Source organism: Paenibacillus tianmuensis, assembly GCF_900100345.1.
GTDB lineage: Bacteria > Bacillota > Bacilli > Paenibacillales > NBRC-103111 > Paenibacillus_G > Paenibacillus_G tianmuensis.
The window spans coordinates 1-57671 of sequence record NZ_FMTT01000025.1; the positions used below are offsets into that span (position 1 = coordinate 1).

The window sequence follows — 57671 nt, forward strand, 5'->3', positions numbered from 1 at the left end:
CGTTTGCTCTTGAAACGAGGCGGATCGTTTTGCTTTCGAAAGAAGCGACCAAACGCATCTGCCAGGCTGCGAACGGCGGATTGCAAAGCAATGCTGTCCACTTCCTTGAGCCAAGGCCATTCCTTTTTCAACGCTGGCAGCCCGTTTGCACAGGTCTGGTAAGACAAGCCTCTGCCTGTTTCTTGGAAGGTGTCGTTCCATCTCACAAGGAAGTGGTTAAAGACAAAGCGAGCGCATCCAAACATCTGATGGATCAGCGTCGTTTGCTCCTCCGTAGGGTAGATGCGAAAGCGAAAAGCTTTATGATGCAACATGCGAGACTTATCTCCTTTGGTGATTTCACGACAATTATAGAACATATGTTCGCATGCGTATACAAGAGATGCTGATTCATCTCCCCCTTATCGAAGAGGGAGTCTTCTCAGCCTTAACGATAAAAATTTGTACCAGAAAATTTCAAGCCGGATTTCTACGATGCAGAAATCCGGCTTCTATAATAAAGGTGGTACCAGCATTTGTAATGAACTGTACCAATTCAATAGATACCCATTATCAATGCTTGTTTTCTGCAATCCAACACAAGGAGAACTGAACATGAATAAGAAGCTGTTAATCCCCATCATCCTGCTGTTGATGGTCATATCCAGCGCATGCGGCAGCCAAGCCAATAATAAGGAGAGCGCATATACTAAAAATGCCGCTGCACCGGCGGCAGACTCCAAGGAGTCTGGAAAGGTAACGTATCAGTCTGAATTGGGTCCTGTGGAGGTTCCGGCGAATCCGCAGCGGATTGTAGCCTTGACGAATGCGCCGAATGTGCTCGCGCTCGGCGGAGCACTGGTCGGAGTGGATCAATGGACGCAAAAGAATCCTTTGTTTACGAAGAAGCTGGAGGGTATTGAGGACGTATCGGACGAGAACTTGGAGAAAATCACAGCGCTGAACCCGGATCTGATCATTATGGGCACACAAATGAAAAATAACGCTGAGCTAAGTAAAATTGCGCCTACCGTTGCTTATACGTGGGGCAAGCGGGATTATTTGGCACAACAACTAGAGATCGGAAAGCTGCTTAACAAAGAAAAGGAAGCGCAAGCGTGGATCGACGATTTCAAGCAGCGTGCGGAAGCGGCAGGCAAGGAAATCAAATCCAGGCTCGGCGATAACATCACCGTATCGGTGCTTGAGACGGATACGAAAACCTTTTATGTATTTGGGGATAAGTGGGCGCGCGGCACAGAAATCCTGTATCAAGCGATGGGGTTGCGTATGCCAGAGAGTGTCAAGAAAGATGCGCTTGGGCCCGGCTACCATATGCTATCTCAAGAAGTTCTGCCGGAATATGCAGGCGATTACATTGTTATTAGCAGAGACCTGGAGGGTGATAAATCGTTCATGGATTCGGAACTATGGAGGAGTATCCCGGCCGTCAAGAACAACCGTATCATTGAGATCGACACTAAAGCCTCTACCTATAGTGATCCGATAACACTTGAGCATTTGCTGGGTATTTTCAAGAAAGGCTTCCTTGGTAAAGAGTAGCCCGCCGAAAACTACAAGACGTTGAAATCTTTAGAGGGCACCTTTATGCGGGTGTCCTTCTACTTTGTTAAGAAACAGAGCTCAGGAGTTATCGTTTATTCACCCGCACCAACGTCTACATAACGATTCGTATCCATAAGAATCGCCTCTGTTAAGTTCTGCTAGCAGTAAAATATCAATACTGCCTTTCATCATTTCCTTGTCCATAGTACTCCCTCTAATTTGTTACTCTAAATTTCTCGACAGCCTGAGGAGAGCAGACGCCCTCCTCTTCTTTGTTTGTATAACACCCTTCCCGTCCTAAAAGGACAGCAGGCCGACGGAATACAGGAACACCAGAATGATCATAATCGGCGCTACGACCTTCAGCAGGAACATCCAAGCGCGGTACCAGAAGCCGTTTAGACCCGCTTCTTCCCCAGCCAATTTCCACGCGTAGCCGGTAAATAGCGTAACGACCAGGCCGCCGATCGGCATAAGCACGTAAGCCGTCACAAAATCAACCCAATCGAAGATCGACTTTCCGCCGGGAGTGAAGGACCCGAGCACACCACCGACCGAGAGAGCGGACGGGATACCAAGCACAAAGCATGCGACGGAAATGAGGATGGCCGCCTTCTTTCGGGTCCAGCCCCAGCGGTGCATCGCATACGCGACCGGAACCTCCAGGATGGAGACGGCCGAAGTCAGGGCGGCGATTGCGAGCAGCAGGAAGAACAACCCTCCGAAAACGGCACCCAGCGGCATCTGGGCAAATGCAGCAGGAAGCGCCATAAACGCCAGCCCCACGCCTTCGCCGGGCTTCAGTCCGTAAGAGAACACGGTCGGGAAAATAACAAGCCCGGCAATAAAAGCGTATACCAGATCCCCGAAGCCGATCGCCAGCGTCGCGGTGCCGAGGGACTGCCTCTTGTCGACATACGATCCGTACGTGAGCATGCAGCCCATCCCAAGCGACAACGAGAAGAAAGCATGCCCTAATGCAATGAGAGCGGACTCCGCATCCAATTTGGAGAAATCCGGTTCGAGGAAAAACCGTACCCCTTCGCCGGAGCCCGGAAGCGTAAGCGAGCGGAACATCAGCACCAGCAAAATGATCAGGAAGCCCGGGATCAAAATCTTATTGAACTTCTCGATCCCCCCGGAGACGCCCCTCGCAATAACCCAGCCGCTGAGGATGATGACGACGGCTTGCCAGAACACGGGCCAGTACCCGGCCGCGAACGTGACGAACTTGGCTTTATAATCTGTGCCTTGCTGGTACAACAATCCTGTAAACGATTCCACAGTATAATGCAGCGTCCACCCGGCAACGACGGCGTAGTAGGTCATGATCAAAAAAGCGGTAAAGACGGACAAAAATCCGAAGTAGCCCCATATCTTTTTGTTGGTCAGCTTGTAGAAAGAAAGCGAAGCGTTCGCCCGGCCACCCCGCCCAATCGTCATCTCAGCGAGCAGCACCGGCAGCCCTACGATGATCAAACAAACAATAAATAACAGAAAAAATGCGGCTCCCCCATGCTTCCCCGTAATGTAAGGAAACTTCCACATGTTGCCGAGCCCCACCGAGCTCCCGATCGCGGCTAGAATGAAGCCGCTTGACGTAAACCTCTCCCCCTTTTCCCCCTTGGCTTTAGGAACGTTTTCAGAATCTTGATCGTTTCTCATATTCTTACTCCCCAACTTTTATAGGATAGCACTAGTATAAACAAATTACGGTCATTATCTAAAGGAAAAATTTTACATTATCTCGACTTAGGTAGAATATCTTCCCCTCCTTAAGTCCAGTTCAAAAACCGCCACAGGTCGGTTTTCGCGAAAACGCGAGTGGACTACAATAAAGACATGAAGCAAGCGCAAACCAAACAACGAATGAAAACGAAAGATATATATTTTGAAAGGAGCATGTTTTATGAACAAAAAATTATACCGCTCTCGCAGCAACAGCAGACTGACCGGCCTTTGCGGAGGCCTCGCGCAATATTTCGGCCTGGACGCGACGCTCGTTCGCCTGCTGGTCGTCATCGCCGCCTTCTGCAGCTTAGGCACCGTCACGCTGATCTATTTTGTCCTCAGCCTGCTTGTCCCGAAAGCGCCTTACGACGACTACGCTGTCAACTCTTATCCTAACTACTAATCTACGCCAAACGATAAAATACAACAAAAGGAGCATGAACAATTATGGGAGTTTTAACCCGACTGTCCGATCTATCGAGAGCCGCCGCACACGAGGCGCTGAGCAAGTTGGAGGACCCGGTAATGATGCTGAATCATTACCTCCGCACCATGAAAGAGGAAATCGACGCGGTCCAGCGGACGCTGAACAAGCAGTCCGGCGCGGAACGGTCGCTGAAAATGCAAATCGAAGCCTATAATCGACTGGCCGCCCAATGCGAGAAAAATGCGGCTGAAGCGATGGCCGCTGGTCGCGAAGCGGAAGCCCGCCAAGCGGTCGAAGCGAAGCTGCATTATCTGGACAAGTCGCTGGAATGCTCGGAGTGGTACGAAGCCACCAAGCAGCGCTTGGAAGAGCTCTCGCAGCAGCTGGAGGAAACGAAAGCGGCCTATGCGGCCATGCAGGAGAAGCGCACGGAGCTTGTTGCCCGCGCTCAGAAAGTGGAAGCCCTAATCAAACCTTCGGCGCCCCGCTTCCTGTACAGCTTCGAGGGCGGCGCAGCCGTTCGCGGCTTCGAGCGGATCGAAGAAAGAATTATGCAGTCGGAAGCGCTGGCTGAGCTTACCCGCCGGCCTGCCGCTCAGCGGTAAGTTTCGTTTATAGACCAACAAAAGAGAGGGCCGCAACGCAAGCGGCGCCTCTCTTTTTTATGCCTCCCGGTTGCTCTTGCTTCGCTTCCATTGCCGATAGACCAATAGCGTGACCGCGAGAAAGCCCCCGTAAATGGCAATGGTGAGCGCTACCGTTCCCGGCTCCGACATCAAAGTATTGCCCACGAATGCGAACAAGAGCATCGCCGGGATTTTGCCCAATGCGGACGCCACAGCATAAGCCCCAAAGGAAACACGGCTCAAAGCGGAATACGCATTGATGATAATGGACGGAATAAAAGGAACGAGCCTTGCGAAAAGGATGGTCAGAAAGGCGTTCCGCTCGAACAGAACGGTGAGCTTGCTGAGACGTTCGTAGCGGTACAGCATCCGCTCGCCCCATTCCTGATACCCGTAACGGACAAATAAAAACATGAGGATCGAAGCCGCCGTCGAACCCGTCCATGTGATCGCCGTACCGAGCACCGGCCCGAATGCCGCGCCAATGAACCCGCCGACAACCGGATAGGGGATGACCGGAAACAAGGCCATAGCCGTTGCCGCAACGATGACCAGAGCCATATGGTTGGGGGCTTGAAACCACGCCACGATCTCTTCGCCGTACTTATAAATGAGATAAGCCGCGACGGTGTAGAGGAGGGCTAAGCTTATTTTTTTGAACATGAACCTTCTCCCGTGAATGACATGATGATCTGTGCCGCCAAAGCCGTCATTCGCCATGCGGAATAAAGCGCCACCGGTCCAAGTCCAGTTGTCCGCTGTCGTCGACCTCGACGCCTTCGTCCCGCAGATACAGCATTTGGAGCATGCGGCCTTCCTCCTGCCGGACCGCAATTTCTCCTCGGGCATTGACCACCCGGTGCCAGGGCAGCCCATATTTGCCGCTTGATGAATGAAGAATGCGCACGACTTGTCTGGCGCCTCTCGGACTGCCGGCCAGCCCGGCGATTTGACCGTAAGTCATCACCTGTCCTTCCGGAATCCCTTGAATGATCTCGAGGACCCGCTTCGTAAAAGGGGTCATCCGCTACCTCCTCTACTTCGAGACAAACCGGTTGCCGCCGATCCAAAAGCGCCATGGATAATCACGGGCCTCGCCGCTGTTCTCGATCCCGATCCGGGTACCGGTCTCCACCGGCGTGAACGCTTTTCCTTCGGCGATATAGAGCGGCGATTCGAAGAGCGGCCTTCCTAAACATCGTAATGCCGAGCGCTTTCGTCAGCTTCCCCGGGCCGCTGGTCAGCTCCCGCTCCTTCTTATCCCATGCACCTCACATCATGGAATCAACCGGCCGATGTCTCCTTAAAGTCAAATGTTAATGGAAATGCCTCCTTGAAGCAAGTTCATCGCGAAAAGAACGCCCCGCTCCCCCAAGTGTCGTCCCAAAATCGGAGCCGCGTCCGGGCAAGCCCGGATCGACTTGATCGGTTCTCCATTTTCCGCCAAGCATATTTGGCCCTGAATGGCTCACTCTATACCATGTACGCCAATTGACCCGAAAAGGAGTGATCTTATGCCAGCGACGATGACCCCTCCCGCTCAGCAAACGCAGCCGCCGATTCCCGTTCCGCCGCGCGTGATTACAACGAAAGATTTGCTCTACCTTAAGGATGCGCTGTCTTGGGAGCTCTCGGCTTTTAAGAAATTCCACTTTTTTGCACAGCAGGCGACCAACCCGCAAATCAAGCAAGCGCTCGACAAAGCCGGCCAGATGCATCAGCGTCATTATGAAAAGCTGCTTACGCATCTGCGAGTGAACAACACCGCCGCGATGGCCAACCTGCCCCGCCCGCAGCAGTCACAACAGGCGTCCCAATAATTCCAAGTAAGGAGGATACAGCCGATGCCAGGCCAACAAGCCCAGAACCCTAACGAAATTGCCAACCCGCAAACCGGACAGCTGCCGCAGGTCAAAGGACCGGAGATGAACGACCGCGACTTCCTCAACGACGGACTGGCCACATGCAAATTGTTGACCGACAACTTCAACGTGGCAGTCCGCGAGGCCAGCCACGAGCAGCTTCATGCCGATATGCTCCAGATTTTGACGGAAACGCATCAAAGCGCCCGCGATCTGTTTAACCTGATGTTTCAGAACGGATGGTATAAGCTGGAGGCCGAGGAGCAGCAGAAGCTTCAGCAAGCGCAACAGCAGTTCAGCGGGTATTCCTCGCAGTTTCCTTACTAACGTTTACCGGATGAGTCAGGAAAGCTCCTGCCTTTTGCGGCGGGAGCTTGATGTTTGTTTACCGGAGCTCTTGCTTGAGAAATTGATACAGCTTCGCCCCCGCCAGCTTCAAAGGATATTCCGACGTTTGCAGAGCAAGCCGAAGGTCATCTCGATGAGATCGCCGCTTATGGTCCGCGCCGTCGTTCCTTCCGGCAGCGAATCGATCGTAATCTTCGGCACAAGCGCAATGCCTAATCCGCTAGCTACATAATATTTCAAGGCTGTCATGCTGCCGATTTCCATCGTGTTCCATGGCATGCCTCCAGCATCCTGCATGACCATCTCCAGCTTCCGCCGATACGGACAGGTGGTTGAAGTGAGGAGCAGCGGATACTCCCGGATCTGATCCGGCTCGACGATCTCCTGCTTCGCCAACGGGTGGTCTTCAGGCATCAAAACGAGAAACGGCTCCTTGAACAAAGGTTCGAAGTAGAGTTCGGCTCCCAGATCCGGCGCGGAGCAAAGGGCCAAGTCGATGTCGCCTTGAAGAAGCCGCTCGCTCAGCGCCGGCGTACCCGCGAACTCCACCGCAATGCGAACCTTCGGATAGAGGGTTAGAAACTTCTTCAAAACGGCCGGCAGCCGGTAGCTTGCCGTCGGTTCCGTCACGCCCAAACGAAGGCTTCCCGCCATCCCCCATTGCAGCTCGGACATATTTTGCTGTACCCGCTCCATATCTCTGAAGATAGGCAGGCTTTGCTCATAGAGCAGTCGGCCCGCCTCGGTTAATCGGATTTTCTTCCCGCGTTCGATCAGTTGAACGCCCAAGTCGGATTCCAGCTTTTGCATCTGCATCGTGACGGTAGACTGGGCATAATTCATTTCTTCAGCGGCGCGGATGAAGCTGCCGTTATGCACGATCGCCTGAAAAGTTTTTAGCATTTTTAGGTCCATTTTCATCCCTCGGGTTATTGAATTCACTTTTTATGAATTTATTGTTCACTTCATTCAATTATACAGAATGAAGTTCCTGACGTACAATTAGCTTATAGCAAGCGGCGAAAGATAAGGAGGGCATTTCCGATGAATTTGCGTAGTAAAGTAGCGCTGGTGACGGGCGGAGGTACGGGGATCGGCAGAGCGGCTTGTTTTGCTTTGGCGGAACGGGGGGCGAGCGTCATCGTGAATTATTCCCGGTCCGCTGCCGACGCGGAAGCAACAGCTCAGAGCATCAGGGACAAGGGCGGTCAAGCCGTGGCTATACGAGCCGACATCTCCCAAGACCGGGAAGTGCGGCATATGGTCGATCAGGCGGTCGGGCAATTCGGGACGGTGGATGTGCTCGTGAATAATGCCGGGATGACCCGCCATATTCCGATGGAGGACCTGGAAGCGGCAACGGACGAGGTATGGGACGAGCTCTACGACGTTAACGTGAAGGGGATGTTTTTCTGCGCGAGAGCCGTGGCTCCTTTCATGAAAAGCAACAAGCAGGGGGCCATCGTGAATGTAGGCAGCATCGCCGGGATAACCGGGTTAGGCTCTTCGCTTCCGTATGCCGTGTCCAAAGCAGCCGTTCACGGCCTGACGAAATCGTTGGCACGCGCTCTGGCGCCGTATATCCGCGTCTCCTGCATCGTTCCCGGAGCCGTCGCGACCCGATGGTGGGAAGGCAAGGAAGAGCAAATGAAGCGGCTGGCCCCGCAGCTATTGCTGCAGCGCATTTCCACGCCCGAGGATATTGCCCGCATGATCTGCGCCGCCTTGGAGCAGGAGGCCATGACAGGCCAGATCATTACGGTGGACAGCGGACAGACGCTGTAGTGGGAGCCCGGTGTGAGGGCCCGCGGCTCTTTGGGGGTTGGCCGCGCCCTGTCCCGTAGAGCCATAAGCCAGTCGCCGGGGCGCATCCTCCGGAGCGGCGCAGACTTGCCATGGCACAGCTAGCGAACCCGCCCTGCACGCCCCGGCTTACATGGGAAGCAGAAACGACGCCGATCCAGTAGCGCTCTTGCCCAGGTACCGATTGGTCCGGCATCTGGTGATCCCTCCTGTTCACTCTCGCCGCATTTAAGCGTTAGGCGAGAGCTTGTTTCAAACGGTCCTTCTGCAGAAGATGGTGGCGGTAATGCATTTCGACGAGCCTGAACCATTCTTCAGCGGTCAGTCCCCCAAAGCGGGGATGGGCGACGGTATGGTGCAGCGGCGCGTTTTCCAGCTTTGGTGCGATTTCGTTCATTCGGCGCACGACGGATTTCAATCCTTCGACAAGCTGCTCTTTGCTTTCAGGCTGCTGAGGCGTGTATTGCGGTGAAGGTGGCACCTGGATGCGCACCGGCGGCAAGCTTCCTTGCTCGAATATAGCCGCCCCCACCTCCGTCTTTTCGCCTGCGGATACGGCCTCATTTCCATCTGGCGTCAGGCAGCGCTCCGCATTGGCAAGCTGCATGTACAATGCGGCGTTAATCAAATGCTGAACCATTTGTCCGAGCGACCATTCGTTCTCCCCCGGCTGCCGCTTCAACTGTTCCATACTGAAGCCTTCCAGCTCCAGAATATAATGCTCCGTAATTTCCTCAAAACCCCGCAAAATTTCCGTTGTATTCATAGCTTATCCCAGCTCCTTATCATCATCTGCTCTTACTATACAAAAACGCTACTGACAACAGTATGTCAGTAGCGCTTCAACATCTTCTCGGCTTCTTCCCGGACCCGGATCTTTAGCGCCTCCGGCTCCAGCACCACGGCATTCGCTCCCCAGCCGAGCACCCAATGCAGCAGCTCCTCGGGCTGCCGGGCGCGAAACGTGATGACCAAGCCTTCCTCCCGATCCTCGAAGGCTTCCAGGTAAAAGCTGCACGTCCTTCACTCGATCCGCGATCGCCGGACTTGCCAGAATACGCACCCGGACGTTCCGGTCATCCACAGGCAAATAATCCTGCAATTGAAAATCCGGAGGAAGCGAGAACGGGTCCTCCAGAGAGGTCAGGCCGCTCATTCGGGACAACCGGAAATGACGCAGCTCATGACGCAGCTCGCAGTGCGCCAGCAAGATCCAGGTGCCGCGAACAAGGATGAGACCGTAAGGGGCGGCCGTGCGGTCGCTATGACGGTTCCCGTCCACCTCCGGCCTGTTTTTGGAGTAATGGAATCTGACCTTCCTTCGCTCCAATATCGCCTGCCGCAGAGCTTCCAAATATTGTTTCTCCCGCCCGCTGATCGGCGCGTCACCCGCAGCCAGCAGCCGCATAATCGCGCGGACCCGGGACGCCTCATGGCTAATGCTCTCCGGCAAGACAGCTTCGATCTTGCCCCGGGCACTCTGCGCCTTCGCGCCGTATCCGGTATCGAACTTCTGTTCGACGAAGTCCGTTCCGATCAGCAGCGCCACCGCTTCTTCCACCGTAAAGCTCACCGGAGGCAGGAAATACCCCTCCATCAAGGAATAGCCCTGCCCCGGAGCGCCCACAACCGGAACCCCCGCCTCGCTAAGCGCTTGAATGTCCCGGTAGATGGTCCGCGTGCTCGTCTCGAAGCGGGCCGCCAAATCCTCCGCCCGCAACACCCCTTTGCGCTGCAATTCGATGACGATGGCTAACAAACGATCCGTCTTGTTCATCTCGGCCGCGTCCTCTCCTATAGGATCGAATGCTATCGAAAGCTATTATTGCTCTACTGCTCATAGTATTACAATAACCGCATGAAAAATATAAGACTTTCACAGCAATGTTAAACAGATTTTTACTATTCATTCTCCTGCATTTGATGCTAGACTTAAACATAAGAATCCTAGCGCGTCATAGCATGGAAACCTACTGCTTTCCCAAGCATTCGAAACGTGGCAACGAGAATGCCATACATTTTTTTACAATGGCGGTTATCATCATGAAGGAGGACGTTTTGTGCGAATCGCAAAGCTTTTGATGTTCGTTTTTACGGCCATGATGTTTATTGTTGTTTTCCCTTGGCAGACGCAGGCGGCGGTTAGCGATGCAGATGTCGATCTGACGAGCATGCATCAGGGTGCAGGGGCGCTCTCGCCCGATTTTTCCCCGTCCGTGACGGAATATTGGCTAAAGATGCGCAGCTCCGAACAAGGCTTCTACACGGCCGCCATCCCTGCGAATTCCAAGGCCACGATGGCGTACTCGATGAACGGAAGCGCTTGGATCACACTGCCCCTAAATACGTCGACCGGCCATATCCCGACGAACCGGGGAGAGAACACGTTTTATATCAAAGTCACCTCGGCCGATTCATCCACGATCAAATCGTATAAGATCCATGTGTATTTCCCGGCGACGAACGATGCGAATTTGAGCAATTTGCATGTAAACGGAGCGGCGTTAATCCCGCCTTTCCAGTCTACGACAACGAATTACACGGTAAGCGTGCCTTACGCGACGAGCAGCCTATCGCTCACCGGGGTATTGAACGACCCCGCCGCCACCTTCCTGATCAACGGAACGGCGGTAGCCGACAGAGCCGCATTCGGCCCCATTCCTTTGAACGTCGGAGGCAATACGATCACCGTGCAGACTACATCGTACGATAAAACGGCCAATAAAACGTATACGATATCGGTCGTGCGGGCTGCGCCCGGCACGAATGCGCAGCTGAGCGCCTTAACTGTATCCGGGAGCACGTTAAGTCCGCTTTTCCAACCGCTTCATATGGGATATGTTCTGGCGGATGTCCCGTACTCCACGTCCAGCTTGGCGGTCACGCCCGTGTTATCCGATGCGAACGCCTCCGCCGTCTACGTTCGCGCCAACGGAGGAAGCTACATACAGGCAGTAAGCGGCTCTCCGGTTACCCTGCCTCTGACGGTGGGCAGCAATAAGCTGGAGATCAAGGTATTGGCTGAGGACCCGTCCGTGGAAAAAATATATACGCTCAGCGTAACGAGACTAAAAAATAGCGACGCGAGCTTGTCCGGCTTATCCGTTTCGCCCGGACACCTTGACTTCTCCAGCCAGGTGACGGACTATTCCGTGACGGTGAGCCGCTCTGTCCCATCGATCACGGTGAAGCCCGTCCTGCCGGAGGGCAACCCGGTCGCTAAGATTCAGGTCCGCGTCAACGGCGGCAGTTACGTTTCCGTTCAGAGCGGCATGGATAGTCCGACTCTGCCTTTGATCTCCGGCGTACCGAATGTCATCGAAGTGCTGGTGACCGCACAGGACGGGACGCCCCGGCTGTACACCATTCGCGTGACTCAAGCCGGAACGCCGGTGCTAAGGAAGCTGATCATGGACGGAATGAAGGTGCGGCTGACCTTCTCCGAGCCGCTGCGGTCCGTCGCGGATGCGACCTACTTCAGCGTCACCAATATGAGCCGCAACGCCGCGCTGTCGGTAACCGATGTCGTCTACACGCCGGGAGCCGCTGAAGCAGGCTTCACCACGAGCGGCCTGCTTCAGCCGGGGGATGATCTGGAATTCCGTATCCGGGCCGGCGCAGTAAGCAGCTTTAGCGGGGAGACGAACGCGGCCGTAAGCCTCAAGGTAGTCTACGGAGACGCTATCCAGCAAATGCAGCGCAGACTGGCCGATCTCGATACCGACCGCGACGGGATTGGCATCCGTGAAGTTCTGGCGTATTTGAACTCGCCGTACGGGCACAATGACTTGAACGGAGACGGTCAATTTACCCGTGAAGATGTGGCGATCGTGTTGGGACAGATCGGGGCGAAATTCGTTTCGCCGTAGCAACCATAGAAAGCAGCCGTTTCCCGGCATCGGCGACGGCTGCTTCCTGCATCCGGAGGAGCAATTGAACCGGAGCCAAGCGCATGGTAAAATTTGTACAAACATGACTGGAAAGGCGGTTAACCGATGAGAATATTAGTTGTTGGCGCTACGGGAACGCTTGGCAGAGCTGTTGTCGACAGATTGAAGGATAGTCACGAGATTATAAAAGCGGCGCGGAGCGGTGGCGATGTGACCGTTGATATGACATCAACGGAGAGCATCGCGGCGATGTACGAAGTGGTAGGAAAAATCGATGCGGTCGTTGTCACGGCGGGAAGCGCCAAGTTTCTTCCTTTGACCGACATGACCCCGGAGGATAATCAGGTTGCCATTGATAGCAAACTCAAAGGCCAGGTCAACATCGTTCTGCTCGGATTAAATTATGTCAATGACGGCGGCAGCTTTACGCTGGTGTCAGGCATTTTAATGGACGATCCTATCGCTCAAGGAGCCTCTTCCGCGATGGCCAACGGCGCCATCCGGGCATTCGTCAAGTCGTCTGCGATCGAAATGCCGCGGGGCATCCGGATAAATACGGTCAGTCCGAATGTGCTGGAAGAATCGTGGAACGCTTATGCCGATTATTTTGCCGGATTCGTGCCCGTTCCCGCCAGCAAAGCGGCCGCCGCGTACCAGAAGAGCATCGAAGGCAAACAGACCGGCCAGTGCTACGAAGTTTATTAACTCTATTTCACATCGATTGCAAAAATATATAACGTTTGGCCTCGCTCCCAAGTGGAGGATATCAAGATATTGTAGAGTCCGGGCTTTTTGGGTAAGTGCAGCCGACTCCCGTCCAAGGGCACAGCCTTACCCTCTTTTTTGCCGGTGCCCGATTCGGATTCCATGACAACCTCCAGCATCTTGGGCACCATGCCCTTCGGGTAGGTAATGACAATATCCGATTCCGGCTTCACGGCCACCGGAGGGTATTCGGCTTGCTTGATAATTTCGGATGCCGAGCGGGGCAGCTTGAAGCAATCCGTCCAACATGCGTTGCCATCAAGCAGCGGAATCTCCTGCATCCAGACGATTCCGCTCTCGGTTTTCTTCTCATAGGCAACGGAGGGAACGGGTGTCAAGATCCGTTCGTCGAATTTGACGCTGTATTGCTGAATATAAGTGGTCCGCTTGTCCTCTCGGTAATAAACGTCCGCTGCCATCTGTTCCGCCACGAAGCGCAGCGGAACATAGGCGTGTCCGTTATAGTTGATCACGGACAACCTTTTGTCTGCCCCGTTGATGACGAATTTCTCAGACGTCAGAAAGTCCAGAGAGGAGCTTGCCCCGTAAGCCGCAACGGTAATCACTACGAATACGCAGACGATCGAAGCTATAATATATTTTCTCAAAAGATACCGTCCTTCCTTTTCCGCATCTTGATCCATTATATTACGCGGAGCGGCTTTTTGCCGCTGCTGCGACTGCAATCGTTACGGTTGCGGCATACGTCGGCTTTTCCCGCCATGCTTACTCCTTATTCGTTCAAGTAGGTTGTCGTCCGGTTCTGGATCAGCTTCGCGACTTCCTCCGCAGACTTCTGGCCGCTGAAGAACGCTTCGGCCTCGTCATAGATGATGTTCAGCACTTTAACGTCCTCGTCCGCATAGCGATCGGCCGTATGAAGGAACTGCTTGAATCGGGCAAAATCCTCCTCCGACACCTTCGCCGTTTTTCCAGCCTCAAGCTTATACGCTCCGCCTTTCGTTTGCTTCTGAAGCTCGTCCAGCTTCTTCTCGTTCACCGATTTCAGGAGGGAAAATCTTTCCTCGTAGGGAGATGACTGCACTTCTTCGGATAGCAAGAAGGCCATAAACTTCCATGCTTCCTCTTTGCCCTCGGATTTGGCTTGTATCGCAAGCTCCGAAGTGGTAATGATCCGGACTCCGCCGGTTTTTCCTTCCGGGTGCGGCTTTTGCAGCAGCTTCGGATTGGATAGTTTAGTATAGGGGCCCTTGATAAAATCGGCCGGCGAGAATATACGCTCGGAGTAGAACAGCGGCCTTTCGTTGTCCATCGGTTGGGCCGTCATGATTTTGTCGTCATACAGCTTTTTAACTTGCCGCAGCAGGTCCGTGAACGCCGGGGAGTCGAATTTGGCTTTCCGGGTCGCGCGGTCGATAAATTGTCCGTAGCTGTCCACTACCCATTCCTGCAGGATGACTTCCGGCTGCTCATTCCCCAAGGCAAAGCGGCGCTCCTTGCCGCTCGCTGTCTGCTGCACCAGCTTTCGGGCGATCTCCTCAAATTGCTTCCAATTCCAGCTTTTATCGTCGACCTTCACGTTCGCCTTCTGCAGAGCGTCCCCGTCCCCTACGAATGCCCGCAAGAAGAAACTGGCAGGCATCGTATACAAGCCACCGTTCAATTTCATCGCGTCCAAAACGTTTGTCTGCAAGTCGCTTTTATTCACCGTTTTGTCTAGGTCCAGCATATCGCTCATGTTCAGGAGAAGCTGTTGATTCACATATTTATCGACGGGCAAGCCGGTCACTTCGATCATATCCGCGCCTTTCCCCGATAGCAGCGCCGTGTTCGTCGTTTTTATATATTTCTCGTTATCGACACGCTCTTCGCCCGGCTGCTTGAAGCTCTGGATTTGCACGTCGATATCGGGATACTTTTCCTTGAATTTTTTCGCAGCCGCCTCGTAATACGGGTTCGACTCTTTTAGAGATACGGTTACGACCGTCTTTCCCTCTTTCGATTTCGGCTGCTCCTTGCTTGCCGTCGTCTCCTTGCTGTTTCCGCATGCGGTTGTCGCGGCAAGGATCACGCAGGTGAATCCAAGCCCCAGTCGCTTGTTCATCGTAGATTCCTCTCTTCCATCGAATGATTAGATTGGTGTGCAGCTACTGCAGTCGCACCCGGTTGCCATCCTGCAAGGGCTCGCTGCTTTCCAGAATGATCAGATCGTTCTCGTACACGCTGTCCCGCGGAACCTTCGTTACTTTGTCGTTCGTTTCCGCGGCACGAATTTGGACCTTGCGCACAATAAACACATTACCCAAAGCGCCTTTCCGCTCTTCCACTTTATAGAAAAACTTGCCTTCGCGATCCTCATGTATGGCCTCGTTCGAAATCAACAGCCCCTCTTGCTGCGAGCGCTTCGTGAGTTTGACCCATGCCTGCTCACCTCCTTTCAGTTCGGAGCCCGCCACCTTCACGCGCACCACTTTTCGGGCGATGGAAGTGGTCGGATTGGCCGCTTTATCGGACGAACTCGCCATGCGCGGCTCGGCATCCGCCAACTCCAGAATGGCACCTTCCAGCATGGTCGGCTGCTGATCCCCTATGGCCTGAATTTCGACCTGCACCTTGTCCTCCAGTGAAATCCCCAGATTGGTCAACAGCGGCGCATCGGCGATAAATTCGAACCGGTAGCCCCGGCTTTCGTTCGTGATCACAACATCTGGCTCTCCCGCGGAAGCCAAGCCCACGACGGCATTCAATTTCGTAACCATCCCGTCGAACGGGGCGGAAATTTCTTTTTGGCTGGCCAGACGGTCCTCCAATTGCTTGATTTTGCGGTCCTGGATGCCCAGATCGAGTTTTTGCTTCTCCAGATCGCGGCTGGCGCTCCGCTTCTTTATCTCGTCCCCTTCCTGTGCCGATACGATGAAGTGGTCCTGGGTATTTTGCAGCTCGATTTGCTGCTTTTCCAGTTGCGCCTTTTCATCCTGCAATTCCCGTTCGGCGGAGGTGCTGTCATAGGTGACAAGCGCCTGCCCCTTCGTCGCCCGGTCCCCTTCCTTCACGCGAACCGCTTTGACCTTCCAGCCGCCGGGATTCGTTAGCTTGGCCTCCGCGATCGGCTTCAGGTTCCCGCTTCCTTCCAGCGTATAGACAAAGCTCTCGTGCGTCGGCTTCTCCGTTCTGACCTTCGGCAAGGTCAACGACTGCAGCGTATTGCCGAATAAGGTGAACAGCACGAGCAGCGCGATAAAGCTGCCGAACACCGCGCGAATCTTTCTTTTGCGACTACGTTCTACGGGCTCTTCGTTCGGTCCCATCTCCGCGTCCCCCGCCTCCTAACCGTACAAGCTACCCCTTGATGCCGGACAGCTCGATGCCTTCGATGAAGTAAGTTTCCGCATACAAAAACAGCAGCACCATCGGCGTCATATAGAGCATGGACGCAGCAAAGGCAATCCCCCGTTCGCCTTCGCGCACTTTCGATAAATAAACCGACAGCGGCTGCTTGAACGGATCGTCCAGAAAAATAAGCGGCTGCTCCACCATATTCCAATAATCCGCGAACAGCAGAACAACGAGCGCCCCCAGACCCGGCTTGAGCATCGGGACAATGATCTCGCTGAAAATCCGCACGTGCCCGGCCCCGTCCATCTTGGCCGCTTCGATATAGGAGAACGGAATATGCAGCGCGAACTGCCTGAGCATGAATACGCCGAATGCCGCGAAAACGCCGGGCCATATAACCGCAGACGGACTGTTCAGCAGCCCCAGCTTATCGGCCATCATATAGTTGGGCACCAGCGTCACTTGGAACGGCATGAGCATCGTCAGGACATAGACGAGAAACAGCGCATCCCGGCCCCGAAAACGCAGCTTGGCGAAGGCGTAGGCCGCCAGCGCGCCGACGACGGTCTGTCCCGCAATGATGGGCACCACCTGGAAGACCGAATTCCAGAACATCCTCAGAAAGCTCGAATCGAGGACCAGCACGCTCGCATACTGCTCCAGCGACGCCAGATCCGGCAACAGCTTTAAATTCACAAACCGGTTCGCGTTCCCTGCGGCAGCGTCGTTCATTTTCCCGATCAGTCCGTAATTGATGCCGATTTCCCGTTCGGTCATCAGCGAATTTGTGAAAGTAATCACGATGGGCATTAGCAGCACCGCCGCGATGACGGCCATGACGACCGTTAACGCTCCTTTTTGCCAAGCTCTTGAACTTCGCAGCAGACTCTCCTCCCGCTATTCCATAAACTGCCGGAAACGGCGCTCCAGCGCAAACAACGCGAAAACTACAAGCAGAATGCAGCCCGCCATCAATGTCGCCGCCGCGGTCAATTTCTGCAGCTCCAGCGTCATGAACATATTGTTCATATAGTGCTGCAGCGTATAGATGCTGTCGTGCGGATAATCGCCCGCGATCAAGTACGTCTCCCGGAATATTTTAAACGAGCCGGTGATGGACATGATGACGACGAAAAACATCGTCGGCGTTAAATAAACGAGCGTAATGCCGATGAACTGTCGGAGTCGTCCGGCGCCTTCCAGCCCGGCGGTTTCGTAGTAATCGTTCGGAATCTGCTGAAGCCCGGCCAGAAATAAAATCATGTTGTAGCCGACGTTTTTCCATAAATAAATGACCATGACCACATGCCGGGCCGCCTCCGTCTTCATCCAATCCACACGTTCGAGCCCGAAATCACCGAGCCACGCGTTCAGCGAACCGTTCCAGTCGAACAGCATCTGCCAGATGAGAACAACCGAGGCTACGGGGACGACAAGCGGCAGCACGTAAGCCGTTCTCAGCATATTGCGTATGTACATCTTCCGGTTCAGCAGCAGCGCCAGCCCTAAAGACAGCCCCACGATGAGCGGCACGCTGACCGCGGTAAAATAGAACGTATTGGACGCCGCTTTCCGAAACGAACCGCCCGCAAGCAGCTCGCTATAATTCGCCAACCCCACGAACCGGCCCCCGACCGGGCGATCCAGGAAGGAGTCGTACACCCCCATAGCAAACGGAATAAGATAGAACAGCGCGAATCCTGCAACGCTCGGCGCGAGAAACAGCAGGGCCGCCGCCGAGTCGCTCCGGGTCCATCGTTTCATTCCTGGCTTCAGCATGAATCCGCAATTGCCGTCTGACTGTCACGGTCAAGCCGCATGGCTGCTTTCCTGTTGTTCATCGGATCACCCCCACTTTCTGTGCGTGGTAACAAAAAAACCCTGCTTCTTCATCCCCAGCTCTGTCCTATCCTTCACTCCTAGGATAGGAAATACTGTTTAAAAAGAAGTAGGGTAATCTTAAAGTTTTTCTTAATTTGTTTGCGGCAGACGCACTTCAAAGATGGTGCGGCTCGCGCTGCTTTGGGCGGTCACCGTTCCGTCATGCTGCATCACAATGTTCTTCGTGATATACAGGCCGAGACCCGTGCTTCCCTCTTGATACGTGCGCGCCTTGTCGCCGGTATAGAACATATCGAAGATATGCGGTAGCTCATCGGGCTGGATCGGGACTCCGTAATTGATCACTTGAACCACGACCGCTTCCGCTTCGGGATAAGCATTCATGTCCACGAACCGGCCGTCTTGTCCGTAACGGATGGCATTGCTCAGCAGATTCTCGAACACGCGCGCCAGCAGGTCTCCGTCGCCCAATACCGACAAACCGGGGGCCACCTGCAGCCGGGCCGTCAATTGATGCTTCTCAAAGGCTGGATACAGCTCCTCGTTCAACTGGACCAGCAGTTCGCTGAGATCGATGGGTTGTTTCTCGAAGGCCAGCATGCCGTAGTTCATTCTCGTAATCTCGAACAGCTCGTCGACAAGCTTCTCCAGACGCTGCGATTTTTGAAAAGCAATATCCGCATACTGTCTGACCTGCTCCTTGGTCAACTGCTCGTCCTTCAGAATAAAATCCAAATAGCCGATCACCGAAGTCAGCGGCGTGCGCAAATCATGCGCCAAATTCAGGACGAGCTGATCCTTGCTGTTCTCCGCAAAGTCCCCTCTTTCGACGGCTTGCTGCAATTTTTCGCTCGCCAGATTGATGTCTGTCGCAATGTCCTCGAACTCGTCGCGGGAGGAAATGTGGACGCGATGCTTAAAATCGCCGCTCGCCAGATGATGGATACCGTTGGAAATTTCATTGAAATAGGTGGCGTAAGGCTTGGTGAGGACAAAGAAAAACAACGTCGCCAGCGGGATGAAGAAAAGCAAAAAGAAGTTAATATCCCCGACGGTGTTTATGAACAGGCGGACGTAAGCCAACGGATCTTCAAACTTTACGAACGTTCGGTAATAAAACTGAAGAATTTTATAGAGCAAATACGTAATACTGCCCGCGAACAGCATGCTTAAACCGAGGAGCATGATCATTTTGGACCGGAAGCTGCGTACCATGCTAGCCATTGAATGTATATCCCACCCCCCACACGGTTTTAATCAGCTTGTGTTTCCGGTCATCCTCTTGTAATTTTTTCCTCAGCTTCCGGATATGCACCATCACCGTATTGCCGCCTTCATAGTAATCTTCGCCCCACACCTGCTGAAAAATATTTTCCGCGCTGAACACCTTCTTCGGATAGCTGGCCAGCAGATACAGAATATCGAATTCTTTCGGCGTCAGCTCGACCGGTTCGCCATATAAGGTGACCGTGCGCTGATCGGGATAGATGGCCAAGCCTCCCGCTTCCAGCACGGGCTTGTTCTCCGCCGACGATTGGCTGAGCAGTCTGGAACGCCGCAGTTGGGCGTTCACGCGGGCGATCAGCTCCATCGGGTTGAACGGTTTGGTCATATAATCGTCCGCACCCCTCACCAAGCCTGCGATTTTATCCAGATCGGATGTCTTGGCGCTCAAGAAAATGATCGGCATATGATTCGTTTCCCGGATTTGCCGGGTCACTTCGTAACCGTCCACTTTGGGCATCATAATATCTACTATCGCCAGATCAATCGATTGCGTCTGAACGGCCTGAATCGCTTCCTGCCCATCCGCTGCTTTAATCACATGGTAGCCTTCCTTGGTTAGATGCAGTCCGATCAAATCGGCAATCGCCGTCTCGTCGTCCGCGATCAAAATCGTGATCCGCTTCATGGCATTCACCCTCTGCATAGAGTTAACAATTCCATTCTACCAGAACTTCCGGATCAAGGAAGCAAGGTCACAATGACGCCGTCCATATTGTTTCCAGATCGTTCATAGCGGCGACCGGCCGGTACCGGAATAGACGTATTGCCGGAAACGGGATAATACGAGACTTCGTAGGCTTTGCCCTCTACCGTCGTCGAAATCGTCTTTTGTTCCTTCAGGAAATCCAAATATTGCTCCAACGTAAAGTTTTTCTCCTGCATGATCGCGCTATGCGGCAAGCCAACATAGCGAAAATGCCACGGCTCGTATTGAATGCCCGTGATCTCCGTCTTGTCCTTGGGATAGCGCAAAATAAATCCGTAAGCCCAGGCGTTTTTTTGCAGCCACTTCCCTTCCGGGGCGCGGTTCATCTCCGTTTGAGTCGATCCGATATCAAGGGATAAGCCCAAGTTATGCTCGCTGTAGCCCGCAGGCAGCGCATAATCGGCGCCCATACTTTTATACAGCCGGCCTTGTTCTTGATTGTCCCGGTAACCGCTGCTGATCATAAAATGACGCACCCCTTCTTTGGCAGCAGCATCGACCATCGTTTGGAATTTTTGCGCCACGCCTTGCGACAGCCGGATCGTCTTATCCAGCAGCCCGTATCCCTTGACCAATTCCTTATGCTGAAACAGGTTGGCTACATCCGCCGTGACACCCTCTTGACGCACCGGATACTGCTTGTTGACCAACAGCAGATTCCCTTGGTAAATCTGGCTTTTGGTTACTTTTATCGTTTGGGCCTTCGTTTGATGCTTCGTTTGGGAAACCGCCTCTTGCGCTTGGTCGCCCGCTTTGCTATACTCCCCGATTACCACTTGCGGTTCCTGTTGAATGGCTTCACACCCCAGTGGCAAAAGAATGACAAGCAAAAAAAACCACTTCTTCATCTCCGCTTCCTCCTTACGCTTTCATCCTGTAAGGATACGGAGTAACGTTTAACAAGAAGTCAGGTAAAGATAAAGATTTTCTTAATTTTTCATCGTTCAAAGCAGTTCCTATCTAGGGTTTGAGTGTCATCGCGATTTCTGGGGCTGCTGTAAATCCGTTATTTGCAAATGTTAGTTTTTGTGGTATTATTGACTTACCGTTAGGTAAATAAGAGATGTAGCGATCCTAATCCGCCATCTCTTGAATCGGTTTAACGAGGAGGAGAATACATTGAAAATGAAGGTTGAATTCGTCCTTTTGGACAAAAACGGAGAGACGGTTCAGAGGGAACTAGAACCGGAAGAAATTGAGATTCTTATGGAACTCGAAGCAGTGAGATTGCCAGTTGGTCCTGGCTCGACTCCCAAATCTCTGACCATCGCTGAGGCACAACTTGACCTTTGCGAAGCGACACCCTTTATTAGAGTAGAGGTCCTTGATCCTGCTGCTGCCAAGTCTACTGACTCTGATGATGATTCTGACGAAGAAGAATCGTTTCTTGATCAATTGTTTAAATAGTGTTAATAAAAAGCACCTTAACAGGTGCTTTTTATTATGCAAAAAGAGAGGTGCGGCGGCATGCCCAAGTAAACCGAAGAAGCCGTGTATGACTCCGCGACCAATGAGCTTCCTTTTACTTTCAGGTTATGCGCATGTCTCCTTAAATTTTGCGCCCCCAAAGGCTAGAACAGCACCGGCAAGCTCGTAAGAGAGCGCATTGTGTTACGATGATATGTCAATTGCTCCGGTGCGACTGCCAGGCGCAGATGAGGCAGCCGCTGCAGCAGCGTGCCGAAAACGATCTGCCCCTTCAGACGTGCCAGCGGTGCTCCCATGCACTGATGGATGCCCTTGCCGAAGGCGAGATGCTCATTCTCTTCCCGCGTGATATCCAATGCCTCGGGATTGGAAAACTGATGCGGGTCCCGATTGGCGCCGGCCAGCGAGACCAGAACCATCTCCCCTTTGCGGATTTCCTTGCCGTGCATGATGATATCCTCGCTTGCAAAGCGGCTGGCAATCATGACGGGTCCCGCATAGCGCAGCAGCTCCTCGACGGCGGAGGGAAGCAGGGATGGGTCGCTGCGGAGCAAGCGCATTTGTTCGGGATGCTGCAGCAAAGCCAATGTGCCGTTGCCGATCAGATTTACCGTCGTTTCATGCCCGGCGAGCATGAGCAGCCAAATGGTTGAAAGAAGCTCGTTCTCGCTTAATTGATCTCCTTTATCATGAGCTTGGAGCAAGCCGCTTGTTACGTCATTCCCGGGATGTGCGCGCTTTTCGGCTAACAATGCTTTGAAATACTCAGTAAACTCATCGAGAACTTCACCGACGGTATCCGCTTGATTCGGATCATCCAAGGAAGCATTCCAGAACTTACGTATCCACTCGCGGAATCGGTCCCGATCGGCAGCGGGAATTCCCAGCATCTCGGAAATGACTGTAATGGGGAGCGGATAGGCAAAATCCGCAATCAGGTCCATCCTTCCCCGCTCCTGCACCGCATCCAACAGCTCGTCGGCAATCTGCTGAATTCGAGGACGCATGTCCTCGATCTTGCGAGGAGTGAAGGCTTTGGAGGCCAGCCTGCGCAAGCGGGTATGGTCTGGCGGATCGGCCATCAGCATATTCGGCATCCGTTTCGTCCATTCCATGAATTTGCTTGCGGACGCGATCTCCTGGTCCGATTCTCGTTGAACCTGCGATGGTGCGAACTTCCGCATATCTTTGACAAAACGAGGGTCCTTCAGAATTGTAGCGACATCGTCATGACGGAAAGCGACCCATGCTCCTCCCATCCCGAAAAAGTCATCAAGGCGGTACAGAGGCTCTTGCTGTCCGGCGAGTCGCTTATAGAACGCAATGAAATCACGCATCATTTCCGGTGAAGCAAAATCGCCGCTAGTGATTTTTTCCATATCACTTACCCCTTTCCTTTACTCCGCAATTCCATATCGGATCTGTGACCATAATCAACTCGAATGCCTGCTTCCGATCCACCCCTTCCCGAAGGGGAACCGCTTCAAACAACCTCTCTAACACTTGATTCCTCTCCGCATTCCCCATACCATATTTTACCTCAATATCCTGTTTCAGTTCAACCGGCGGAGAATAAAAGGCTCCGTACACCAATTTCAATTCATCGGGGTATGCTGACCAGTTGATTAATATGTCTGTGCCGTGATCATGCAAATTCAGCTTTTCATGCTTCTTTGCATGCACTATAATACGGTAGATAACAATAATTAAAACGATCAAAAGGGGAACTTCAATGTCGCGAATCATCCAAGTTCATGAGAAACCGCCCTTCTGGAAGAGCTTGCCGCTCGGGCTGCAGCATCTGTTTGCCATGTTCGGGTCCACAGTTCTTGTTCCAATCCTGTTCAAGGTCGACCCGGCCACGATTCTGTTAATGAACGGCATCGGGACCTTGCTTTACCTGTTCATTACCAAGGGGAAAATTCCCGCTTACCTCGGCTCCAGCTTCGCCTTTCTTTCGCCGGTTTTCGTCGTTCTGGCGGAAAAAGGGTATAACGCCGCGCTCGGAGGCTTCCTGGTGGTCGGCGTCATCTTCACCATCGTCGCCCTGCTAATCCGTTATGTGGGAACCGCCTGGATCGACGTCGTATTCCCTCCGGCTTCCATGGGGGCGATCGTCGCGGTGATCGGGCTTGAGCTCGTTCCGACGGCCGCCAAGATGGCCGGCTTCATCGCTCCGGACGGAGCGCCCGCAGGTTGGTCCCCGGATGCCACGACCATTACGGTCTCCGTGATAACGATGCTGGTCGGCGTGCTTGGATCGGTGCTGTTCCGCGGAATATTCAAAATCATTCCGATCCTGATCGCCATCGTCGTCGGCTATGTGCTGTCCAGCGTGCTCGGGCTGGTGCATGTACAAGCGGCGGTCGGCGCAGCCAACTGGCTAACGCTGCCTACCTTCTATACGCCGGTTTGGGATTGGACAAGCATCGCCATTATCGCCCCTGCCGCGCTGGTGGTCATCGCCGAGCATATCGGTCACCTGATTGTAACCGGCAATATTGTCGGCAAAGATCTGTCCAAGGACCCGGGACTCAGCCGTTCTTTGCTTGGCAACGGCGTCTCCACCGTGATCTCCGCGTCGGTAGGCTCCACCCCTAATACGACGTATGGGGAAAATATCGGCGTCATGGCGATCAGCCGCGTCTATTCCGTCTGGATCGTCGGTCTGGCGGCCATCATGGCTGTCGTCCTTTCCTTCGTCGGTAAGCTATCGGCGCTGATCCAAACCATTCCCACCGCGGTAATGGGAGGCGTTTCGCTGCTGCTGTTCGGCGTCATTGCCGCATCCGGCATCCGCATGCTGGTCGAGACGAAGGTCGACTATTCCAAGCCTGCGAACCTGATCCTGACTACGGTTGTGCTGGTCGTCGGTCTAAGCGGGGCGGCGTTCAAGTGGGGGCATCTCGAGCTAAAGGGCATGGCCCTTGCCACGGTCGTGGCGATTCTGCTCAGCTTGGTGTTCAAGTTGTTCGAGGTTCTGAAGTGGTCGAACGATACAGATTAAGTAAACGCGCAAAGGGCACTGCCCGAAAGGTCTGCTTAGACCTTCGGACAGGCCCTTTTGATTTGCCGTTTTTGTTTCATGGCAACGAAAAGGAGGGCCTATAGATTCTCCTGTTTCAAAGCATCAATAATGTTTGCCTTTTTTACTTTTATACTCGCGTAATACATGGACAAGCTCACGATAACAAATACGGCCACAATCACATACAGAATACTGGTCCAAGGCACGATGAAACCGTACGAAAAACTGTACATGAAGGCCCGGTAGATCAACACCATAATCACTGCGCTGACCGGAAGCCCATAAGTCAGGGCCTTGATTCCATAAAATATACTTTCATAGTTCATCATTTTATTAAAGCTTTTCGGCGTCATCCCCACCGATCTCAGCATCGCAAATTCCCGTTTGCGAAGGGCAATGCTTGTCGAAATCGTGTTGAAAATATTCGCCATCGAAACCGCTGTAATTAATGCCACAAAACCATAAACAAATACGGACAATAACAGAATCCTTTGTTCGGAGCGCTGTCTTTCTTGAAATATGTTCCTGACAGACAGCTCATTCTTCATTTCTTCGATGTCTTGCTGTGTTTTCAAAGGATCTTTACTACTCAGGTAAAGTCCGGAATACGCTTTATCCTTGCTTTTTTTCATTAACTGGTCAATGACCGGTTCGGACACAACAAGATGAACTTGATTGCTGCTTTGAATAATTCCCATCGGGAATTGATCCGTTACCGCGGCAAGCTCCACTTTGCTGACCGATTCCTCATTAGAATTCGTGGAGAATAGATCAAGCATTTCCCCTGCTCTGCCCTGGATACCTCTCATTTCGATAATTTTGTCCTTTTTATCTTTATACGTCATGACATCAATCAATATGGCGGTTGGGTGATCGGGATTCGTTAGCTTGGCGTACTCGATGCCGATCTTTTTGGCATAGGCTTTCAGCTTGTCTTCACTTAAAGCATTTACTTGTATATTGTATTTATATCGACCCTGTTCAGGAGCCCAGGGGGGTTTCGCACCTTCGGGAATGGACTTCTCTGCAACCCAAGTGAAGACGTCAAACCACTGTTTAATCAGGCTGTAATCCGTAACGCCCTCCAACGACACAATCGATTTCATCAAACGCCGATCTATCGTTGCCACTTCACCGTGCTTGTATACCCCGATATCATAGTTATAGCCTTTTTGTGAGAGATCAAGCGATCTCTGCAGGTTGGAAGTGAAGAAGGACACGGATAGAAACAGCACGATACTAATGACAAGTGAAAAGACCGTAGCGTAATACCTGCGTTTGTTTCTTTTTAAATTTTTCAATCCGAGCTCCGCTTCAATGCCGAATAACAGTTGGACCAGCTTCGAGGTTTTCACCGTTTTCCCCGTCAGCTTAATATCCATGGTTTGCCGAATCGCATCGATAGCAGAAATTTTAGATGCTTTTTGGGCCGGAAGATACGTTGAAATGAATATCGTGACGATCGAGATCAGACAGGTCATTGCGAGCGATGAAGGCGTGACGACCAACGTTAGCTTTTCCGTAACGCCGATCGCAGCTTCGAGCATCGAGTTAATGAAGCGAAAGGTAATGCCGATTCCAATCAATCCGCAGATGACACCTAAGGGAATGCTAATGACGCCAATCACCGCTCCCTCAAAATATACCGAATTTCTCTTCTGACTTCTCGTTGCTCCAACACTCGACAGCATCCCTAGATAACGCGACCGTTCCGAGACGGAAATCGCAAAAGCATTGTAGATTAAGGAAATGGAGCCAATACCAATAACAAGTACCACAATGACGAATAGCGCACTATAGGTTTCGCCTAACCCACCACCCATTACGCCATAATAACGCAATAGAGACTCATTCGTTTCAAACGAGCTGATGTTGTTTTTAGTGAACAAGTTATTGGCATGAGCAAATACAGTGCCATCGACTTTCTTGAGGACCACGCTCGCATCAACGGTTTTGTTGGTGTCCAGCATGTTCTCGTCGACATAGGTAAGGGCCGTATACCCCGGCGCCCACGTCTGCTCCCACGAAGGACGTTTAATAAAGCCTACAACGGTATACGTTTCGGTTGTTGTATGAATTAAGGTTTCCGCGCTAGTCCCGTTGATGAATCTTAATGATTTATTTTGATTAAGATCCGTATCGCCAGGAACGGCAGGATTCGAACGCTGCCCGACATCAAGGGCTAAACGATCGCCGATCCGGTAGGTGACTTTGGCGTTCGTGGCGATAGCTTCCGAAAGGACGATCTCATTCGCTTGTTGAGGCAGACGCCCTTCACTCAATGCAATAGGGAAGTTTTTAAAGCCTTGGGCATTAAATGCTTTAATGAACAAATACGGCTTATTGATATTTTGGCTTCCTGGCAACAGGGCATAGCCGCGTTCCTTGGAAGTGATGAATTGTTGGGTTGCCTCATCCTGTTTGATCGTTTCGAGCTGATCTTTATTGACGTTTTTGTACAGGACATGCCATTCTCCATAGTCTTGAATCATTTGCTTTTGCATTAACACCAAGTAAGAGGAACCAAGCGTTATAACCGCCGTCACCATGGCCACAGAAAGCATAACCCCGATCAAGGTCACAAGCGTTTGCTTCTTATTTTGCATTAAATGCCGGAGCGTTAGCTTATGGATAATGTTCATGGCCGGATGACCTCGTCTTTGGCAATCTTTCCATCTTCAATGGCGATAACTCTGTCGGCTTGCAAAGCAATTCGTTCATCATGGGTGATCATAATCAGCGTCTGATGCAAGCTTTTGTTGAACATTTTCAATAAGTCAATGATTTCGCTGCCGTTTTTACTGTCTAAATTACCGGTTGGTTCGTCTGCCAGGATGATAGCGGGCTGATTCATCAACGCTCTTCCGATCGAAACCCGCTGCTGTTGGCCGCCGGAAAGCTGATTGGGCAGATGATTCAAGCGGTTTTGTAAATTCAACGTCTTCACAATATCCTCAAACTGTTTCCGATCCACCTTATGCTGATCGAGCAAGAGCGGCAGCTGGATATTTTCTTCAACCGTTAAAATCGGAATAAGATTGTAGAACTGATAAATCAAACCGATCTGTCTCCGTCTAAAAATCGCCAGCTGCGTTTCATCCAGACTGTACACGTCCGTACGGTCCACAAACACTTTTCCGCTTGTCGGTCTATCTACGCCGCCTAGCATATGTAAAAGCGTTGATTTCCCCGAACCGGACGGACCGACGATGGCGACGAACGCCCCGGTGTCCACCGAGAAGGATACGTCATCAAGCGCTTTTATCGCCGTGTCACCTTTTCCATACACTTTAGACAGATGTTCGATCCTTAGAACTTCCATGCTGAACCCTCCAACCGTTTGTCGATGGATTTAGTATATCTGCCCCAAGTGACTTTACAATGACTTGAATGTGACAGTCTAGTCACTTAGCCCTTGTTAGACGACTTGCTTGTAGAAGCGAATCCGAAATTGGGTTCCCTTATGGAGTTCACTCTGAACCTCTATATCTCCATTCTGCTTCGTTATAATGCTGTGAGCCAGCGAGAGACCAATGCCGCTGCTGCCCTCGCCAGCACCCTTTCCTTTATAAAAACGTTTAAAAATATGAGGGATCTCTTCCTTGGGGATGCCTTTGCCATTATCTTCAATCCTAATCTCTGTAAATAGCGGGTTCTCTGAAAAGGAAATCGCGATGGTTCCGCCTGATTGCGTATGTTCCACGCCGTTTTTTAAAATATTGATTACGGCTTCGGTTGTCCAATTCAGATCGCCCAGAAAGGAGACGCTATCATCGCCCGTTACCGAAACCGTTTGTTCTTTGATGTCTATCGGAATGAGGACGGGCTGTAACGCTTTTTCAATAAGCTTGGTCACCCTGACTTGATCTTTCTTGAACTGTACGGTGCCTGCGTCGATTTTCGATAGCTTTAATAACGAAGAAACAAGCCAATCCAACCGCTCGAGCTGGATACGAATATTGCGCGTAAATTCCGTTCTTTTCGCTTCAGGCAGTTTGGCGTCGTCTACTAAGTCCGCCATGACCATCATGGAGGTTAGAGGTGCTTTGAGCTGATGGGATATATCCGAAATCGCGTCGGTAAGATGGATTTTGTCTTTATGCAAAAAGGCGCTCTGCTCCGACAGCATGACGGTTACTTTATACATCGTATTTTTCAGAATGCTGAATTCCCCTTCCCGATTATCCCGGATGTCAAGGGAATAGTCACCGCCGCTAATACGCCGCAAATAGCCGGACAATTTCTCAATCTCGCGATATCTCAATCTCGTAAACAGGAAGCTGCAACCAATGAGCAACATGGAAGTCATTAGAACGAGGACCACGGCAGCCAGCGAAAAAAAAGCCGCGGCTGCAAGCATAACCAGGCTTATCGTGCACATCAACAAAAGTACGAGGCGGATCTCGCGATTACGCAGCATGCTATTCACCAACCTTATATCCTAAACCGCGTACGGTTTTAATGAACGTTGGATCTTTCGGATCATCCTCTAGTTTTTCCCTCAGCCTTTTAATGTAAACGGTTAGCGTATTGTCGTTGACGAAATCCCCGGCCACATCCCAAATTTGTTCTAGGAGCTGGTTTCTGGAGAGAATCTGCCCGATATGGTTCGCGAAAATCAGCAATAAGCGGTACTCCAAAGCCGTCAGTGGAATTTCATCGCCATGTTTATACACCTTGCCTTCAAGTGTATTGATCCGGATAGGATCTACTTCGATGATGGCTTTGGCCTGCGGCTGCTTCTGATATCTTCGCAGAACCGATTTTATCCGTGAGAGCAGCTCGCGAATTCGAAAAGGCTTCGTAATATAATCATCCGCTCCCATATCAAGCCCCATCACGACATTGACTTCATCATCAACGGCTGTCAGGAAAATAACGGGAATATCACTTTGCTCCTTCACCATTTTACACAATTCGTACCCGCTTCCATCCGGCAGCGTCAAATCGAACAGACATAAAGCGAACTGATCCAACTGCTCGGCTACAACCTTTTTCGCAGATGCGACGTCATGGCACAGAACCGTAGAAAACTGGTCTTGCTGTAGAGAATACTCAAGGCCGGACGCGATAGTTTTATCATCTTCCACAAGCAAAATGTTCATTGGATCATCATCCTAAGTTGAATTTTTAATAAAAAGGACTATTAACTTATTATTGTATCATACAAAAGAGGATGATTAGCAAAGAAGCAGCCCCGGCTGCAATACCTGAAGCACTGAAAAATGGCTCCACAGATGAAGAAATCAATCTTTCGCAACAAACTCAAAAGGCCGACGAAAGACGTGACGGGCTTGATTGTTTAGAGCAATCAAGCCCGTACACGTCTTTCGCCATTCTTAACTCCTATTCTTCCTTCTCAGCTTTGTTTTGCATATCTCCTGAGCATCTCTATTGTGCTTTGATACCAAAAAACGCATCAAGTTGTGTTTCATCGAGATTATCTGGTTTCGTCACTTTGTTTCTTTCTGCTTTGATGTCTCGAGCCGCACTGAAATCAATCTCCCAATCGATACCAAGAGCTTGAAGTTGTGTTTTCACTTGCTCTTTGGTCAGTGTACCTGCTTGGGATTGGTTCAAAATCGCTTTTACCTTTTCTCGAGTAGCCTCATCGAGGTTATCTGGTTTCGTCACTTTGTTTCTTTCTACTTTGATGTCTCGAGCTGCACTGAAATCAATCTCCCAATCGATACCAAGAGCTTGAAGTTGTGTTTTCACTTGCTCTTTGGTTAGTGTACCTGCTTGGGATTGATTCAAAATCGCTTTTACCTTTTCCAGGGCAGCCTCATCGAGGTTATCTGGTTTCGTCACTTTGTTTCTTTCTACTTTGATGCTCCGAGCTGCACTGAAATCAATCTCCCAATCGATACCAAGAGCTTGAAGTTGTGTTTTCACTTGCTCTTTGGTCAGTGTACCTGCTTGGGATTGGTTCAAAATCGCTTTTACCTTTTCTCGAGTAGCCTCATCGAAGTTTGGTTTACTTACTTTTCCTTGGATTACCTGTTGTCCATTTCCAATAGTTTGTGTTGGTGTTTCAGCAGCGAATACAGACCCATAAGAGGCGAGAGCAAAAACAGCACCTACAGCAGTAATAGCCAATTTCTTTTTCATAGTTATCAATCTCCTTCGTAAATGTATTTTTCTTGACGCCTTCATTGTACTATCACTATCTGGAGTTAGAATGGAGATCATGTAGAGTTTTGATGGGGATAACCTGTTTCGCTCCGCGCTGAACGCTCCGAATGCTTCTCCACATAAACTACAGATAACGCGGTTATACTACAAAAGAGGTGATATATTGAAGAACTATCATATTCTTGTGGTGGAAGATGATCTGGACATTCAGGAATTAATCAAACAATTTTTAATGACACAACAGTATAGTATTGAGGTTGCATCAGATGGAATAGAGGGAATGAAACTATTTAATAAGCAATCTTTTGATTTAATTCTTTTGGATGTCATGCTTCCAAACCTTAACGGATTTGAAGTTGCTAAAATGATTCGAAATCAGTCAAATGTACCCATCATTTTGCTAACTGCATTAGAAGAAGAACGGGATCAATTAAAGGGCTTTGATCTTGGAATCGATGATTATATAACGAAACCATTTTCTTTTCATGTATTAATTAGACGGGTCGAGGCTGTACTGAGAAGAAGCAATGATCAAAGTACGGATAATCGTTTAGTATTCAAACAAATACAAGTCGATTCCGATGCATATAAAGTTTATGTAAATGAGGTTGAAGTCCCATTAACGACAAAGGAATTCGAAATTGTACAACTACTGCTTCAAAACGAGAAAAAAGTACTCACAAGGGAAAGCATTGTCGAAAAAGTTTGGGGATACGATTATTACGGAGAAACACGCATTATTGATACACATATGAAAAACATACGAAAAAAATTGGGTATACCCTACATTAAAACAGTGAAGGGAATTGGTTATAAAATAGATGAATAAGCTATTAAAAACGATGAATATGAAGCGGATTACTTATAAACTATTTCTTATTACATCCCTCATTTTAATAGCCTTCGCAGTCCTGATTTATTTAAGCTTATACTTCTTTCTCCCTACATTTTATGAGAAGCATAAAACCAATCAGCTTCAAACCGGAATAGAAGAAATAATTGATAAATCCAAGAATCTCACTTTTCAAAATGCCATACCGCTGCTTGAAGAATACGCACAAAAAAATAACGCAGTGCTCTACCTTCAAAATAAAGAAGGAACCATTGTTTATTCTCCTTTTTTGTCTTTTATGCGAAGTGATTCCAAGTTATCACCTGATGACGTAAAATTCGGAGTAACAAGGCCGCCGGGGAATTCAAATTCATATAATGCTGCCGTACCCATTCAATTCCAAGACGGTAACTTAACGCTCGTCGTGTCCGCAACATTTCAACCTATTAGTGAAGCTTCACAGGTCTTGGCACTTTTTCTCCCCTATATCAGCATCATTGTCGTTGTTATTGGTATAGGAAGTGCTTACTTATATTCGAGGTTTATTACAAAACCACTCCTTTACATCATTCAAGGAGCACAAAAGATGGCGGACTTGGATTTTTCCGAAAAAATCGAGGTTCGTTCCCATGATGAATTGGGGCAGTTATCCAACAGCTTGAATGAGATGTCCATTAATTTACAACAAACGATGCTTGATTTACAAAAAGCGAATTATCAATTAAAAAGCGATATTGAAAAAGAAAGAGAAATCGAAACCAAACGCAGGGAATTTTTTGCGATTGTCGCACATGAATTAAAAACACCTCTTACGCTTATGAAAGGATACGTAGAAGGGATGATATACAATATTGGTCCGTATCAAAATCGTGACCAATACTTAAAGAAAAACCACCACATCATTGAAAGTATGGAACAACTGGTTCGTGAGATTTTAAACATGTCAAAACTAGAACAGCATACCTTTAAATTACAATTGGAAGAAGTAAATCTCTCGGAATTTATGGATGCTATCACAAAAAATCTCGGATTTTTTGCTTCTCAAAAAGACATTCAAATCATTAAACAGATTGATTCTCACCTTACTGTGTATACTGATCGTATTCTTTTAAAAAAAGCCTGTAAAAATATTATCCATAATGCGATTATGTATTCACCGCATGGCGAGAAAGTATATATAGAGCTAACTCAGGATTCAAAACAACACCACATCCAGATGAAAGTCATCAATACAGGTGTGAAAATTAAAGAAGAGGATATACAACATATTTTTGAACCATTTTATCGAATCGAAAAATCAAGAAATCGAAATACGGGAGGGAGTGGCTTAGGTTTATATATTGTAAAGCAAATTTTCGAAGCCCTTTCTATTACGCATTCTATGAATAGTACAGAACAAGGAGTACAATTTTTAGTTACCATTCCATTATCCATAAAGTAAGCAATAAAAGAGTCTCGATCTCATTTCAAATAGGAGGAATGAGACCGAGACTTCATTATTCTAATCATTTAGTTGTATGAATCTAACTAAGGCTTTGTCGGGCCGCCACATTTTTCGCATTCCTTTACAACCTTTTGATTACTAAATTTCTTTTTTCGAGATACACCGCTGTATCTGATTGTTTAGCCACCTCTTGTGAATGTGTGACTACAATGATACATTTGTTGTCTTTATGAGCAAGTTCTTTAAATAACTCGATAATATCCAAGGAAGTTGCTTGATCTAGATTCCCGGTAGGTTCATCGGCAATTAATAAATCCACATTACAAGATAATGCACGAGCAATGGCTACACGCTGTTGCTGACCGCCGCTAAGCTGTAATACCTTTCTTTTGGCTTCTACTTCTGTTAAACCTACCTTTTCTAATAGCTCAAGCGCTCTTCCTTTTTTGTCTTTCACATCGACTCCTGTAATCTCCATTGCCGTAACTACATTTTGAAGAGCGGTCATATACGTAATGAGATTATAGGATTGAAAGATAATCGAGACATGCTGGTTTCGATAGGAATCCAGCCCTATCTTCTGTATATCTGTTCCTTTGTATAATATAGACCCGCTTCTAGGGATATCTAATCCACTTGCTAAACTAAGGGTCGTTGTTTTTCCGGACCCCGATGGTCCTAAAATGGTATAAAAATGTCCGGCTTCAAACGAAAAGCTTACATTATCCAGTATAGTTATTTTTCTACCATTACTTTTATAATGGTAATTCAGATTTTCGAACTGTAAAATAGTTTCCATGTCCATCCCCCTACTCATCTTTTAATAAAATATCTTTTGGATTCAATCGGAGAATCGATAATGCAGGAAGAATGGTTGAGAAGATTGCGATTAATAGACCTAATCCACCTAACTTCAGCACATCCTGAGAGGCCACACGAATATCAATATTATCTATAGGATCTACATCTTGACCTTGCTCATCATTCATTCCAAACATGAATCCCGAATTATTTGCTCCCTGCTGTTGTTTCTCGTCAAAAGAAATAACCTCTTTCTGCAATAAACTATCTCCCATTTTTTGAGACACGGTCCCGCCTGTAAAGATAGAAAAGCTAAATGCCAAAGCAGCTATACACAATACTTCTACTAAAAGTTGTCCGATTAATTTCCCTTTTTTCTCGCCAATCGCAAGTAAGATCCCCAATTCCTTCCGTCGTTCTTTTATAGTCAACATAATGATAAGTCCTAAAATAATGGATCCTGTAAATGAGACCAGATATATAATCCATTTTGAAGTTGATGCTACGTTCTCGATGGGGCCAACCATTTTTTTGTATAATGCATCATGAGCATCTAGTTTAAATAGCTCAAAATCAATGCCCGTTTTGTTTCCTTCTGCTTTAAAATCCTCGATATGATCAGGATCATTCAAGTAATAAATGGCTTTATCAATAGGTGCACCCTTCATTTCCTCATTTTCCGAAAATTCTTTTACCGATTCGTAAGAGACATATACTTTGTTCGATGGATGAAACAGTGGCGGCGCCATTTCCAATCTGCCATCTATCGTGGAAGTTTCGTAAATTCCTACAATTTCGAACTCTACTGTCGATGTTTCATCTGTTGATTTGATCTTTAACTTATCACCAACTTGCAGATTGTTATGTTCTGCTAATTGTTTTTCAATCAGGGCTACTTTCTTATCTTTGTCTTCTGATGTTATTGGTCGTCTCTCAATCATTTTATTCGTTTCTTCTGTAAATTCTTTCAATAAATCAGAACTTCTTACACCATGAATGAATGTATTTGGCATTTTCATATTACCTTGGCCTCCGCCTACGGCTCCCCCTACCGCGTTTTCATTGTTATCACCATTAATGGGAGTATAGTCATCCGCTATTCCTTGACTATCTTTTAGATAATTAAAATCTTTTACATAAGATGATTCAGCTAACTTATCTGCTTCCTCAGTAGAAATCTCTGGGCGGTGTATTCTTTCATTTGGTTTTTCACTTCTCTGTTTCTGAACGTAATTTTGAAATTTATCCGCATCTAATCCTAATGTTACATCGACCCCTAACTTTTTTCTGGCGAGATCATTCGCTGTTCCTGTGACATTTTGAATGGCGAATCCCGCCAACACTAAATTGGTAAGAACTAAAAATACAGCAAATAAGATAAGAGATTTTCCCTTTCTTGCTTGTATACTTAAAAAAGCCCGTTTGATAAAATTCATGATTACTAACCTCCTCTGATATTTCTAATGTACAGGACTAATCTGGAGTCTATATGGAGATATCGAGGATTGTATCTAGAGATATAGGGGAGGATTATATGGAATGGCTCAAAAATATCACAAAGAATTGAAGCCTTCGGGGATGATTCCCGAGAGGGAATATATCCCTTTAGGGTTTATATTTAATAAAACAAGCTCTATCGTCTCTTGGAATAATCGACTTGCTGGTTTATGGTTTGTTTAGGGTTCAAAAAGAAAGGACTGAATACCATTAGAGTATTATGCATATACCCCGACGACACAGCGGCAGATATTTACGTTACCGACATTGGAGAATTTCTTCGTCTGACAAAACTAGTAAACGGAATCACCATGGAAGGAATTAATTACGCTGTGGCCCATACCGAACTGATTGTAGAAAAAGATACCTTCTACATATCCATGTTATTAAAGCATAAGCATGCGCCATAAACTCTTTTAAGTGTGTGAAACTTGAACAATGTTCTCTTTCTATAACGCTGACATATAGCTGTCAGCTATTAACCTGTAAAATTATATCTGGAAAACAACGAAGGAGGCTAAAAGCATGAAAAAAGAAATACTTGTGTTCATTTCGGAAAACTATGCAGACTGGGAAAGTGCTTTCGTTTGTTCAGAGCTGAATAAACCAGAAACCGGATTCATCATTAAAACATTGGCAGTTAATAAAAATCCAATAAAATCAATGGGTGGTTTCACGGTTGTTCCAGACTATTCAATTGCTGAAGTTCCAAAACATTTTCATATGCTTATCTTAGTGGGTGGAACTTCATGGCAGAAAAGTGAGAATGATGATGTTAAGCAAGTTGTTGATTTATGCATTAAAGAAGGTATTCCGATTGCGGCGATATGTGATGCGTGTACTTTTTTAGCAGATAAAGGATATTTGGATGATAAAGAGCATACAGGCAATTCACTAGCCTATTTAGAGGAGTATGCACCAAGCTACAAAGGCTCGAAGCATTTTATTGAAAAGCAAGTTGTTTCAAAAGATGGATTGATTACTGCTAACGGAACATCAGCAGTTGAATTTGCTAAAGAAATTCTTAAATATTTGCAAGTAATGCCAGAAAACAAACTGGAAGATTGGTATCAAATGTTTAAAATCGGCTTTTATAAAGAATAAGACAGCAAAAATGCAGGGGAGCTTGTGTCCCCTGCATTTTCGTTATTCGTCCGCTCTACCGCCATATACCTTTATCTTTTCTAGCAATTGCTCTATTGCCGTATCTGTGAATGCAAGGGCATCGTTGGTTCCGACAATCATGCCTTGCCGTATTCGATCGTCCATCCAGTCCGAGATAAAGCCGAGAGCATACCCACCCGTGCTAAACGACCCGCCAAAAGCAATGATTTTCTCATAAGCATTCAGATATTGTTGACGGTTTGTATCGGGGTAAGACTTGGTGTACAGCCAAAATTGCAGGTCATACATCAACGTAGAAAGTTCGTCCGCATGGAAAGCGAAGTACCCCTTTTCCTCTACAATTCGGGTACAAATCGCACGGATGATCTCCTCCATGTTATCGACCTCGGTGACGCGGGCACACAACTCCGAAAGCAGCGGGGAAAATTCCTCATGGGCTACTTTCCGCAAGTCCTCCTGCATATCCTCCTCGGAGGTGTCATAGAAATCCTCATGCACCAATCCCCGGATAAAGGCCTCGAAGTTTTCAGCCAAAAATGTTATTTCGTAATCGCATTCCTGATCAACATGGATTACCTCGGGCTCCCCATTCCTGCCGCATTTCCGATAATCCAGCATCACGACATCATGACCGGCCGAAGGGCAATCGCAAATGACCACGCCAATGTCGGGATAGCCCCATTCTTCAATCATAAACTGGCTGCCTACCCCTCCGCAGAGGGAATAATACTTTTTGCACCCGATCCCCATGATCCCCGTAATCGCAATATGGTCTTCCGCCCAAGACGTTGCTTCCTCTGTAGGGAAGCGAGTGTTAATCGGCAAACCTCCGTTATGTAACTTCATCATCGCAATGTAAGAGGCCGGCAATTTATAACCCAGTTCCTGTTCGATTGAAGCAATAAGCTCGTCCGTAGGCGGCTCGCTGACGTAATTTTTTAAAGCGTAATCGCTATCTTTCCAAAAGTTCGTCAAGTCAAACCCTTCAAAGGGGACTTTTCCCGCTCCGTTCTTGCTGCTCTGCTCCAATAGATTTTTCTCCATACTCTGCCTCTTTTCGTTAGTCGATTAGAACAAACTTACAGAAACGCGCCGAAGTAAAATTCCAGCGCTTCCCGAGAATACCCGTCACTTCCCTGCCAACCGGCTACGGAGTTAAAATCATTACCCCCTCCCCGGAGCTTGCGGGGTGTATCGCGCTGCGCCAGCAATCCGGCAAATCCCCATATTTCCATCGTCTTATCCCGCTCATTCTTGCTGGAAGGAAACGCGTCCTTCCAGCGCTTCTCCAATTGCCGGGCGCTTTCATGTTCGGCACAGTTCTGAATCGCTTCGGTCATCTGGCTAAGCATGGCAGCATCCTCACCGGTAACCTCGAATTCTTCCTCTTCCTTGCGGAACAATTCGAGATCCAGCCAGCAGTAAAGAAGCTTGTTCAAGCGAACGCCTCCCCATTTGACCCGCTCGAAATTCAGCACGTTTAAATCCTCATTTACATAATCCTGGTTTGACATCAGACCATGGAAATTGCAATCCCCGCAACTGCTGTAATTCGGCCGTACGACACTCCGCTGTCCGTAGGTATGCAGAGGCAGTTGGGAAGTCCGGGCCCAGCTCGAAAGGGCGCTCCGCAGATGAACTTTTCTCGTAGACAGACTATGCAGGAACGCAGCGGCTACCCGTTCTTTGGTCACCGTCTGATGCAATTCGTGCAGCCGGTTAACCAATTCATCATGCGTAATCGTGATAGGATCGAACATCAGCCCTTTACTTTTGGCATAAAGGAAATCCTCTCCAGCAAAGGTATTCGGAATATTCGGAAAATTTTTCCAGCCGCTGGATGACCAGAATGTGCTCACTAGTATTTTTTTCGCTTTTTTATCCACGGTTTCCCTCCAAATGAATTTCGATGCTCCCCATGGGAAGTACCCCCGATCTCATATATTCACATCGTCTCATAATCAATCCAGCGTTCATCGTTAAATCCGCAATGAGAACAAGTGAGACTTATCGTAATCCATCCAAAGGCTTCAACCCAGTCATCCTCGCTGAATTCTTTACCGTCTCCGATATCATCGCCTAGATTGTCAACGTAATCCTCTTTGCCCTCGGAAATGATAGTCAGCTTGATATGGTGAACATCCGAGCTGCATTTTTTGCAGGGCCAAGGAAAAAGTTCATCATCGGGCACGGTAACTCCGTCATGACAGACAAATCCGTTCCAACCGTGCTTTGACAGATCGAATATAAGATGAGTTTTATGACATTCCGTACATTCCGCTTTAATCATCAACGCAGAGTCATTGTTATATTCGCCTACATAAATGTCTTGGCCTTCTTTATCGCCGTACACCGAAACCGAAAAGGTTTCGCATCCGCATAGGCATCGAACAACCCCATCTACACGATTCTCGTTATTGTCCGTACCCATCGGTATGAGAATGTCGTTCAAGTGTTTTGGAATCGGATAACCCGCCTCTGATTTATTTTTGTCGCTTTCTTCTATAAGAACCGCTTTGTTTCTGTGGAAAAGATATAATTGGGCATATCTTTCTTCGACCACTATGATTTCGCCCTTTTTTCCATGTGAATTATTCTTCAACATTTTTACTTTTATGAATTTAGCCATGGTACCCTCCATATTCGTATTTCAATATCCATATCGTAGCATAAACCTACTCTTAAAGTCTTTTCTACTACTGTAAAAATTGCCCTACAACTTTCAAAGTACCTATTTCAGCTATATAATAAGCTTATTACTTGCATTGGCTACACATTGCGGAGGAGGGAGAACGATGTATCATTTTATTGCCCCGCCAGTAGTACCTCAACAGTAGAATCTACTGTCAAGGTGCTTCCATGAGGTTTGTGGTCCTTTCCGTAGATTCTACTGTATGCATGCGCAGACGACACCTAGGTCGCCCCATCATATGAGTAGAAAGCGGGAAAAGAAAGTGAGAGAAAAAGTATATTTCATTTTGTCGATGGTCATCTTCGGTGCTGTCGGCGTTTTTGCCAAGTATATTGATCTGGCTGCAAGCGAAATCGCTTTATTCATGAGCCTGATCGGCAGCTTGTTTTTGTTCATCATCTGCATCTCTACCAAGCGGAACATTTCGTGGCAAAACGTGAAAAAGAATGCCCCTGTCCTGTTGCTCTCCAGCGTCGCCTTGGGTGGAAATTGGATCTTTCTTTTTCAGTCCTATAAGGAAACCACCATCGCGAATGCAGCGTTAAGCTATTATTTTGCTCCCGTCTTGGTCATTGTCATGTCGCCTATTGTACTGAAAGAAAAGCTCTCGCTCAAAAAAATGATATGCGTCGGCGCGGCCCTTCTCGGGTTGCTCTTCATTGTGCAGAGCGGTGGAAATGAAGGAACCGGGCATCATCTGCTCGGGATCATCTATGGCCTCATTGCGGCAGCTTTCTATGCCATCCTGACCTTGACCAACAAATTTATCCGCAACATGGACGGGCTGGAGAGCACGCTCTCCCAGCTTTTATTATCGGCGGTATTGCTTATCCCTTACGTTCTGATGACAGAGGGATTCGACCTGTTTCGGATATCGGGGAATTCCATGATCCTCATTTTGATATTGGGGGTACTGCATACAGGGGTGGGATTTTACCTGTTTTTCTCCGGGATGAGAGGGCTGGAAGGCCAAAGTATCGCGGTATTAAGCTATATAGATCCTCTTGCTTCCTTAGTGATCTCCGCATTGGTTATCGGCGAAAAGATGACCTTATTTCAAATGCTGGGCGCTGTCCTGTTACTGGGGTCGACGTTTATAAGCGAAGCCGGCAGGAAGAAAAAGTCTGTCTAGAGCAGACAGAGGAAATTGCCCCTTATAGCGCATAAATCCGTAAAGGAGAACGACTTTAAGATCGTTCTCCTTGTTTTGTCGTTCACGGGCCTTGACTTAAGTCAATGACCAGTCCACCTCCTCCTAATTAAAATGAGAATAAACCATCTCATCTAGGAGGCTATCTTATGGCTATCTCAGTAAAAGAACGATCCAATGAGCGGCAATCTGCTTTCACCGCGGGTATTTCACTTATCATCATGGCGCTTGCCTCATTTTTTTCCTATGGTTTTGTCCATGGGAGCCTTGTGGTAAAGGGCGATGCCGGCACCACGTTTAACAACATCATGTCATCAACCAGCCTTTTCAAAGCCGAAATTTTCGGGTGGGTCATCATCCTCATAAGTGACATTATCGTCGCATGGGCTCTCTATATCTTCATGAAGCCAATGAATACAACGCTTTCCTTGCTCGGTGCATGGCTCCGTCTCACCTATTCGACGATCCTGGGAATGGCCATCCTGAACTTGATCGTTGCGCTGCATCTCTCGGGACCTGCAACCTATTTAGCTTCATTCAGCATGGAGCAAATTCAATCCCTTATGATGCTATTTCTTGAAGCGTTCGAATCGATTTGGTCTATCGGTTTGGTCGTTTTTGGAGGACATCTGTTGATTGTGGGCTATGTGGCTTTCAAATCAGACCGCATTCCTAAAGCGATCGGCATTTTATTGCTGCTTGCTGCAATTGGCTATATGGTCATTCACTTAAGCAAAACGTTCCTTTCCCCATATGACGGGGCTATTGCGATACTTAATCTTGTATTTGCTATACCCATGATTACCGGAGAACTGGGCTTTGGGATATGGCTGCTACTTAGATGAGGAAAACTCCCAAAAAATGCATGAGAGCTTTCCTAAAAATCGCTGGTATGGACCCGCTTCTTGATTCTACTTAATGACTCCGGAGTCATACCAAGATAACTCGCCAATTGATGCTGAGGCACACGACTGACGAGATGAGGTCTTTTTTGTAATATCGCTTTGTAGCGTTCTTCAGGCGTAGACGCGATAAATGAAGTCCATTCATCTTGTACCTCGCCCAGGTTTTCTTCTACCATCTTGCGTATCATGGTTTCCAATTGGGCGTGTTTGTGAAGCATGTCCTTTTCGGCATCAAGATCGCCAACAACCAATACACAGTCTTCCAGACAAGTTAAAGTGTACGCAGATGGCCTATTTTATTGATGACGATTGAAAATCGAGACTGCTTGCTCTTCTGTGTAGAAATTGGATGTGACTTCTTTTCCCGCTTCGTCGATCGAGTACTGCCTTACACATCCCTTCAGTACAAAATAACATTTTGTGGAGACATCCCCTTGTCTGAGGAGCACGGTTCCCTTTTTAACTTCCTTCACATGAATATCTTCAGCGATTGCCTGTTGTTCCTCGTCGGTAAGAGTGGTAAATTTCGTCATATACTTGAACAATATGCTTTTCACTGTTCGTTCCTTTCCTCTCATCATATCCGAATCTATACGCAAAAAAGCCCCTAAATAGGGGCCTTTCTGGGTATACGCAAAATGTATTAATTTCGAATGAGATAATCGAATGCGCCTAAGGCTGCATTTGCACCGGATCCCATGGAAATAATAATCTGCTTGTAGGGACTATTGGTACAATCGCCTGCAGCAAACACACCGGGGACGTTCGTAGCGCCATGACGGTCTACGACAATCTCGCCGAAGCGCGTGCGTTCAACCGTGTCGGCTAACCAATCCGTATTAGGAACAAGTCCGATCTGAACAAACACGCCCTGCAATTCGACATGATGCTCCGCTCCCGAATCACGATCGATGTAGGATATCCCATTGACTTTGTCTGTGCCGGTAATCTCTTTCGTCTGAACGTTCTTGACGACCGTCACGTTCGGGAGACTGTAGAGCCGCTTCTGCAGGACGGCATCGGCTTTCAGCTCGGGCATGAACTCCAGCACCGTCACGTGCTTCACGATACCTGCAAGATCAATGGCCGCCTCGATACCGGAATTGCCGCCGCCGATCACGGCTACGTGTTTCCCTGTAAACAAGGGACCGTCACAGTGAGGGCAGTAGGCTACGCCCTTGTTCTTGAATTCCGCTTCGCCGGGAACGCCGACATTACGCCAACGCGCACCGGTGGAAACAATAACGGTCTTGCTTCGTAACACAGCCCCGTTTTCGAGTTCGACTTCGACGAGATCTTTCTTTTCCAAGCGCTTGGCGCGCTGGAGCTTCATCACGTCAATGCCATATTCTTTGACATGCTCCTCAAGGCTTGCCACAAGCTTGGGGCCTTCGGTGTATTTGACGCTGATGAAGTTTTCGATGCCCAGAGTATCCATGACCTGACCGCCGAAGCGTTCGGCGACAATCCCGGTACGAATGCCTTTGCGTGCCGCATAGATCGCAGCGCTGGCGCCGGCGGGACCTCCTCCGACGACAAGCACATCGTACGGCTCCTTGTTCGCAAATTCGGATGCGTCGGGAGCCGTCCCCAGCTTGGCGAGAATCTCTTCAATCGACATTCGACCGCCGCCGAAGAATTCGCCATTGAGGAAAACGGAAGGCACGGCCATGACGTCTTTGCTCTCGACCTCAGCTTTGTATGCCGCACCGTCGATCATCGTATGCGAGATGCCAGGGTTTAGGACGCTCATGACGTTCAGCGCCTGCACGACGTCGGGACAATTGTGACAGCTCAAGCTAATGTAGGTCTCGAAGCGATATTCGCCGCGGATGTTCTTGATCTGATCGATGAGATGCTGTTCCACCTTAGGCGGCCTTCCGCTCGCTTGCAGCAGCGCAAGCACCAAGGAAGTGAACTCATGTCCTAAAGGGATACCGGCAAAAACAACCCCCGTATCTTCCCCCGCACGGTTCACACTGAAACTCGGCGTTCGGGACAATTCGGTTCTCTCCACCGTGATTTTGGAGGATAAGCTGGCGATTTCATCCACCAGCTCCAGCATTTCATGGGATACGGCATCGGACCCTGCACTCACTTGAATCTGCACATCGCCTTCCATGAGCTGCAGGTATTGACTTAGTTGTGCTCTAATATCTGCGTCCAGTGCCATAAGTTTTCACTCCTTAGATCTTTCCGACAAGATCGAGGCTCGGCTTCAGCGTTGCGGAACCTTCTTGCCACTTCGCAGGGCATACTTCGCCCGGATTGTTCCGAACATATTGAGCAGCTTTGATCTTGTTCACCAGAATGCTTGCATCGCGGCCGATACCGCCTGCATTAATCTCAAGAGCTTGGATCACGCCGTCCGGATCGATAATGAACGTACCACGATCCGCCAGACCGTCAGCTTCGATCAATACGTCGAAATTGCGGGAGATCGTATGCGAAGGATCGCCGATCATGATATAAGTGATTTTGCCGATCGTCTCGGAGCTGTCGTGCCATGCTTTATGCGTAAAGTGAGTATCCGTGGAGACGGAATATACTTCAACGCCGAGGCCTTTCAACGTTTCATATTGGTTTTGCAGATCCTCAAGCTCTGTCGGGCATACGAACGTGAAGTCCGCCGGATAGAAGCAAACAACGCTCCATTTTCCTTTGAAGTCAGCTTCCGTTACATCAATAAACTTGCCGTTTTGATAAGCCGATGCTTTAAATGGTTTTACTTCTGTTCCGATGAGAGACATACTGATTTTTCCTCCTTAGATATGGGGTTGAGATTTTGCTTATGTATATATAATAAGGCAGACTGGCGTTTGGATCATGAAGCTATGATGAGGATATTATGAAGGTATGATGAAGATGGTGAAGCTAGTCCAAATTCCTTTGGAAATGTGGCCCATTCCACCCAAGCGTAGCACTTTTTTAAGCCCCCTGCAAGTTTTCCCGAAATAACCTGCCGTTATTCATGGCAATTCAGTTACGAAAGATTGCAGGCAAAGCCGAGAGGCCTTAGCCCCATGGAATTCAGGACGAAGGCCGCTTAACTCATTTTTATTTTTTTTGTGTACCGTCTACATGGCAGGCTGCAGTTCTTTGCTTAGACCAAGCGTCTGCGCGGTCGAAGTATGAATTTCTTGGATCAGCTCCGGGTTTTTCAATAGTGACTCGCCATAAGAAGGAATCATTTCTTTTAATTTCGGCTCCCACGCTTTTAAATGCTGCGGGAAGCATCTTTTCACTAACTCAAGCATAACGGAAACGGCGGTCGAAGCTCCCGGAGAAGCGCCGAGCAATGCTGCGATCGAGCCATCGTCGGCACTAATCACTTCCGTACCGAATTGAAGCGTTCCTTTGCCAGCAGCCGTATCTTTGATCACTTGCACACGTTGGCCCGCTACCATGATATCCCAATCCTCGTTTTTGGCGTTCGGGATAAACTCGCGCAGCTCTTCCATACGCTGTTCTTTCGATAACATCACTTGCTGGATCAGGTATTTCGTCAATGGAACGTTTTTTGCGCCTGCTGCCAACATCGTTAAGACATTATTCGGTTTTACGGAACCTAACAAATCAAACATGGAACCGGTTTTTAAAAACCTGGGCGAGAAGCCGGCAAACGGTCCAAAGAGCAACGATTTTTTGTTGTCGATAAATCTTGTGTCAAGATGCGGAACAGACATGGGAGGAGCGCCAACTTTAGCTTTCCCGTATACTTTGGCATGATGCAGTTCGACAACATCCGGATTGTTGCACACCATAAATAGTCCGCTTACCGGGAATCCTCCAATATTTTTCCCTTCGGGAATACCGGATTTTTGCAGTAAAGGCAAGCTTCCTCCACCCCCGCCGATAAAGACGAATTTTGCCGTATGGTGTTCGACGGTACCGTTATCGACATTTCGCACTTTCAATTCCCACGAGCCGTCACTAGTACGTTTCATATCATCCACACTATGTTTGAATTTGATATCGACGTTCTTATTCTTTAAGTGGTCAAACAATATACGCGTTAAAGCGCCAAAGTTGACATCCGTTCCGGATTCGATTCTTGTGGCCGCCATAGGTCCATTTAAGGTCCGGCCTTTCATAATCAACGGAATCCATTCCATCAGTTTTCCCGGGTCATCGGAAAATTCCATCCCTTCAAACAGAGGATTGTCAGACAGCGCTTCAAAACGTTTTTTTAGAAACGTTACATTTTGTTCCCCTTCTACCAAACTCAAATGAGGCAATGGCATGATAAAGTCCTGCGGATTACGTATCAGATTGCTGTTGACAAGATAAGACCAAAACTGTCTTGAAACCTGATACTCTTCATTAATCTTAATAGCTTTGCTAATATCTATGGACCCGTCCGGTTTTTCGACGGTGTAGTTTAGCTCGCACAGTGCAGCATGCCCCGTTCCCGCATTATTCCATTCGTTAGAGCTTTCCTCTCCAGCGGTTGCGAGCTTCTCAAAAACTGTAATGTTCCAGTCCGGTACTAATTCCTTCAGCAGCGTTCCCAAAGTTGCACTCATGATTCCAGCACCAATTAAGATAACGTCTGTTTTGGTTTGTCTGTTACTCATTTTTACCGTCCTTACGCGCTATTATTTGAAGAAAAGATGTGGGCACTCTTGCTTTAGGCTCCACAGCAAGCTAGGGCGCGACCTAGTCACACCCTTTTCTGGATCAATTATAACCTGTCACTCTTAAATCTAGATTCATATATCTACTATTATATGATAGTTGTCTGCTATTTAAAAGCCGGAAAATTTCAGTGATTGCAGTTAAGAAGTGAGAAATCGTCCATAAAACCCTAATACACAAAAAACCAAGGCCTTAACCCGGCTGCTTGCCAGGGTCTTGGCTTTGGTTTGCTGTTTCGGGTACCGATCTCCGTGCTGATTTTGGATGCATCGCTACGCCTGATTTCGTTTATCCGCATAACTGTTCTTGAGCGGTTCATACCACCAATCGAGAAACTGCCCCCATCCCTGTTCCGCAACCCCGTCGTCCAGCATCTCGAACCCTGTCTGGAACTCCTCCTCGGCAGGCAATCGGGTGAGACCGTAATCGTTGTTGTATTCGTAAGCGCGAGTTTCAATGATCAGACCCCGTATCGCTTGAAAATGCGGATTTGCCATCACCGCTTGGGCGCTGTAACCGTCCTGCGGCATGCCGCTCTCCGTATGTCCGGCTTGCCAAGCCTCGCGGTTGGGATGACGCAGCTGGAACTCCTGTTCTCTCAGCCCGTCAAAGTACGCCTTATGCCGCTCGTACTCAGGGTGCTCCGTTACCGGAAACGCATAGGTATACCTATGCTTCACCAAAGACGCAAGAACGTGAAAATGTTGAAACGAAGCGTCCCATCTTCCCACAAAACGAGCTAGGGAATCGTAAATGGAGCGCATATCCAAAGCCGCGCTGAGAGGACTTTCATCCAATACAAGAACAACGCCATCGACAGCGCCTTCAATTTCGTGCATACCCATCCATGCTTCAACCCTTTCTTTTACTGGCCTTTCAGAGCATGCTCGATTCGCTTATCCGGCACGAACCAGATGACGGCAACGAGTACGAAAAAGAAGCACGATATCCAAGGACTCACATAGGCGGTGAACACCGCGATCAAGTAGAGAAAAGGAGATAATTTCACCTTCCAGTCTTTGCCCATCGATACGACGAAGGAGGAATCGCCGGAATGTTGTTTAATAATTGCGAGCTGAAGCAGCCGGTACGAGAACGCGGATAGCAGTAAAATAATGCCGTACAGCGCCGTTGGAGTGGGTGCAAAATGGCTTTCCCCCATCCAAGCCGTCGTGAACGGTATAAGGGATAGCCAGAAGAGAAGCAGCAGGTTAAGCCACATCAACCGCCCGTGCACCGTTCGAACCATGTGCAGCAGGTGATGATGATTGTTCCAGTAGATGCCGATATATACGAAACTGAAGATGTAGCTAACAATTTTCGGGCCAAGTTTGATTAGCGCATACCAGTCATGGCCTTCCGGCACTTTGAATTCCAGCACCATGATCGTAATGATAATCGCCAACACGCCATCGCTGAACGCTTCCATCCGATTTGCTTTCATCGTGTCTCACCTTTTCTCGCTTCTCGCGCTCGTTTAGCCTTTGCCTTTTCGACACCAGTAACTTTGCATAAACCCCTTCATCTTGTCAAGCTAAACTTTCACACTTTCGATCCGCTCTAAGCTTATATTTGACAGGTTAGTACAAAATTATTATTATGTTTTTATTAGATTGCGCAGGAAGGGAGTGGAACGAGGTGAGTAAAAGCGGAAGACCACGAGAGTTTAAAGATACCGCAGTGATCGATGCGGCGATGGAATTGTTCTGGGAAAATGGTTACGAGGCTTGCTCGACGGAGGATCTGTGCAAACAAACCGGCCTTGGAAGAGGAAGCTTATACAATGCATACGGCAGTAAGCACGAGCTTTATGAACAAGCCCTCTTACGTTACCATGAAACCGGCATTAAAGCCCAGATTGAGATTCTTAACCGGCAAGGACCGATAAAAGACCGACTTCGTGCTTTGTTGGATTGGGATATACAAGAGGACTTTTCAAACAAGAATCGAAGAGGTTGCCTGTTGATCAATGCTGCAATGGAGCGCGCACAAAGAGATCCGGCGGTCGAACGCATATTCAAACAACACGTGGATTTGCTGGAGCAGGCTCTGCAACAGGCGATCGAGACGGGGCAGATGTCAGGAGAGATCTCGCGGACACATCCGGCTTCCGATTTAGCCTACCTCTTTCTAAGTAATTATTATGGACTCCGAGTACTCAATGCCGCTGCTCAGAATCGTGAAAGGGCCGTTCAAATGGCCAAAGCAACGTTGGAGGTCTTGTTCTAGCGTTGCGCCTTTTTTACGGCTTATTTTGTACTGATTAATAAAAAAGTAAGGGCGTCTGAACGGAGCCCAATACAATCTCGTCACGCCTAATTTTGTACTATTCATTACAATTTATTCGGAACCTGGGGGGCATTACTATGCCGTTTGCTATTTATGTACTGGGAATGATGATCTTTTCCATGACCACTGCCGAATTCACGGTGGCCGGAATCATGACTTCGTTATCGAAGGAATTCGACGTATCCATTGCTTCCATCGGCTACCTTATATCCGCTTATGCTGCGGGGATGATTGTGGGGGGTCCTTTGTTAGTGATTGGTTTGTCCAACGTGTCGAAAAAAAGGGCTTTCTTATTGATTTCGGCCGTATTCCTCTTCGGTCAGGCTCTTGGCGCGTTAGCCATCGGATATGAGATGATGATGGTTGCCCGGATCATTACGGGCGTTTCCTCCGCCGCTTGCATTGGCGTTTCGCTTGGCATTTGCTTTGACTTCGTCAGTCCTCAGGATCGTGGTCGTGCCGCTTCCATCGTTCTTGGCGGTTTAATGGTTGCTACCGCGCTCGGATTGCCCGTGGCGATACTCTTCAACCAATACTTCGGCTGGCGCTCCAGCTTTTGGGTGGTTGTCGTACTCGTTTTGCTGTCTGGATTATTGGGCATGAAAGTGATCCCCGCCGCATCCAAGTCGGAGTCCGTTAGTTTGCGTAGTGAACTGGCGAGTTTCAAAAACCGAAATCTATGGGCCGCCTATGCGACCAGCCTTCTCATTATCGGCGCGACGTTTGCCGCATTCAGTTATTTCATGCCTATCCTGACCGACCTCTCCGGCTTCGACCCAGGGACGGTTCCGCTTCTATTAGGGATCTACGGCATGGCGACCGTCGCAGGAAACCTTGTTACCGGCCGACTTGCCGATCGATATATGATGCCAACCCTAACCATAGGATTGATGCTCTTGACTGCGTCGCTGATGATGTTCGGAATCTATGCCCACAGTCCGTACGTCTCTGTCATTGCCGTCATTATGATTGGACTAACGGGAGTGACCCTGAATCCCGCGATGTCGACCCGCATCACCCGCGTTGCAGGGACCGGCATGCTGGTTACAACCGTTCATGCATCCGTTATTAGCCTTGGCATAGTCATAGGCTCTTCCATCGGAGGACTAACCATCGACGCAGGATACGGGCTCCGTTCTCCGTTATGGGTAGGTTTTATTTTGGCGATTCTGGGCTTGATTTCATTGCTGCCTTACTTCAAGAGAGCTGAAGCGCTAAACATCACGGTGAAGGGCAAGTCTTAATTTCTAAACTTCGCCTTACTGAGCTTAACGGGTCTATCGGCAAAAAGTAAGCAGGAGCTTGTCGCGGCGCGACAGCTCCTGCTGCTCTATATTGTAAATGTGCTAAGTAAAGACGGCCATACAGAAATTCTCTCGCGGCAGGACGGACATAATGTTTCCCCCGCTAAATAATGCAGATGCCCGGCCAATGTTTGCTCTTCGATCGCTTCTGCCCGCTCCGCTAATGTTCGTATTTCTTCATCTGCAAATGACGTTGCCGGAACGATACCATGTGATTCCTGGCCAGTATGAGAGACGGGATCGTGTTCATAAGCTTGAAGGATTTCTGCATTCTCTTCATTAGGCCATATGAATATATCTTCCTCGCAGGCCGGACACACGGCTACATACTCGTCACCGTGAATAAACGTCATCAGCATGTTGGCAAGGATAGACGACCCCCGATACGCAGCGTCCGCAACAAGAATATAACGTTTCTCCGTCTCATCGATGGAATGATGGGCTGCATAGGCGAATACTTCCTTTGTAAGCGCCTTGAGCTTGCCAATGGCCTCTATATATTCGCGATACAATTCAGTACAAACGGAGCTGCCTACATCTTGGGCCAGTTCCGCCCAAGCCTCTGGAAATGGCGCCTCATCGCGTCCATCACGGCTTGCCTCGATTATACCGCAATTGATAAACAGCTCTTTGCGCACTTCCGCATCAGATGTGGAGCATGCGATTTGTGCCAAAAATGGCATCGCCGCGTATGTAGCCGTATATATTGTATTTTGATGGAACAAATGCTCCTGAAAGAGTTCGTCAAAAATCTCCTGGCTATATTGCTCCATTAGCTGCTGCAATAACACAGGCACGTTCTCTGCAGTACCGTACGGTCCTGTCAGCTTTCCCCATACATCGCTATTCCATTTAAGCAAGCTTCTCCCTCCATTATTACGCTCACGATAATCTAAGTTCGATTTTATAGTCATTCATCCGCATTGTCTGGATATGAGTAGTGAAATTATTCTTTGTCAAAATAATCATTTGGCAAATTTAATTCTTTCAAACAATCTATAAATTTTTCCCTGAAATTATTATTGTTTTTATATTCCGGCCATGCAGCCTTATAATAAGGCAACAACTTCTCATGAGGGATAACGTCCCAAAATAGAATAGAGTTTTTCATAACCTCCTTGTCGCCACCCTTTAACATCTGCTCAATGATCTCCCAACTGTCCGATTTGTCGTTGCAACTGCTCGTGGCATAGATTGCAGCGGTTTGGATATTCGAGTCGGCGTGGCATAAAAAAGGCGCAAAGTTTTGGAGTGAAATCACGCCGGAAGGTTCCAAAACATACCCCACATGACGTAACGTTTCCGGGTCGTGTACCCTGTCGAGACTTTGCACTATCACTTTTATAAATTCCGATAAATCAACAGATTTACCATACCAGTTCAGAATCTGTAAAGCGTGTAATAAATCCTCATTTCTATCCGAATGCAACAGCTCCAGAAGATAGCCTCTTCCCGTGTCAACAGAGGTTTTGCAGATTAGCTGAATGGCTGTGATGCGATCTTTTTGTCCTTGATCAGCAACGTTTTTTAAAAAATCAACGGTTGGCTGCGGGATTTTCTTAAACTTGAACATTCCATCAAGCGCTTTTGATTTGATTTCTTCGTTTGGGGCGTTTTGATAAACCTGTATCAACGCATTTTCATCGCCCGGCATTTTGCTGCCAAACCACGCGATATCATAATCCAGAATAATTTCGTCCAACCAGCGCTCATACCAGTCCAGAAAGTTGTCTTCATAGACAAAGAAAAAGGGATGATCAGGATGAAAATCTGAAGTGTAAACGATTTTCCCTCTGTGTTCTCCTTCAAGTACGAGATACATATCGTATTCGCAGCCTTGTGTGCCAATGCACAGCATGCCGCCCATCACCATATTACGGGCGGCGTCGTATTCCGGGTCGGAGATGTCCTCATCATTGATCAAGGGTTCGGCTAGATGGTTCCATTCCTCTTCTGTCATTCTGGGGTGCAGAACGCATTTTGCAGCGAGTGCATTTCTATCGGTATAGGAAGTGGCCTTTTCAATCGAATAAATCCCGTAATACGGCCCGGCGCCTCCATTTCCGACTTTCGTTAAAAACTGCGTATAAGGCTCCGGGAGTGTGACCTGATTTTTTGCTTGCCAGTCCGCAAGCTCTTTTGCTGTAAGCTTTTCATCAACCCTGTATTTGTGTGAGGATGCTCCAAACACCAAAAAATCCGTATCTTTGCGCATGGCCTTTTCGAGTTTGTCTTTTATTCGATCAAGTTGCGTTTCTTTCTTCCAAAACAACCTATTGACCCCCTTGTTGATTATAGCCGGACTTCCTTCGCTTGCTTATCCAGCAATTTCAGCCGGACATCGGTATTCTCCGTACATACTCTGTATGCGCTCGTGGCGGGGGCTTCGGCAACGAGATGTAAAAAGGCATGGGCAACTCCTTCAAGGGACTTTCAACAAACGCACCGGAAGCATGCCATAGATTTCCTGATATAATCCTGTTACTCTGCCTTTAAGCCTCAATTGATTGAACAAGCAGTTGAGGCTTTATCTAAATTAGACCGCAGACCATGTGATGGTATATTGCGTAATGCCTGCTTCGTAGCCTAAAGTTGGTCGACTCGAAGTCAAAATTATTTTATAATCATGATGTAGAGCAATTAGATCGGGGTGAACAATTTATGAAGAGTCAACTAAGAAACATTACCATCGACCGACAGGCTTTTGTTTATTGGTATTCAGGCGGGAGCAGGTTCACATTACATATTTCTCCAAAGGAAAACAAAAATATTAAAATCACACTTATTTTCGAATCAAATCCACCAGATGAAGATCCTCGTACATTCTGGGCTTTTTACAAAATTACAGCGCGTAAAAATGATTTAGAAACAACAATAGACCTAGGCAAGCCAAAACATATAGCCGAGATTATTTCATATCTAATGAAACAAAGAAATGAATTATTTACAAAAGGACAGCCCCATATTTTAAATAATGCATGGGATTTACTAATGGAAATGGGATATTCAAATTTTAGTCCGGTTTGGGTTGGCGAATGGTAGTACATCGTCAGGACGATGGTTTTCAGCTTAACGGGGTAACGGTCGGCCGATTTTTTCGAAATCGCGTTGCAATTCTTGTATTGCCCAATTTCATATAACGTTTTTGTATCAACGAAACAATCACCTTAAAGGAGCGTCAGCGACGCAACGTAGATACGGTGCTATCTGAAGCTACTCGGCATCCTTGAATCTACTAAACTCTTCTTGTACATTTTGCATTTGAGAGATATGACGTTTGGCGTGCTGACACAAAAAATAGATATACTGATAAACATCTATCTTTCCTAGGTCATTTACTGTCATTGTAGTTTTGTATAAAGTTCCTTCACCGTTTGGTATTTCGTTAAGTATACCCTTGCATTCATTTATCTGCTCTTTCAATAATGCCTTAACTTCACTTAATGGCTTCTCCCCTTTCGGTTCCATATGTTCTGGCCTTATCCATTCAAAAGATTTGTGAACTGCGATCTTCTCAAGTTCCCCTAAACTATATTGATAATTAGTTATTGCTTGATTAAGGTCAACCTTACTTGAAAGGTCTTTAGCCTTTTTCTTACCTTTACGAATCAATATCAACAAATAATGATTAGTTAACGTAACGTGTTCCAGAATTTGTTCAATACTCCATCCCACACTTGGTTTGTAGCTAAGCAACTCTGAACTTAGATCAAACCATGGGAGGTAATCCCTCAATGTTAGTGAGAGTTCATCATCAATGAACTTAATGGCTTGCTATATCGCCATTGCTCTTCCTGCCTCTCCGCGTAGTTTCAGCTAACGTCTTATTCACGAACTCCATACCTCCGTTATAGCCTGTATCCGGAAGTAATTACCCTTTCCTCATCATACCACACTATAGAAGATAGTAGGCGATCCCAAACACTGTCCCACTGTGTTCGTCATCCTATTGTTGAACCGATAGTTTCGAAAAAAGAGAACGATAGGGGCCTGCACGCTAATGGTCTCAAGGTCATACCAAATCGTCCGCAAGGATACCGCGAACAGATCGGTCGACTCCTGCCCGGTCATCCTTTTGGAGCTCAGCAGATGCATCGCCCATGCAGCAGAGAGTATTCCCGACAGAGCACCCTCGCATTACGCTTGCTTGCCCTAGGCTCGGCAATAGGAAGCACCCAGCACACGCCGTTGCGGTCGGTTACGATGGCGAGTAACCCGCTAAACGGAGCTGCGTACACTTCCCTGTTGATCGTCCCGTCGGCCGCCAATTCCCCGTAGATCCTTCTGAATGCTTCCTCTGGCTCGATTCTATAGAAGACTCTCACGAAGTCGCCTCTCCGCACGGGCATCGCCGCCAGGGTGTCGGCAAACGTAAAGGTTACCCTCTCCACATGCAGGTCGTCCAGTTCCCTCTTCCCTTTGCTTGCGCAGAATCTCAATCTCTCCACCAAAATGTAATACACCCATCCTCAGGTCGATCTTCCAGAGTTATTAGCTCCTGTGACAAATGAAAAACTTTAGTGTTTAAATCGTATGTTTTATTTTTAACTTTTTTGAATTTTTGTTTATTTTAGGTGAAAAAATCGCTAAGACTTGTATCTTTGCCTTCCCCAACACTCAAATATTTAGCCGTCACTTATGATACGGTTCAGCTTAACGTGTCTATCGGCGAAAAAATCCGCCGCGGCGCTTAACTGTCGTCCTTTAATCCAAGGGCTCTGGCTCAAGCTTGTATCTTGCACAGAAGGCGTCCAAGTAATCGACGGCCTTTTGCTGGTAATTCAACTCGTAATTCCATTAGAATAACTACTTCTCAACCTGTATACTGGTATTAAAATCGCAAGGTAGGTGTAGGGCTTGATTATAGAGACGAATCGATTAGTTTTACGCGAATTTATTCCTGGGGATTTACAGGAAGTTCACAAATATGCTTCTGATGTGGAGGTTTGTAAATACTCCGACTGGGGACCAAACAGACTCGAGGACACAAAAGCATTCATCGAAGAAGTTGTTAAAGGACAAGGCATTCATCCAAGAAATCAATTTACTCTTGCAATTATCGTTAAAGAAACGAATGGATTAATCGGAGCTTGCAATTTAATAAGGGACAGATCTCAGGGGGAAATTGGTTATAGCATAAATCGCAACTATTGGGGATTTGGTTTTGCTACAGAGGCTGCTGAAGCAATGCTCGACTTTGGGTTTAATGAGCTGAATCCTCATCGTATCTATGCGACTTGTAGACCAAACAATGTGGGCTCTATTCGGGTTTTGGAGAAAATCGGCATGCGTATAGAAGGCCACTTACGAGAACATCGATTCTTCAAAGGAAAATGGCACGATTCATTTCTATACGCAATTTTACGTTCCGAAATGAAGAAATCAAGTGAAGAGTGAATATTAAGGCTTAACGGGGCTATCGGCGAAAAATTTGCATAGGCGCTTAACGGCCAACCTTCTTTACTCATTACAATTCAAGGCTGTCAAAAATGTCTCAGCAGCCTTCTTGAGCGTCTTCATCATTCATGATTTATTGACTAACACCTTACATATTTTCGTTTGAAGCCGAGCTGCCCTTTATCTATCGCCTTTTGAATATTAACGGAAGCGTTCAAAAACTTGCTTTTTGCAGTATCGCGATTGACTTCCACCGGGCCTACTTCCTTCGCGATCGCGACCGCCTTATCATGGAGCGGCAGATAGGATACTCCCACAGTGTACATGAAATTGTTCATCGCGTATTTCGTACGTTCAGGAGCATCATGAATCGTATTTTTAACAAGTTCCAACATATCGGCAATTTTCTCTTCGGAAAATTCACTATCCGGACGATTCCCGAGCAGCCAGCAGTAGCAGCTCCAGCCCGCCGACATTTTTAGCTCTATATCACTTGCAATCCATTTATCGGAAACCTTTTGCGCAATATCCGTTTCTGCCAAAGTTACGGCTACCACATAATCCGACAGCATATAAAAATAAGCACTATCCATCCACCGTTCAAAATCCGCCTCAGACATTGAATTAGTATCCGCGATCACCCCGGCAAAGTACATAGCATCGTAATTCCCTGTAGCATAGAGCTGCTCGGCCAATGGTTGATTGCGTTTTATTTTCCTGAAGATGGGCTTCATTTCACCTGTAGACACGCCAAAAAGTGGTTCGTGCGCGCCATTGGCTTGGTATATCTTCTTGGTGCGTTCCTTGCCGAGAGCTTCAAGCTCTTGCATGATCATTTCTAGATTCATGATTCGCACTTCCTTTTTATTGGTTTGTCGTTAGTGATTAAGCCGTCTTAACTTAAATATATCATAAAGCGGCCTAAATCCATGAAATCAGGACCAAGACCGCTTAATTTTGTCTAAACATGAAAACCTTTAAATCTTGTTTTCTGTTTGTATCTCTCGCTTCTCAAACCGGCTTTTAACGGTTCTTAGTCAGGACATCCGCCAAAACATCGACTTGTTTCATCGCGAAGATGGGATCGTTAAACAGAAATTGATCGAAGTCAATCCTATATACATGGTTGTTTTTGACGGCATCGAGATTTTTCCATAGCCCGCTAGCCATAAGCTTGTCAACAGAGTCTTGAGCGCTTGAAGCCGCGGCCACTATGAGATGATCGCCGACGTATTCCGGAATGGCTTCTTCTGTTATGTTCAGATAGGAGGATTCGTCGTCAATACCATTAATGACATCTTCGAGAACTTTCTCTTGCGGCTTTAATCCCCAATACGTGTACAAAATATTGCCTCCCATATTGCGATCCCGATAAATCATCCGAGCCTTCTCGCTCCGTACATTCAGAATCGTGAAAGTTTCGTCAGGGCCGAACATTTGCTTCACGCGCTTTTTAGTTTGAGCAATCTTATCCTCAAATTGAGTAATCCATTGTTTGGCCTCTTCTTGCTTGTTCAGCAAATCCCCAATCAACCGGATATCTTTCACCGGGTCCTGATTTGCCTCAAGGACGACGGTCGGCGCGATTTTATTGAAGCCCTCATACCCTCCGCTCGGCTCGAGATAAGCATCAATTAATATAATCAAATCCGGCTCCAGATTGGCAATCAACTCGAGATTAAGGGGAGCGCCCAAATCCACGACGCCGGTCGTATCCATTGTACTTTTGGAGTATTGCAAAATGTAAGTCGCAGCACCAAGCGGACGTACACCTAATGCCAACATATGTCCGAGATGGTAGGCGGTAACAACGCGTTTCGGCTTCGCTGGAATTTGTGTCTCGCCGTACTTATGCTTGTATATTCTAGTCGTGGAAGATGACTCAGTGCTTCCCTTGCTTTCCGATCTTACATTGTTGTTGCCCGCTTGGCAGGCGCTGATGAGCAGTGACAGGCATAGCATGACCAAGGCGGTCATTGAAGATTTTGGACGGTTGTTCGAAATCAATTGCATCTCTCCCTCGTCATGATAATCATTTTCATTTACATTATGATTATAGGAGAGTGGCATAGGTGGAACAATGGAGGATCGTGACGTATTTAATGGATTAAGATGGAGAGCGTTATTTTCGGACTCACGCTTGCGAGATTGAAGCGGCGAGACCCCGAACTGTTTTTTGAACAACCGGCTAAAGTAATACACATCCGAGTAACCGACGGATCGGGCAATTTCCCGTAGATTAAGCTGAGTGGTCAGTAAGTATTGTCGGGCTTGCTCCATTCGTATTCCGATAATATAATCGTTCGGGCTTTTGCCAGTCTCCGCCTTGAACAGTCTGTACATATAGCTACTGCTGCAGCCGAGCAGATCAGCCAATTGATCCATGGTTACGGCTTCGGTGTAATGCTCATGGATGTAACGCAGTGCGTACGCCACAAGATCCGAGGGGCTGCCCCTATCTTTGGAATTTTGCAATTGACTGAACAACTCATATATAAATTCAAACAGCATCGATTTCATTAGAACCTGGGCCAACACGCCGGACTGCTGCCATTCCTCGTACATTCGGCGAAATTGTCTGTGCACGAGTCCGGGTTCCGGAAGGATAACATGGTAGAATAGGCCGAATGGTTGTGCCTGTACGATCAATCTATTAGCGACAAAGCTTGCCATGGAAGTGGGCAGAACTGCCTTGTAGTAAACGAGATAAAAAGAAAATTCATGCTTGGCAGGCATTATATCCACATTCATCCCCTTGCCTGCGTGCAGTAGATGATGCCGCTTGAGATAACATTTACGTTCATCTATTCGCAAGTAAGCACTGCCGCTAACCACAAACAGAAAGATGTTCGCAGGAAGCTGATAGGAAAGCAGATC

General features: G+C 48.2%; 55 protein-coding genes and 7 pseudogenes (1 of these 62 running past the window's edge). 20 read left to right on the plus strand and 42 right to left on the minus strand.

Annotated elements, in window-relative coordinates:
• On the minus strand, nt 1–314 hold a 314-nt coding region (locus BLO51_RS16465; RefSeq protein WP_143006903.1), incomplete at its 3' end, for a helix-turn-helix domain-containing protein.
• A 280-nt stretch (nt 315–594) separates the two neighbouring features.
• Here BLO51_RS16465 and BLO51_RS16470 point away from each other — a divergent pair.
• Nucleotides 595–1542 carry an iron-hydroxamate ABC transporter substrate-binding protein gene (locus BLO51_RS16470; protein ID WP_090673634.1) on the plus strand — a complete coding sequence of 316 codons (948 nt, stop codon included), beginning with the start codon at nt 595–597 and terminating at the stop codon, nt 1540–1542.
• Nucleotides 1543–1842: 300 nt separating this feature from the next.
• Here the strand turns inward: BLO51_RS16470 and BLO51_RS16475 are convergent, their stop codons facing one another.
• Nucleotides 1843–3210, minus strand: a complete 1368-nt coding sequence (locus BLO51_RS16475; RefSeq protein ID WP_090673636.1) for a sodium-dependent transporter — start codon at nt 3208–3210, stop codon at nt 1843–1845.
• Nucleotides 3211–3454: 244 nt separating this feature from the next.
• Here BLO51_RS16475 and BLO51_RS16480 point away from each other — a divergent pair, with 244 nt between their 5' ends.
• A complete protein-coding gene (locus BLO51_RS16480) occupies nt 3455–3679 on the plus strand; it encodes a PspC domain-containing protein (protein WP_090673638.1) in 225 nt (74 codons plus the stop codon).
• A 44-nt stretch (nt 3680–3723) separates the two neighbouring features.
• Nucleotides 3724–4308 (plus strand): PspA/IM30 family protein, encoded by a 585-nt coding sequence (locus BLO51_RS16485; RefSeq protein ID WP_090673642.1) that lies wholly within the window; start codon nt 3724–3726, stop codon nt 4306–4308.
• 57 nt (nt 4309–4365) lie between these two features.
• Here BLO51_RS16485 and BLO51_RS16490 read toward each other — a convergent pair whose 3' ends face one another.
• From BLO51_RS16490 to BLO51_RS16500, 3 genes and pseudogenes are all read right to left on the minus strand, one after another.
• Nucleotides 4366–4992, minus strand: coding sequence for a TVP38/TMEM64 family protein (locus BLO51_RS16490; RefSeq protein WP_090673644.1), 627 nt, complete (start codon nt 4990–4992; stop codon nt 4366–4368).
• Nucleotides 4993–5038: 46 nt separating this feature from the next.
• Complete coding sequence (locus BLO51_RS16495) at nt 5039–5353, minus strand: MGMT family protein (RefSeq protein ID WP_090673645.1); 315 nt, start codon at nt 5351–5353, stop codon at nt 5039–5041.
• Between the two features lie 12 nt (nt 5354–5365).
• A pseudogene (locus tag BLO51_RS16500) lies at nt 5366–5588 on the minus strand (DNA-3-methyladenine glycosylase); the annotation flags it as partial.
• 255 nt (nt 5589–5843) lie between these two features.
• On the opposite strand from BLO51_RS16500, the gene BLO51_RS16505 reads away from it, so the two are divergent.
• Together BLO51_RS16505 and BLO51_RS16510 are read left to right on the plus strand one after the other, a co-directional pair.
• Complete coding sequence (locus BLO51_RS16505) at nt 5844–6149, plus strand: ferritin-like domain-containing protein (RefSeq protein WP_090673647.1); 306 nt, start codon at nt 5844–5846, stop codon at nt 6147–6149.
• Between the two features lie 24 nt (nt 6150–6173).
• Complete coding sequence (locus BLO51_RS16510) at nt 6174–6518, plus strand: spore coat protein (protein ID WP_090673649.1); 345 nt, start codon at nt 6174–6176, stop codon at nt 6516–6518.
• 58 nt (nt 6519–6576) lie between these two features.
• On the opposite strand, the pseudogene BLO51_RS16515 reads toward BLO51_RS16510, so the two are convergent.
• Nucleotides 6577–7454 (minus strand): annotated as a pseudogene (locus BLO51_RS16515) (LysR family transcriptional regulator).
• A gap of 129 nt (nt 7455–7583) precedes the next feature.
• On the opposite strand from BLO51_RS16515, the gene BLO51_RS16520 reads away from it, so the two are divergent.
• Nucleotides 7584–8324: an SDR family NAD(P)-dependent oxidoreductase gene (locus BLO51_RS16520; protein ID WP_090673650.1), complete on the plus strand. Its 741-nt coding sequence runs from the start codon at nt 7584–7586 to the stop codon at nt 8322–8324.
• 62 nt (nt 8325–8386) lie between these two features.
• On the opposite strand, the pseudogene BLO51_RS30390 reads toward BLO51_RS16520, so the two are convergent.
• The 3 genes and pseudogenes from BLO51_RS30390 to BLO51_RS16535 all read right to left on the minus strand — a co-directional run.
• Nucleotides 8387–8538: pseudogene (locus tag BLO51_RS30390) on the minus strand (EVE domain-containing protein); the annotation flags it as partial.
• 39 nt (nt 8539–8577) lie between these two features.
• Nucleotides 8578–9108: a DinB family protein gene (locus tag BLO51_RS16530; protein ID WP_090673652.1), complete on the minus strand. Its 531-nt coding sequence runs from the start codon at nt 9106–9108 to the stop codon at nt 8578–8580.
• A gap of 65 nt (nt 9109–9173) precedes the next feature.
• Nucleotides 9174–10119 (minus strand): annotated as a pseudogene (locus tag BLO51_RS16535) (helix-turn-helix transcriptional regulator).
• A 283-nt stretch (nt 10120–10402) separates the two neighbouring features.
• On the opposite strand from BLO51_RS16535, the gene BLO51_RS16540 reads away from it, so the two are divergent.
• Entirely contained in the window at nt 10403–12211 is a 1809-nt protein-coding gene (locus tag BLO51_RS16540) for a cadherin-like beta sandwich domain-containing protein (protein WP_090673653.1), read from the plus strand.
• A 126-nt stretch (nt 12212–12337) separates the two neighbouring features.
• A complete protein-coding gene (locus BLO51_RS16545) occupies nt 12338–12937 on the plus strand; it encodes a short chain dehydrogenase (RefSeq protein WP_090673655.1) in 600 nt (199 codons plus the stop codon).
• A gap of 2 nt (nt 12938–12939) precedes the next feature.
• On the opposite strand, the gene BLO51_RS16550 is transcribed toward BLO51_RS16545, so the two are convergent.
• The 8 genes from BLO51_RS16550 to vanY form a co-directional block, all read right to left on the minus strand.
• Nucleotides 12940–13641, minus strand: coding sequence for a stalk domain-containing protein (locus BLO51_RS16550; RefSeq protein ID WP_090673752.1), 702 nt, complete (start codon nt 13639–13641; stop codon nt 12940–12942).
• Between the two features lie 89 nt (nt 13642–13730).
• Nucleotides 13731–15062, minus strand: a complete 1332-nt coding sequence (locus tag BLO51_RS16555; RefSeq protein WP_090673657.1) for an ABC transporter substrate-binding protein — start codon at nt 15060–15062, stop codon at nt 13731–13733.
• A 43-nt stretch (nt 15063–15105) separates the two neighbouring features.
• Nucleotides 15106–16266, minus strand: coding sequence for an efflux RND transporter periplasmic adaptor subunit (locus BLO51_RS16560; RefSeq protein WP_090673658.1), 1161 nt, complete (start codon nt 16264–16266; stop codon nt 15106–15108).
• 31 nt (nt 16267–16297) lie between these two features.
• Nucleotides 16298–17131 (minus strand): carbohydrate ABC transporter permease, encoded by an 834-nt coding sequence (locus tag BLO51_RS16565; protein ID WP_090673659.1) that lies wholly within the window; start codon nt 17129–17131, stop codon nt 16298–16300.
• Nucleotides 17132–17191: 60 nt separating this feature from the next.
• Nucleotides 17192–18058 carry a carbohydrate ABC transporter permease gene (locus tag BLO51_RS16570; protein ID WP_090673754.1) on the minus strand — a complete coding sequence of 289 codons (867 nt, stop codon included), beginning with the start codon at nt 18056–18058 and terminating at the stop codon, nt 17192–17194.
• A gap of 207 nt (nt 18059–18265) precedes the next feature.
• Nucleotides 18266–19360, minus strand: a complete 1095-nt coding sequence (locus BLO51_RS16575) for a sensor histidine kinase (RefSeq protein WP_090673661.1) — start codon at nt 19358–19360, stop codon at nt 18266–18268.
• Nucleotides 19353–20048 (minus strand): response regulator transcription factor, encoded by a 696-nt coding sequence (locus tag BLO51_RS16580; protein ID WP_090673662.1) that lies wholly within the window; start codon nt 20046–20048, stop codon nt 19353–19355. The genes BLO51_RS16575 and BLO51_RS16580 overlap by 8 nt, the downstream gene beginning before the upstream one ends.
• Nucleotides 20049–20101: 53 nt before the next feature.
• Nucleotides 20102–20977: a VanY-A/VanY-F/VanY-M family D-Ala-D-Ala carboxypeptidase gene (gene vanY / locus BLO51_RS16585; RefSeq protein ID WP_090673664.1), complete on the minus strand. Its 876-nt coding sequence runs from the start codon at nt 20975–20977 to the stop codon at nt 20102–20104.
• A 271-nt stretch (nt 20978–21248) separates the two neighbouring features.
• Between vanY and BLO51_RS16590 the strand changes: the two genes are divergently transcribed.
• Nucleotides 21249–21536, plus strand: coding sequence for a hypothetical protein (locus BLO51_RS16590; protein ID WP_090673665.1), 288 nt, complete (start codon nt 21249–21251; stop codon nt 21534–21536).
• Nucleotides 21537–21700: 164 nt separating this feature from the next.
• Here BLO51_RS16590 and BLO51_RS16595 read toward each other — a convergent pair whose 3' ends face one another.
• Both BLO51_RS16595 and BLO51_RS29620 read right to left on the minus strand, forming a co-directional pair.
• A complete protein-coding gene (locus BLO51_RS16595) occupies nt 21701–22936 on the minus strand; it encodes a cytochrome P450 family protein (RefSeq protein ID WP_090673667.1) in 1236 nt (411 codons plus the stop codon).
• A gap of 1 nt (nt 22937) precedes the next feature.
• A complete protein-coding gene (locus BLO51_RS29620; protein WP_217266749.1) occupies nt 22938–23303 on the minus strand; it encodes a hypothetical protein in 366 nt (121 codons plus the stop codon).
• On the opposite strand from BLO51_RS29620, the gene uraA reads away from it, so the two are divergent.
• On the plus strand, nt 23290–24564 hold the full coding sequence (gene uraA, locus BLO51_RS16605; protein ID WP_090673668.1) for a uracil permease: 1275 nt from the start codon (nt 23290–23292) through the stop codon (nt 24562–24564). The genes BLO51_RS29620 and uraA overlap by 14 nt on opposite strands.
• Before the next feature lie 98 nt (nt 24565–24662).
• Here uraA and BLO51_RS16610 read toward each other — a convergent pair whose 3' ends face one another.
• The 6 genes and pseudogenes from BLO51_RS16610 to BLO51_RS16630 all read right to left on the minus strand — a co-directional run bounded on the left by BLO51_RS16610 (nt 24663) and on the right by BLO51_RS16630 (nt 30696).
• Nucleotides 24663–27227: an ABC transporter permease gene (locus BLO51_RS16610; RefSeq protein ID WP_090673670.1), complete on the minus strand. Its 2565-nt coding sequence runs from the start codon at nt 27225–27227 to the stop codon at nt 24663–24665.
• A complete protein-coding gene (locus BLO51_RS16615; RefSeq protein WP_090673671.1) occupies nt 27224–27907 on the minus strand; it encodes an ABC transporter ATP-binding protein in 684 nt (227 codons plus the stop codon). Before BLO51_RS16615 ends, BLO51_RS16610 begins: the two co-directional genes overlap by 4 nt.
• A 96-nt stretch (nt 27908–28003) precedes the next feature.
• Nucleotides 28004–28402, minus strand: coding sequence for a sensor histidine kinase (locus tag BLO51_RS31215; protein WP_425415815.1), 399 nt, complete (start codon nt 28400–28402; stop codon nt 28004–28006).
• An 81-nt stretch (nt 28403–28483) separates the two neighbouring features.
• Nucleotides 28484–29005: pseudogene (locus BLO51_RS31220) on the minus strand (histidine kinase dimerization/phospho-acceptor domain-containing protein); the annotation flags it as partial.
• A gap of 1 nt (nt 29006) precedes the next feature.
• Entirely contained in the window at nt 29007–29690 is a 684-nt protein-coding gene (locus BLO51_RS16625; RefSeq protein WP_090673675.1) for a response regulator transcription factor, read from the minus strand.
• Between the two features lie 286 nt (nt 29691–29976).
• Nucleotides 29977–30696, minus strand: a complete 720-nt coding sequence (locus tag BLO51_RS16630) for a hypothetical protein (protein WP_090673676.1) — start codon at nt 30694–30696, stop codon at nt 29977–29979.
• A 187-nt stretch (nt 30697–30883) separates the two neighbouring features.
• Between BLO51_RS16630 and BLO51_RS16635 the strand changes: the two genes are divergently transcribed.
• Nucleotides 30884–31549 carry a response regulator transcription factor gene (locus tag BLO51_RS16635; RefSeq protein ID WP_090673677.1) on the plus strand — a complete coding sequence of 222 codons (666 nt, stop codon included), beginning with the start codon at nt 30884–30886 and terminating at the stop codon, nt 31547–31549.
• Between the two features lie 13 nt (nt 31550–31562).
• A complete protein-coding gene (locus tag BLO51_RS16640) occupies nt 31563–32993 on the plus strand; it encodes a sensor histidine kinase (protein WP_090673755.1) in 1431 nt (476 codons plus the stop codon).
• A gap of 124 nt (nt 32994–33117) precedes the next feature.
• Here the strand turns inward: BLO51_RS16640 and BLO51_RS16645 are convergent, their stop codons facing one another.
• Complete coding sequence (locus BLO51_RS16645) at nt 33118–33795, minus strand: ABC transporter ATP-binding protein (protein ID WP_090673679.1); 678 nt, start codon at nt 33793–33795, stop codon at nt 33118–33120.
• Nucleotides 33796–33805: 10 nt separating this feature from the next.
• Nucleotides 33806–35233, minus strand: coding sequence for an ABC transporter permease (locus BLO51_RS16650; RefSeq protein WP_090673681.1), 1428 nt, complete (start codon nt 35231–35233; stop codon nt 33806–33808).
• Between the two features lie 103 nt (nt 35234–35336).
• On the opposite strand from BLO51_RS16650, the gene BLO51_RS29285 reads away from it, so the two are divergent.
• On the plus strand, nt 35337–35477 hold the full coding sequence (locus tag BLO51_RS29285; protein ID WP_167670238.1) for a hypothetical protein: 141 nt from the start codon (nt 35337–35339) through the stop codon (nt 35475–35477).
• Nucleotides 35478–35819: 342 nt separating this feature from the next.
• Complete coding sequence (locus tag BLO51_RS16660) at nt 35820–36398, plus strand: type 1 glutamine amidotransferase family protein (protein ID WP_090673685.1); 579 nt, start codon at nt 35820–35822, stop codon at nt 36396–36398.
• Nucleotides 36399–36440: 42 nt separating this feature from the next.
• On the opposite strand, the pseudogene BLO51_RS16665 reads toward BLO51_RS16660, so the two are convergent.
• The 3 genes and pseudogenes from BLO51_RS16665 to BLO51_RS16675 all read right to left on the minus strand — a co-directional run.
• Nucleotides 36441–37394: pseudogene (locus tag BLO51_RS16665) on the minus strand (SMI1/KNR4 family protein); the annotation flags it as partial.
• Between the two features lie 104 nt (nt 37395–37498).
• Entirely contained in the window at nt 37499–38305 is an 807-nt protein-coding gene (locus tag BLO51_RS16670; protein WP_090673689.1) for a hypothetical protein, read from the minus strand.
• A gap of 59 nt (nt 38306–38364) precedes the next feature.
• A complete protein-coding gene (locus tag BLO51_RS16675) occupies nt 38365–39048 on the minus strand; it encodes a hypothetical protein (RefSeq protein ID WP_167670239.1) in 684 nt (227 codons plus the stop codon).
• Nucleotides 39049–39373: 325 nt separating this feature from the next.
• Here BLO51_RS16675 and BLO51_RS16680 point away from each other — a divergent pair, with 325 nt between their 5' ends.
• Nucleotides 39374–40243, plus strand: coding sequence for a DMT family transporter (locus BLO51_RS16680; protein ID WP_090673693.1), 870 nt, complete (start codon nt 39374–39376; stop codon nt 40241–40243).
• 167 nt (nt 40244–40410) lie between these two features.
• Nucleotides 40411–41106 carry a DUF4386 domain-containing protein gene (locus tag BLO51_RS16685; protein WP_090673694.1) on the plus strand — a complete coding sequence of 232 codons (696 nt, stop codon included), beginning with the start codon at nt 40411–40413 and terminating at the stop codon, nt 41104–41106.
• A 32-nt stretch (nt 41107–41138) separates the two neighbouring features.
• On the opposite strand, the pseudogene BLO51_RS30395 reads toward BLO51_RS16685, so the two are convergent.
• From BLO51_RS30395 to BLO51_RS16720, 6 genes and pseudogenes are all read right to left on the minus strand, one after another.
• A pseudogene (locus tag BLO51_RS30395) lies at nt 41139–41723 on the minus strand (Crp/Fnr family transcriptional regulator).
• Between the two features lie 86 nt (nt 41724–41809).
• Nucleotides 41810–43339 (minus strand): alkyl hydroperoxide reductase subunit F, encoded by a 1530-nt coding sequence (gene ahpF, locus BLO51_RS16700; protein WP_090673699.1) that lies wholly within the window; start codon nt 43337–43339, stop codon nt 41810–41812.
• A gap of 13 nt (nt 43340–43352) precedes the next feature.
• Complete coding sequence (ahpC, locus tag BLO51_RS16705; protein ID WP_090673701.1) at nt 43353–43916, minus strand: alkyl hydroperoxide reductase subunit C; 564 nt, start codon at nt 43914–43916, stop codon at nt 43353–43355.
• 327 nt (nt 43917–44243) lie between these two features.
• On the minus strand, nt 44244–45743 hold the full coding sequence (locus BLO51_RS16710) for a malate:quinone oxidoreductase (RefSeq protein ID WP_090673703.1): 1500 nt from the start codon (nt 45741–45743) through the stop codon (nt 44244–44246).
• A 333-nt stretch (nt 45744–46076) separates the two neighbouring features.
• On the minus strand, nt 46077–46643 hold the full coding sequence (locus BLO51_RS16715; RefSeq protein ID WP_217266750.1) for a hypothetical protein: 567 nt from the start codon (nt 46641–46643) through the stop codon (nt 46077–46079).
• A gap of 26 nt (nt 46644–46669) precedes the next feature.
• Nucleotides 46670–47248, minus strand: coding sequence for a TMEM175 family protein (locus BLO51_RS16720; protein WP_090673705.1), 579 nt, complete (start codon nt 47246–47248; stop codon nt 46670–46672).
• 194 nt (nt 47249–47442) lie between these two features.
• Between BLO51_RS16720 and BLO51_RS16725 the strand changes: the two genes are divergently transcribed.
• Together BLO51_RS16725 and BLO51_RS16730 are read left to right on the plus strand one after the other, a co-directional pair.
• Nucleotides 47443–48033, plus strand: coding sequence for a TetR/AcrR family transcriptional regulator (locus BLO51_RS16725; protein WP_090673707.1), 591 nt, complete (start codon nt 47443–47445; stop codon nt 48031–48033).
• Nucleotides 48034–48170: 137 nt separating this feature from the next.
• Nucleotides 48171–49337: an MFS transporter gene (locus BLO51_RS16730; protein WP_090673708.1), complete on the plus strand. Its 1167-nt coding sequence runs from the start codon at nt 48171–48173 to the stop codon at nt 49335–49337.
• Between the two features lie 86 nt (nt 49338–49423).
• Here the strand turns inward: BLO51_RS16730 and BLO51_RS16735 are convergent, their stop codons facing one another.
• The gene (locus tag BLO51_RS16735) at nt 49424–50257 is read right to left on the minus strand and encodes a hypothetical protein (protein WP_090673710.1); all 834 of its coding nucleotides are present in this window, start codon (nt 50255–50257) and stop codon (nt 49424–49426) included.
• 86 nt (nt 50258–50343) lie between these two features.
• Entirely contained in the window at nt 50344–51612 is a 1269-nt protein-coding gene (locus BLO51_RS16740; RefSeq protein ID WP_090673757.1) for an SMI1/KNR4 family protein, read from the minus strand.
• Between the two features lie 446 nt (nt 51613–52058).
• On the opposite strand from BLO51_RS16740, the gene BLO51_RS16745 reads away from it, so the two are divergent.
• Entirely contained in the window at nt 52059–52439 is a 381-nt protein-coding gene (locus BLO51_RS16745) for a hypothetical protein (protein ID WP_090673712.1), read from the plus strand.
• A gap of 171 nt (nt 52440–52610) precedes the next feature.
• On the opposite strand, the gene BLO51_RS16750 is transcribed toward BLO51_RS16745, so the two are convergent.
• Together BLO51_RS16750 and BLO51_RS29625 are read right to left on the minus strand one after the other, a co-directional pair.
• Nucleotides 52611–53132 (minus strand): DinB family protein, encoded by a 522-nt coding sequence (locus BLO51_RS16750; protein WP_167670240.1) that lies wholly within the window; start codon nt 53130–53132, stop codon nt 52611–52613.
• Between the two features lie 347 nt (nt 53133–53479).
• A complete protein-coding gene (locus BLO51_RS29625) occupies nt 53480–53722 on the minus strand; it encodes a VOC family protein (RefSeq protein WP_174551263.1) in 243 nt (80 codons plus the stop codon).
• A 532-nt stretch (nt 53723–54254) separates the two neighbouring features.
• Here BLO51_RS29625 and BLO51_RS16760 point away from each other — a divergent pair.
• A complete protein-coding gene (locus BLO51_RS16760) occupies nt 54255–54794 on the plus strand; it encodes a GNAT family N-acetyltransferase (RefSeq protein ID WP_245719699.1) in 540 nt (179 codons plus the stop codon).
• A gap of 140 nt (nt 54795–54934) precedes the next feature.
• Here BLO51_RS16760 and BLO51_RS16765 read toward each other — a convergent pair whose 3' ends face one another.
• Both BLO51_RS16765 and BLO51_RS16770 read right to left on the minus strand, forming a co-directional pair.
• Complete coding sequence (locus tag BLO51_RS16765; RefSeq protein WP_090673715.1) at nt 54935–55642, minus strand: DNA alkylation repair protein; 708 nt, start codon at nt 55640–55642, stop codon at nt 54935–54937.
• A gap of 175 nt (nt 55643–55817) precedes the next feature.
• A protein-coding gene (locus tag BLO51_RS16770; protein ID WP_143006905.1) for an AraC family transcriptional regulator crosses the window boundary here: on the minus strand, nt 55818–57671 show its 3' portion. 87 nt of this gene lie beyond the right edge of the window; the window shows 1854 of its 1941 coding nt (coding positions 88–1941); its start codon lies beyond the right edge, outside the window — the gene reads right to left on this strand; it ends in the stop codon at nt 55818–55820.

Coding starts and splice junctions, on each gene's coding strand:
- BLO51_RS16470 (WP_090673634.1), top strand. CDS start 595: ATGAATAAGAAGCTGTTAATCCCCATCATCCTGCTGTTGATGGTCATA.
- BLO51_RS16475 (WP_090673636.1), bottom strand. CDS start 3,210: ATGAGAAACGATCAAGATTCTGAAAACGTTCCTAAAGCCAAGGGGGAA.
- BLO51_RS16480 (WP_090673638.1), top strand. CDS start 3,455: ATGAACAAAAAATTATACCGCTCTCGCAGCAACAGCAGACTGACCGGC.
- BLO51_RS16485 (WP_090673642.1), top strand. CDS start 3,724: ATGGGAGTTTTAACCCGACTGTCCGATCTATCGAGAGCCGCCGCACAC.
- BLO51_RS16490 (WP_090673644.1), bottom strand. CDS start 4,992: ATGTTCAAAAAAATAAGCTTAGCCCTCCTCTACACCGTCGCGGCTTAT.
- BLO51_RS16495 (WP_090673645.1), bottom strand. CDS start 5,353: ATGACCCCTTTTACGAAGCGGGTCCTCGAGATCATTCAAGGGATTCCG.
- BLO51_RS16505 (WP_090673647.1), top strand. CDS start 5,844: ATGCCAGCGACGATGACCCCTCCCGCTCAGCAAACGCAGCCGCCGATT.
- BLO51_RS16510 (WP_090673649.1), top strand. CDS start 6,174: ATGCCAGGCCAACAAGCCCAGAACCCTAACGAAATTGCCAACCCGCAA.
- BLO51_RS16520 (WP_090673650.1), top strand. CDS start 7,584: ATGAATTTGCGTAGTAAAGTAGCGCTGGTGACGGGCGGAGGTACGGGG.
- BLO51_RS16530 (WP_090673652.1), bottom strand. CDS start 9,108: ATGAATACAACGGAAATTTTGCGGGGTTTTGAGGAAATTACGGAGCAT.
- BLO51_RS16545 (WP_090673655.1), top strand. CDS start 12,338: ATGAGAATATTAGTTGTTGGCGCTACGGGAACGCTTGGCAGAGCTGTT.
- BLO51_RS16550 (WP_090673752.1), bottom strand. CDS start 13,641: ATGGATCAAGATGCGGAAAAGGAAGGACGGTATCTTTTGAGAAAATAT.
- BLO51_RS16555 (WP_090673657.1), bottom strand. CDS start 15,062: ATGAACAAGCGACTGGGGCTTGGATTCACCTGCGTGATCCTTGCCGCG.
- BLO51_RS16560 (WP_090673658.1), bottom strand. CDS start 16,266: ATGGGACCGAACGAAGAGCCCGTAGAACGTAGTCGCAAAAGAAAGATT.
- BLO51_RS16565 (WP_090673659.1), bottom strand. CDS start 17,131: ATGGCCGTCATCGCGGCGGTGCTGCTAATGCCCATCGTGATTACTTTC.
- BLO51_RS16570 (WP_090673754.1), bottom strand. CDS start 18,058: ATGAAACGATGGACCCGGAGCGACTCGGCGGCGGCCCTGCTGTTTCTC.
- BLO51_RS16575 (WP_090673661.1), bottom strand. CDS start 19,360: ATGGCTAGCATGGTACGCAGCTTCCGGTCCAAAATGATCATGCTCCTC.
- BLO51_RS16580 (WP_090673662.1), bottom strand. CDS start 20,048: ATGAAGCGGATCACGATTTTGATCGCGGACGACGAGACGGCGATTGCC.
- vanY (WP_090673664.1), bottom strand. CDS start 20,977: ATGAAGAAGTGGTTTTTTTTGCTTGTCATTCTTTTGCCACTGGGGTGT.
- BLO51_RS16595 (WP_090673667.1), bottom strand. CDS start 22,936: ATGGAAAAAATCACTAGCGGCGATTTTGCTTCACCGGAAATGATGCGT.
- uraA (WP_090673668.1), top strand. CDS start 23,290: ATGTCGCGAATCATCCAAGTTCATGAGAAACCGCCCTTCTGGAAGAGC.
- BLO51_RS29620 (WP_217266749.1), bottom strand. CDS start 23,303: ATGATTCGCGACATTGAAGTTCCCCTTTTGATCGTTTTAATTATTGTT.
- BLO51_RS16610 (WP_090673670.1), bottom strand. CDS start 27,227: ATGAACATTATCCATAAGCTAACGCTCCGGCATTTAATGCAAAATAAG.
- BLO51_RS16615 (WP_090673671.1), bottom strand. CDS start 27,907: ATGGAAGTTCTAAGGATCGAACATCTGTCTAAAGTGTATGGAAAAGGT.
- BLO51_RS16625 (WP_090673675.1), bottom strand. CDS start 29,690: ATGAACATTTTGCTTGTGGAAGATGATAAAACTATCGCGTCCGGCCTT.
- BLO51_RS16630 (WP_090673676.1), bottom strand. CDS start 30,696: ATGAAAAAGAAATTGGCTATTACTGCTGTAGGTGCTGTTTTTGCTCTC.
- BLO51_RS16640 (WP_090673755.1), top strand. CDS start 31,563: ATGAATATGAAGCGGATTACTTATAAACTATTTCTTATTACATCCCTC.
- BLO51_RS16645 (WP_090673679.1), bottom strand. CDS start 33,795: ATGGAAACTATTTTACAGTTCGAAAATCTGAATTACCATTATAAAAGT.
- BLO51_RS16650 (WP_090673681.1), bottom strand. CDS start 35,233: ATGAATTTTATCAAACGGGCTTTTTTAAGTATACAAGCAAGAAAGGGA.
- BLO51_RS29285 (WP_167670238.1), top strand. CDS start 35,337: ATGGCTCAAAAATATCACAAAGAATTGAAGCCTTCGGGGATGATTCCC.
- BLO51_RS16660 (WP_090673685.1), top strand. CDS start 35,820: ATGAAAAAAGAAATACTTGTGTTCATTTCGGAAAACTATGCAGACTGG.
- BLO51_RS16675 (WP_167670239.1), bottom strand. CDS start 39,048: ATGGCTAAATTCATAAAAGTAAAAATGTTGAAGAATAATTCACATGGA.
- BLO51_RS16685 (WP_090673694.1), top strand. CDS start 40,411: ATGGCTATCTCAGTAAAAGAACGATCCAATGAGCGGCAATCTGCTTTC.
- ahpF (WP_090673699.1), bottom strand. CDS start 43,339: ATGGCACTGGACGCAGATATTAGAGCACAACTAAGTCAATACCTGCAG.
- ahpC (WP_090673701.1), bottom strand. CDS start 43,916: ATGTCTCTCATCGGAACAGAAGTAAAACCATTTAAAGCATCGGCTTAT.
- BLO51_RS16710 (WP_090673703.1), bottom strand. CDS start 45,743: ATGAGTAACAGACAAACCAAAACAGACGTTATCTTAATTGGTGCTGGA.
- BLO51_RS16715 (WP_217266750.1), bottom strand. CDS start 46,643: ATGCACGAAATTGAAGGCGCTGTCGATGGCGTTGTTCTTGTATTGGAT.
- BLO51_RS16720 (WP_090673705.1), bottom strand. CDS start 47,248: ATGAAAGCAAATCGGATGGAAGCGTTCAGCGATGGCGTGTTGGCGATT.
- BLO51_RS16730 (WP_090673708.1), top strand. CDS start 48,171: ATGCCGTTTGCTATTTATGTACTGGGAATGATGATCTTTTCCATGACC.
- BLO51_RS16740 (WP_090673757.1), bottom strand. CDS start 51,612: ATGCGCAAAGATACGGATTTTTTGGTGTTTGGAGCATCCTCACACAAA.
- BLO51_RS16745 (WP_090673712.1), top strand. CDS start 52,059: ATGAAGAGTCAACTAAGAAACATTACCATCGACCGACAGGCTTTTGTT.
- BLO51_RS16765 (WP_090673715.1), bottom strand. CDS start 55,642: ATGAATCTAGAAATGATCATGCAAGAGCTTGAAGCTCTCGGCAAGGAA.